Source organism: Cloacibacillus sp. An23, assembly GCF_002159945.1.
In the GTDB taxonomy this organism is placed as follows: Bacteria; Synergistota; Synergistia; order Synergistales; family Synergistaceae; genus Caccocola.
This window is the reverse complement of sequence record NZ_NFJQ01000012.1, coordinates 1-55,224: the sequence shown is the minus strand read 5'-3', so window position 1 is coordinate 55,224 and position 55,224 is coordinate 1. Positions and strand designations below refer to the sequence as shown.

The window sequence follows — 55,224 nt, the reverse complement described above, 5'->3', positions numbered from 1 at the left end:
CAGGAAAAGAAGGCTATACTCGACTCCGTGACGGCAAAGTCGGATGCGGCCGCTCAGGAGCAGAAGAGCGCTGAACAACGCAGCGAAACGGCGGAATAGCGTTGGTAGTACGCTGCGCTAAAGATTCTCTCAACATACACAAGCAGACCGAGGTGTCGGCACAGATAGCCGCCAAGTTCAACTGCTCGCCGTTCCAGGCTTCTCTGCTCGAGATGCGCGGCCTCACGGCGGACGTCATGCCTAAAGAGGTGGAGAACTGGCTCTCGCCCTACCTGCCGATGCTGCTTGAAAAGCTCGACCTCGGCGCGGACAATGCGAACGCCGCCGCGCTTGTGCGCAGTCTCGGCGCTTCCTCAAACGTTGTTGTCTACGGAGACTACGACGTCGACGGAATATCTGCCACCGCCATCGCTATGGAATTGGCACTGTCCCGCGGGGCGCACGTGCGGTATTTTATACCGCACCGCTTCAACCAGGGGTACGGACTGCACAAAGACGTGGCGCAGATCATCGCGAAGCGCAAGTGCGACCTTGTCATAGTCGTGGACTGCGGCACTCAGGACGTCGAATCCGTAGAAATATTAAAAAAGAACGGCATTCCGGTAGTCATATTCGACCACCATCTGGTCGAGGGAAAACGAGCCGAGAGCGACACTCTCGTCAACCCGCAGATATGCGGCGACGCCGATGCGAAGCGGCTGTGTGCGACCGCGGTGCTGTGGTGCTGGATATGGCAGAACGAGCTTATGCCGCGCCGCCAGCTTATGAAACTTCTCGACGTCGTGGCGCTCGCGACGATCGCCGACTGCGTTTCTCTGTCCTCTTCCCTCAACCGCGCGCTGGTGCGCGAGGGCATAAAATCGATCCGTTCCAAGGCTCGTCCCGGACTGGGCCTGCTGATGGAGCAGCTCGGCATCTCAGCTTCTTCCATCGACACGGAAGACCTCGCCATGCGTGTTATACCGTGCCTTAACGCGGCAGGAAGACTTTATCTGGCCGACCTCGCGGTAGAGGTTTTGTTCCCAGGCAATGATTTGGCCGGAAAGGTAGGCAAGCTCATAGCGCTGAACAGAAAACGCCGCGAACTCTCAACAAAGATACTCGAAGAAGTTGACGGTCTCGCCGGCGAAGGATTCAAGTACGTCCTGACAAACGACGGCTGGTCGGTAGGCGTGCTGAGCAGCGTGGCGAGCCGGATATGCGGCGACAGAAACGCTCCTGTGGCGCTCGCCGCATCCGTCGGAGACAGCATCATGCGCGGCACGCTGCGTATGCCCGCGGGCGGCGACGCCGTCGGCGTGCTGAAGCAGCTTGCACCGCTCCTCAACACATGGGGCGGACACCGCCTCGCCGCCGGCTTCAGCGTCAAGATGGAAAACTGGCGCGAGGTGCGCGAAAAAATGGAAGAGATACTCTCGCGCGTCAAGGTCGTCGGAGAGAAGGAAGAACTTCTCTATTGGAACCCCGCCAACCTCGACATGAAGACGTGGGCGGAAGCGTCGGCGCTGGGCCCTTTCGGCATGGACAACCCGTCGCCGACCCTCTACGCGCCATATAACGGAAAAATGACTCTCGCGCCGCTCGGCAAAGGCGGAAAGCACGTCAAGGTTTCGCTCGGCCCAGTGTCGCTGCTGGCCTTCGGCGCCGCAGATATGTTCAGCGGCGGCTGCGGCTGGCTCGACGGATGGGTGTATAAGCCGAGGCTCGACACGTGGCGCAACGTAACGTCGCTCCAGTTCGTTCTTGAAAAAATGGTAGCGCGGGACGCGAAGACTGATTGAAAGAGGGCGGTCGGCAGTGGGCGAAGAAAAGAAAACCGGCGCCGTCAACGTAAGGTCGGCTCATCTTTCTGAAATAGGCGGAACGCGCGGCTTCTCAATAGGCGAAAGGGAAAACCGCGCGCTGATGGAAGGCTACTGGGGACGCATCCCCGAAGATCAGCGCGTCGCCTCGCTGCGCCTAGCGTGGCAGGACCTGTGGAGCAAGGCGTCGCTCTACCTGCCTAAGGAGGACATGAAAACGATAGGCGAGACCTTCGTATTTTCCTCCGAGGCCCACGGCAGCCAACGCCGCTACACTGGCGAGCCCTACATAATACACACAGTCAGCGTCGCTTCGATACTCGCCGGCATGGAGATGGACTGCGAGACGATAGTCGCGGCGCTTCTCCACGACGTGCTTGAGGATACGAGCGTCACCGGAGAGCAGCTAAAGGAGCGTTTCGGCGAGGACGTCGTAACGCTCGTAGACGGCGTCACGAAGCTCGGCAAGCTCCAGTTCAAATCCGTCGAGGAATACCAGGCCGAAAACCTGCGCAAGATGTTCGTCGTAATGGCGAAGGACATCCGCGTCGTGCTCATCAAGCTCGCGGACCGCCTTCACAATATGCGTACGATATCTTCACACCGCCGCGAAAAGCAGCTTTCGATAGCGCGCGAGACGCTGGAAATATACGCGCCGCTCGCGCACCGCCTCGGCATATATCAGGTAAAGCGCGAGCTCGAGGATCTCTCTTTCAGAATACTCGACCCGGAAATGTATTACGACATCAAGCGCCGCGTGCGCAAAAAGCTGCCCGAGCGCGAGATGATAATAAAAGAGGCCATGGACATCCTCTCCAACAAGCTCAAGGAGGAAGGCATCGAGGCCTCGATAAAGGGCCGCCCGAAGCATTTCTACAGCATTTACGAGAAAATGCGGCGCAAGAACCTTTCGCTCGAACAGCTCTACGACCTTCTCGCGCTGCGAGTCATAGTCAAGACCGTCGGCGAATGCTATCAGGTGCTCGGCCTGGTTCATACGATATGGAAGCCGATTCCTGGCCTTTTCGACGACTATATAGCCAACCCTAAGAGCAATATGTACCAGTCGCTGCATACGACGGTAGTCGGCCCGAACGGAGATCCGCTCGAAGTGCAGATAAGGACGAAAGAGATGCACTTCCTCGCCGAGTACGGCATCGCCGCCCACTGGAACTACAAGGAGGGCGGGCAGAAGGTCGACAACCTGGACAAGGGGCTCACGTGGATACGCAAGGCGCTCGAGACCTCCGCCGAGGGACGCGACAGCGACGCGGAGACGCCGAGCGGCGCGCAGTTCATGGACAACCTCAAGACAGACGTGCTCTCGAGCGACGTATTCGTCTTTACGCCTAAAGGCAAGGTCGTCTCGGTGCCGAACGGCTCCACCTCGATAGACTTCGCCTACGCGATACACACGGAGATAGGGCATAAGTGCGTCGGCACTATGATAAACGGGCGCATAGCGCCTATGGATCAGGAGCTCCAGAACGGCGACATCGTCCGCATATTGACGTCGCCGCAGGGCAAACCTTCGCGCGACTGGCTGAAGATAGCGAAGTCGAGCCGCACGCGCGCGAAGATCAAATCGTGGTTCCGCCAGCAAGAGCGTCAGGAACGCGAGGAAAAATCCAAGCGCGGCCGCGAGCTTCTGGAAAAGGAGGCCGCGCGCCGGAGTCCCGGGGTCGAGAACCCTCTCGAGCCTATAACGCCGCAGCTCGCCCACATAGCGCGCGAACTTGGATACGCAAGCCTGGACGAGCTCGTGATAGCGGTCGGCAGCGGCAGCCACTCTCCGTCGAGCATACTTGGGCGCGTGACGCCCGAGACGCCGAAGGCCCAGCCTCTGGAACAGCCCGCCGCCGCGCAGCCGCAGCAGCGCAAGGAGGCGGACTCCGAAATCGTCGTGGACGGCGCGCAGGGTGTTCTAGTCACTCTCGCGCAGTGCTGCCGCCCTATTCCTGGCGACGCGATAACGGGCGTCGTAACGCAGAGCCACGGCATTTCCGTACACAGAAAAGACTGCGCGAACCTGGAAAAGAGCGACCCGGGGAAAAGGGTATCAGTCTCATGGGGTATGCCTAAGAACACGCGCTATACGGCGCGGCTCAAGATAGAGGGCGCGGACAAGCCGTCGCTGCTCGCGGACATCGTCCAGGCCGTCACCGTGATGGACGGCCTCATCACGAACGTCAAGGCCAGCCTCGTGAACAACACGCGCACGCGCGTCGTCGCGGACCTTCAGGTGAAGGACCTGGAGCATCTGTACCGCATCATCGCGAAGCTGAACAATATATCCGGAATACTAGAGGTTACCAGGGGGTAGAGGAATGAAGGCGCTGATTCAGCGCGTAACTTCGTCGTCGGTATCCGTCGGCGGCGAAACGATCGGAGAAATAGGCAAGGGAATAACAGTTCTGCTCGGCGTCGTCCCGGATGATACGCAGAAGGACATAGACTGGCTAGCGGAAAAAATCGTAAATCTCCGCGTCTTCGACGACGAGGCCGGGAAGATGAATCTTTCGCTTAAGGACGTCGGAGGCGAGGCGCTGATAGTTTCGCAGTTCACGCTTTGCGGCGACTGCCGGAAAGGACGGCGTCCTTCGTGGGCCAAGGCCGCGCCGCCGGAGTTTGCGAACGAAATGTATGAGAAATTTATATCGGCTGTAGAAAAAGAGGGAGTGCGGACCGCGCACGGAAAATTCCAGGCCTACATGGCTGTGGACATCCATAACGACGGCCCAGTGACCCTTATGATAGACACCAAGGAGTGAAGGCAATGAACATCAAAAGATTCCCGCTCGGGACGCTGTGGACGAACTGCTACCTTATATGGGACGACGACGGCAACGGATTCGCCGTCGATCCGGGCGGCCCTGCGCAGGAGGTCGTCGACTTCGTCAGCGCGCACGGTATAAAGCTCGACATGGTTCTGCTTACGCACGGGCACAACGACCATATAGCCGGAGTCGAATACCTCCGCGGCATGGCGGCGCGCGGCGTCGCGATACACGAGGACGACGCCGGCTGCCTCGAGGACCCGTCGAAGAACCTTTCCACTATGATGGGAGAGCTCATATCAGTGAATAAGCCGGACATGCTTCTGCACGACGGCGACAAGCTTACGGTCGGAAAGATGACTCTCGACGTGATACACACGCCCGGACACACGCCAGGCGGCATATCGGTCATCGTGAGCGACGGGGACGAGAAGATCATGCTCTCCGGCGACACGCTGTTCGCGCGCTCGATAGGCAGGAGCGACCTTCCCGGAGGCGATGAAGCCGCGCTTCTCGAGTCGCTGAAAAAATTCGAAGGGCTTCCCGACTGCATGAGGGTGTTCCCCGGACACGGGCCCGAGACCACGATAGGGGCGGAGAGGGCCCACAACCCCTTCTGGCCCAGATAGAACAGGAACCGTATGGACTTCGCCAGCCTGCACAGCGACGAGCGTCCGCGTGAGAAGCTGCTCCGGTTCGGGCCGGAGAGCCTCTCCGTCGCCGAGCTGCTCGCGGTGATACTGCGCACAGGCAGGCACGGCGAGGACGTGATGGCTCTATCGCACGGGCTGCTGTCGCGCATGGGCGGCCTTGAAGGGCTCGCGCGCGCCACGGTCGGCGAGCTGATGCGCGAAAAGGGGCTGAAAGACGCGAAAGCGGCGGCGCTCGCGGCGTCGCTCGAGCTCGGGAAAAGGCTCGCGGTCGCCGGCGCCGGCGAGAAAAAGGAATGGAAGAACCGCCTGCTGTCGATAGCCCTTGAGACGAAGTACTCCGAGCGCGAGACGATATACGCGCTCTTCCTCGACGCGCGCGACGGCCTTATAGACGAGGCGGAGCTTTCTTACGGCGGGATGGCCGGGGCTTATCTCGACCTTCCGGTGTTCTTTCGCCGCGCGGTTCGCGCCGGAGCATACGGCGTCGTGCTGGTACACAACCACCCCGACGGCTCCCGATTAGCGAGCCGCGACGACAAAAGGCTGACGGAACATGTCAGAAAGGCGCTGGGCGTGCTCGGCATAAAGCTTAAGCGCCACTATATAGCGGCGGGCGGAGAGCTTTTCCCGGTCGGCGCGGCGGACGGCTCTGAGCCGTACGGCGAATAACGAGATGGACGGAAAGCGGGGAGCTTTTTTTGTTTAAATTCAAACCGAACATTTTCAACCACGAGATAGGGATAGACATAGGGACAGTGAACACGGTCATCTACGTCAAATCAAAGGGCGTCACGATAGACGAGCCCTCGGTCATCGCGGTGCGGAACCTCAACCGCAAAGGGCAGAAGGAGATAATAGCATTCGGCGCCGCGGCGAAGAAGATGATAGGGCGCACGCCGGTCGGCATCAGCACGCTGCGTCCGCTTTCGCACGGGGTCATAGCCGATTTCGAGATGACGCGCCACATGATACGCCATTATATGTCGCGCGCCGGCGCGTCCGGCGGCGTATTTTCGCACCCGCGCGTCGCGGTCTGCGTGCCCGCGAGCGTGACAGAGGTCGAGAAGCGCGCCGTTGTAGAGGTGACGCTCGCGGCGGGAGCCAAGGAGGCCTTCGTCGTAGAGGAGCCGCTCGCCGCCGCCGTAGGCATAGGACTGCCCATCAACGAGGCGCAGGGCAATATGGTCGTCAATATGGGCGGCGGCACCTGCGAAGTCGCCGTCATGTCGCTCGGCGGCATCGTCATCAACCAGTCGCTGCGCGTCGCGGGCGAGGCTCTCGACGAGGCGATAGTCTCTCTTCTTCGTCAGAACTATACGCTCGCCATCGGCGAAAGCACGGCCGAGGAGATAAAGATAGCGATAGGCTCCGTAATCCCGCTCGAGCAGGAGCTGCGCATGGACGTAAAGGGGCGCGACCTCGTAGACGGGCTGCCGAAAGTCGTCACGATAACCTCCGAGGAGGTGCGCGATGCGATAGAGCCCGTCATCGTCCAGATAGAGGACACGATACGCACGACGCTCGAGCGCACGCCGCCTGAACTTGTGCGCGACATCGTGGACCAGGGCATCGTGCTCTCCGGCGGAACGGCGAACCTGCGCGGCCTCAACATACGCTTCGCCGATGCGCTGAACGTCCCTATACACATCGCGGAGCAGCCTCTCTATTCCGTCGCGCTCGGCCTCGGCAAGATACTCGAGACGCCGAGGAAGCCGAGCGAGGTCTCCATAACTCTCGACAACAAGCCTGGCGCGTAACGGGCCGGAATGCGCTTTATCGGTAGAGAGGCGCGTCCGTGGTTCGGCGGGGTCATATCCGTCGTCGCGGGAGCCGCCGTGCTGCTCGTCATGCTTTACGCGCCTGCGCTGAAATACGCCGCTGTCGAGTGTGTGAACACCGCTCTCGCATACCCCGAGAAGCCTGCGCTATACATCCGCAACATCGTGAAGCTCAGCAGCAACTGGGTGCTTGAGCGCGCTACGCTCAACGAGCGCGTCGAACGGCTCGAGCTCGAGCGCCAGGCGCTGGCCGAGGCGCTGCAGCGCGCGGGAGCCGCGCCTGTCAAGCCGCGCGAGTCTTACGTGCGCGCCGTAGTCACGCTGCGCTATCCGCAGGACTGGTGGCAGGAGTTCCGCATCGACAAAGGGACGCGAGACGGCGTCGCCGAAAACGCCGCCGTAACCTCCGACGGATATTTCGTCGGTCGAGTGGCTCGCGCCGGCGAAAATTATGCTTGGGTCGAGCTCGTGACGTCGCAGTCCTTCCTTCTCGCCGCCGTAGTCGATCAGACGCGCGACCTGGGTGTCGTGAACGGGGACGGCGCGGGGCGGCTCAGCCTGCTTTATATCCCTGAGGAGCGCAGGCTAGAGCGCGGCATGACCGTTTCGACCTCGCTTATGAACGATCTCATCCCGCCTGGGCTGCCGATAGGCACCATCATCGGGGCCGGCAGGGACAAAGAAGGCTATCTCGAGATACGGCTCAGCGCCGGCGCGCATCTGACGCAGCTCTACAACGTCGAGGTATTTTCCGTGAAAGGGGCCGCCGCCAAATGACGTTGCTTTTCGTGATATGGCTTCTTCAGGATTTCGCGCAGCTCCTGCTGATGGGCATCTGCATCGTGCCGGACGTATTTCTGTTGACGGCGCTGTTCATGGCGCTGCTTCCGGGCGTATCCGGCGAGCGGCAGACCGGGCTCGTCTGGGCCGCTTTCGCCGGCGGCCTGCTGTGGGATCTTCGATGGACGAACGTGCCGGGGCTGTCCGCCGCCATCGGAGGCGGAGTTATCGGCCTTGCATGCTTCCTCTGGTACAAGACCCCCGCGCAGGGGCGCACGGCCGGTACATTTACTGCCTTCGCAGCCCTCACGCACCTTCTTTATTCCGTGATACATTTCTTCTTCTGGACCATGCCGAGCGGCCCGGCGGTCAGACAGCTCGCTGTGCAGCAGCTCATGGCGGTGCCGGTCATAGCCGCCTTCTCGTGGCTCTTCTGGAAGGTCTCATCGGGCAATGGTTAGCCGCCAATACTCCAACTTCGACATAATGCGGCGCACGCGCGTATTCCAGTACGCCGTCGTCTGTTCTATGCTCCTGCTGACGGCGGGGCTCTTCTTCTTCCAGATTGCGCAGGGCGACGAATATGTAAAGCTCGCTTCGCGCAACAGGCTCAGGATACTGAGAATAGCGCCTCCGCGCGGCGACATCCTTGACGTGAACGGAGCGCCGCTTGCAGTGAACGTCCGCACATTCAACCTGAGCGGCTACCCGGTCGACCTTCAGAAGGACGAGAACGTCAGGGCGACGGCGGCGCTGCTTACGCGCAGCGGCATACCGATGGACGAGGCGCGGCTGCGCGAGCTCGTGGACAAGCAGTACTCCGCGCCGTACCGCGCCATAACCGTCGCTACGAACCTGACCTTCGCCCAGGTGGCCGAGATGATAATGGACAAGGACTTCCAAAAGGCCCTCTTCATAACTCCAGTGTGGAAGCGCACATACCCTGCGGCGCAATATGCAGCGCACGTCGTCGGATACGTCGCCGAGATAACGAAGGATGAGCTCGAGGAACGAGACGGCGAGCTTTACCGCGGCGGCGACATGATAGGCAAGAACGGCATCGAACGCCAGTACGAGGACGTGCTGCGCGGCGCGGCGGGCGAGGAGGTCATAGAAGTAGACTCGCGCGGGCGCAGGCTCCGCAACATAAGTTACACGCGCACGCAGAAGGGCGGGGGCATGAAGCTCACGATAGACCTTGCGGCGCAGCGCTACGCCGCGGAGCTCATGGGCGGCTTCCGCGGAGCCATCGTCGCGATGGACGTGAACGACGGCTCGATAAGATGCCTGTACTCCTCCCCGTCCTATGATCCGAACCCTCTGACGTGGGGGATATCAAACAAAGAATGGGCCGCGCTCACGGACCACGTAGAGCGCCCCATGATGAACCGGGCCATCTCGGGAGCGTACCCGCCGGCGTCGACCTTCAAGGTCATAACGGGTTCCGCCCTGCTTGAGCATAAGACGGCGAACAGGAACACGCAGGTCAACTGCCCCGGCTGGTACGAGCTCGGCAACAGGCGCTTCCGCTGCTGGAAGCGCAGCGGACACGGGAGAGAGAACATCACCGGCGCGCTGCGCGACTCCTGCGACGTATATTTCTACGAGCTGGCCTACAAGATGGGCATAAGAGACCTGATGGAAACCGAAGAGAAGTTCGGCGTAGGGAAAAAGACCGGCATCGACCTTTCGGGCGAAGCCGCCGGCACGCTTCCGGGGCCGGAGTGGAAGAAGCGCCGCATCAAGGAAAACTGGTACGGCGGCGACACGGTCAACAACTCCATCGGTCAGGGATACGTCCTCATGACTCCGCTGCAGGTCGCGCGGGTCTACGCAGCGCTCGCGAATGGTGGTAAACTGTTAAAGCCGCGGCTGAACAGCGCCGCCGCTCCCGAATCAGAGCCGCTCGGAATCGACCAGTCGGTGCTGCGCGTCATCAGACAGGGAGTGGAAGAGGTCACGCGGAGCGGTACGGGACGCAGGGCGGGGACTTTCGGCGTCAGCGTCGCCGGAAAAACCGGGACGGCGCAGAACTCGCAGGGCGACGACCACGCGTGGTTCGCCGGCTACGCCCCAATCGAGAATCCGCGTTACGCGGTGGTCGCGATAGCCGAGGCCGGAAAGGCCGGCTCGTCGCTGACCGGGCCGATTGTAGGGAAGATGCTCAACTTCCTCATAAACGGCGAAAAATACGCCGAGCCGCAGAAAACGGAGCAGAAGGCCGCTCCGCAGCAGCAGAACGTGAACAGAGGTGCCGGAAGATGATACAGCTGAAAGGCAGACAGGCCGGGGCGCTCAAATGCGTCATACCGGCCGACATGAGCGAACGCCAGATGATAGACGGCTTCTCCAAGCTCCTGTCTATGGGCAGCAGGCTTTTCGAGGGGAGCGAGATAGTCATAGACCTTCAGACGCGCGTTTTCTCCCCGTCGTTGCTTTCCAAGATATGGAAGTGCTTTATCGAGCCGAGCGGCTGCTGCGTTAAGGAATGGATAGTTTCGGACGAACACTCGAGGACTTGGCTCGACCGCATGGGCTTCCGCACCGCCGAGACCGACAGGCTCTACGCGCGGCGCGAGGCTCCGCACTCCGCCGGGGCCTCGGCTGAGACTCTCGTCCACGCCGGCACGGTGCGCGGCGGCCAGAAGCTGGCGCACGGCGGCGACGTGATAGTGATGGGCAACGTCAACCGGGGCGCGGAAATAAGCGCGGCTGGCAACGTGACCGTCATCGGCAGGCTAGACGGCCTCGTACACGCGGGATGCGGCGGCGACGACGGCAAGGCGATAATAGCTCGTTCGCTCGAAACCGGACAGATACGGATAGGCACGAAGGTCGGGATCATAGACTCGAGCTCCGTCTTCTGGGGCAAGTCTGTTTTTATAAAAATTTCAGAAAACGAGGTGCAGGTCGCGCCGTGGCCTGCGCTTTAGCAAAAAGGGGGACACTGTTTTGGACTGCAGGACGATAGTAATCACTTCAGGAAAGGGCGGAGTCGGAAAGACTACCACCACAGCCAACCTCGCAGCCGCGCTCGCGTCAGACGGATATAAAGTCGTAGCCGTCGACGGAGACGTCGGTCTCCGCAACCTCGACGTGATCATGGGCCTTGAAAACAGAATAGTCTACACGCTTATCGACGTAATAGAGGGCGCCTGCCGTCTCAACCAGGCCCTCATACGGGACAAGCGTCTCGACAACCTATATATGATACCGACGGCGCAGTCGAAGACGAAGGACGCCGTTTCGGCGGAGCAGATGGAGGAGCTCTGCGCGGGTCTCCGCCCGGACTTCGACTTCATACTGATAGACAGCCCAGCCGGAATCGAAGCGGGCTTCCGCAACGCGGCGGCCGGCGCGGACGAGGCCCTCGTCGTGACGACGCCGGAAGTCTCCGCCGTGCGCGACGCGGACAGGATAATCGGCCTTCTTGAATCTATGGGCAAGGCTCCGATACAGCTCATCATCAACCGTATCAGACCGGAGCTCGTCAAGCGCGGCGAGATGCTCGGAGTGCAGGACGTACTCGATATACTTGCGGTCGACCTCATAGGAGTCATTCCGGATGACGAATCCATCGTCGTCTCGTCGAACCGCGGCGAGCCTCTGACGCTCGGCAGCGGCTCGAAGGCCGGTCAGGCGTACAAAAATATAGCGAAAAGGATATGCGGAGCGGAGGTCCCCTACGTGGATCTCTTTAAGGAAGAGGGCGGCTTTTTAGCCTCGCTGCGCCGCATCTTCTCGAAAGGATAGGCCGTCATGGGAATTTTCGACGGCATCTCCAAGCTGTTCGCCGGGCAGAAAAGCGGCGCCGTGGCGAAGGAGCGCCTCCAGCTCGTGCTGATACACGACAGGAACGACATTTCGCCCGAGGTGCTGACCGCTCTGCGCGCGGACCTGATAAACACGATAAAGAAATATCTCGACATAGACGAGGGCGGCATCGAGCTCGACCTGAACCGCGAGGATCATTCCGTGGCGCTGCTCGCGAGCATTCCGCTGAAAAATATGCGGCGTCCCGTCAGGGGGAGGAAAGCGGCGCAGGAAGAGGGCGGCGGGCGGTAAGCCGGCGCGCTTCCGCGTGATCTTGTAGATGGGAGAAAGGTTCCATACGAGCTGGAGCGACGTGCGCTCTTATACCGACTGGGCGATGGTGCTCGTCACCCTAGTGCTGTTCTGCTGCGGCCTCGCCGCGATATACAGCGCGAGTTCGTCTTTCGCTTCGGGCGACGCGGTCTCAGGCTTCGTCGTCCGCCAGTGCGTCTGGGGCGCGCTCGGCTGCGCGGCCTACGCCGCGGTGGTGAAGTTCGATTACCGCAACGCGATGAAGCTCGCGTGGCCGATGTTCGCGGCGATGCTTGCGCTTCTCGCTCTGCTGCTGGCCGTCGGACACACGGCGAAAGGGGCGCAGAGCTGGTTCAACCTCGGCTTCTTCCGCTTTCAGCCGTCGGAGCTCGGGAAGGCGGTCTTCGCGCTCGTCATGGCGAAGCTATGCGCGTCGGTTCCGCCCTATACGTTCAAGGGGCTCTGCGCGGCGCTCGGGACCGCGGGGCTGATAATGGCCCTCGTGCTGCTTCAGCCGGATCTCGGCAGCACGTTGGTCTACGCCGTGATGCTGGCCGCCGTGCTGATAGCGGCCGGGACGCCGGTAAAGGCGCTCGCTGCGATGGCGGCGGCCGGCGCGGCGATGCTGCCGCTCGGCTGGATGGTGCTGAAGCCGTATCAGCGCATGAGGCTGCTGGTCTTCATCGACCCGTCGATAGACCCGCAGGGCGCGGGGTACAACGTCATACAGTCGCGAATAGCGGTCGGCTCCGGCGGCCTTTTCGGGAAGGGGTTCATGCACGGCACGCAGGGAAAGCTTCACTTCCTGCCGGAGCCGCACACGGATTTTATATTCAGCGTCTTCTCGGAAGAGTTCGGCTTCGCCGGCTGCGTCGTCGTGCTGCTGCTTTTCGCGGTACTGCTCCTGAGGATACTTTCGGTCTCGCAGTACACGAAGGACCTGCGCGCGAAGCTTATGTGCGTCGCGATAGCGGCGTGGCTCTGGTTCCAGATTTTCGAGAGCGTCGCTATGAGCATGGGGCTCGCTCCCGTGACGGGGCTGCCTCTGCCGCTCTTCAGCTACGGCGGAAGCTCGCTGCTCGTGATATGTATAGCGCTCGGCCTTGTTCAGAGCGCGAATATCGTGGCGCGGCGCGAGCGGTTCTAGCGCGCTGAGGACGCCCGAGTCTTTGGTGAGATTTATTTAGGGGGAAATTTTTAGATGCACGGAGCAATAGACGAGGCGCGTCTGCGGGAACTTCTCTCCTCGGTCAAGCGCCCGTCGCGGTATATAGGCGGAGAATGGGGAAGCGGCCCTGTGAAAGACGGGGCCGAGGTGCGTATCTGTTACGCCTTCCCCGACGTTTACGAAGTCGGCATGAGCTACCTCGGCTTTCAGATTTTATACGCTCTGACCAAATCCATAGCCTGGGCCGACGCGGAGCGCGTCTATGCGCCGTGGCCGGACATGGAGCGCGCGATGCGCGAGTCGGGCACGCCGATATGGGCGCTTGAGAGCAAGCGCCCGCTGTCCGAGTTTGACGCGGTCGGCTTCACTCTGCAGTACGAGCTTTCTTATACGAACATCCTTACGATACTGGATCTCGCAGGAATCCCCTTCCGCTCGGACGAACGCGGCGAGGAGTGCCCGCTGATACTAGCAGGCGGGCCGGGCGCTCTGACGCCCGAACCGCTCGCGCCGTTCGTAGACGCTTTTCTTATCGGCGACGGCGAGGCGCTTATACCAGAGGTGCTGGAAGCGCTGCGCGGCACGAAGGGAATGAAGCGCGCGGACAAGATCGCAGCGCTTTCGAAGATCGAAGGCGTCTACGCGCCGCTCTTCTTTTCAGGCGGGACGGTGCGCCGCAGGATAATAGAGAACCTCGACGAAAACTTTTACCATACCTCGATGATAGTGCCGAACACAGGCATAGTCCACGACCGCGTCGCCGTGCAGGTGTTCAAGGGCTGCACGCGCGGCTGCCGCTTCTGCCAGGCCGGTATTATAGACCGCCCCGTGCGCGAGCGCTCGGCAGCCTCCGTCTGCGAACAGGTCAAGACCCTGCTCGACAATACCGGATGGGAAGAGGTCGGGCTGCTCTCGCTAGCTACCTGCGACTGGAGCGGTATAACCGAATCATTCGAGCGCTTCGCTCCGATGCTCGCCGGCAATCAGATAAAGCTCTCACTCCCGAGCCTTCGCGTCGACGCCTTCTCCGTCGGCCTCGCTGCGGGGCTCGAGACGATGCGCAAGGGCGGCCTGACCTTCGCGCCCGAGGCCGGGACGCAGAGGCTGCGCGACGTGATAAACAAGGGCGTCACCGACGAGGCTATCGACGCGGCGCTCGATGCGACATTCGAGCACGGCTGGGACCGCGTGAAGCTCTACTTCATGATGGGGCTGCCGACCGAGACGCAGGAAGATCTCGCGGGAATACACGAAATATGCGGCCGCGCCGTCGCGGCGGCGAAACGCCATAAGAAACGAGGGGACATCAGCGCCTCTGTCGCGGGCTTCGTGCCTAAGGGGCACACGCCGTTTCAGTGGGAAGCGCAGCTTTCCCGTGAGGAGCTGCGCGAGCGCGGACGCTGGCTTAAGAGCAATCTGCGCAACCGGAAGGTCACGCTCGCATACCACGAGCCTGAGCAGACATTCCTCGAGGGCGTCTTCGCGCGCGGCGACGCGCGTCTTGCGGACGCGATAGAGGAGGCGTGGAAGCGCGGAGCGCGCTTCGACGGGTGGAGCGAGTTCTTCGACTTCGGACGCTGGGAAAAAGTATTCGAAGATTTGGAAATCGACGCGGCGGCGTACACCGGCGCGAGGAAGACGGAGGCGAAGCTGCCGTGGGATCACATAGACTGCGGCGTGACTAAGGAGTTTCTGCTGCGCGAGCGTGCCAAAGCGCTCGCCGCGGAGACGACGCGGGACTGCCGCCTCGGCTGCAACGGCTGCGGCTGGCAGGGACGCTCAAACGTCGGGAGGTGCGCGCGTGAGCAGGATTAGGATTTTGTTTGAAAAGCGCGGATTTTTCGTCTTTGTCAACCACATGGACCTTCCCGTGGTATTTTCGCGCGCCGCCCGCCGCGCAGGACTCGTGCAGGAATTTACGCAGGGATTCTCGCCGCATCCGCGTATCAGCCTCGCGCCGCCGCTCGCCATAGGCGTCGAAGGGCTTGCTGAGCCTGCGGACTTCTGGTTCGACGAATGGGATGAAAATTCTTCCGAAAGGTGGAGCTCGGCTCTGCCCGACGGGTTGAAAATATTGAAATGGGCGGAGGCCGACGGGGTCAGCCTCGCGAAGCTCGCGCAGACTGCTCTTTACCGCGTGCGCGGCGCTTCGTCGCAGTTCGGCGAAAGAGAGGCCGCCGTCCTCGCGGACGAGGCCGGGCGTATAGATGCGCTGCTCGACTGCCGCGTCGAGGACGGAGCCGTCATGCTCGCGGTGCGCGACCTCGAGCACTGCGGCGCCGGCCTCTTCGTCAAGGCGCTCGCTTCGGCGGGAATCGTCTCCGGCTGGGGCGGCCTGCGTATGGAGCGCCTCGCCGTAGGCCTGTGGAACGAGGATAAACGTTCCGTCGTTCCGCTTATTTAGGAGGTTTTCAGCGAAATGGCCGGATGGTCTAAAAAAATAATCGCGAACCTTATCGACCCAGAGGAGACGAGGATAGCGATAACCGATGAAAAAGGAAAGCTCTGCGACTTTTTCATAGAGAGGATGCTTGAGCACCAGCGCACGGGCGAGATATACAAGGCGCGCGTGGACAGCGTGCTGCCGGGTATGAACTCGGCGTTCCTCAATCTCGGGGACGGGCGCAACGGTTTCCTCTATCTCGACGACGTAAAGGGCAGGGAAGTGCGCCCGGGCATGGATATGCTCGTGCAGGTCGTCAAAAACGCCCGCAAGGGCAAAGGCGCGCGCGTCTCGCCGCGCATATCGCTCGCGGGGCGCTACATGGTGCTCATCCCGGGCGGACACGAGACCGGCGTCTCGAAGCGCATCGCCGACGACGAAGAGCGCGCGCGCCTGCGCGCCGTAGCGAAGGAGATACGCCCCAAGGGCTTCGGCATAATAATACGCACAGTCGCGGGACATTGCGACACTGATAGCCTGCGGGACGACGTGGAGAATCTAGTGGAACAGTGGCGCACGATAGAGCGCAAGATGAAGCAGAACAGCGCGCCGTGCCTCATACACAAGGACATAGGGCTGCTCGAGCGGGTGCTGCGCGACGAGCTGACGGACGAGATAGACGAGATAGTGATAGACAGCGAGGATGAGCGGGCGAGCATCGAGGCGGTAGTGAGCAAGTTCTTCCACGAGAACGTCCCCGAGGTCAACGTCTGTTCCGCGCGGACGCCGCTGTTCGAGCTATACGGGCTGGAGAACCAGATAGAAGAGCTGCAGGACCGCAAGGTGTGGCTCGACTCCGGCGCGTACCTCGTGATAGACCAGACGGAGGCCCTGACCGTCATCGACGTGAACACGGGGAAGTTCATCGGGTCTAAGAATCTCAACGATACCGTGCTCAAGACGAATCTCGAGGCCGCGGTCGAGATAGCGCGGCAGCTCCGCCTGCGCGCGCTCGGCGGCATCGTCGTCGTCGATTTCATAGACATGGAGAACGAAAGCGACAACAAAGCGCTCGTGCAGCAGCTTCAGGAGCTTTTCAAGAACGACCGCTGCAAGGCGCGCGTCTACGGCGTGACGGGACTGGGCCTCGTCGAGATAACGCGCAAACGCGCCCGCACAGACGCGCGCGCGGCGCTCATGCGCGGATGCCCGTTCTGCGGCGGCCTCGGGGCCGTCGAGAAGGAGGAGGGCGTCGCCATGCACATAAAGCGCTTCATCCGAAAGATAGCCGCCTCGTCGAAGTCGGAAGCGCTCTTGGTCGAGTGCTTCCCGACGGTCGCGGAGTATATCCGCGACACTTTCCTCGCCGCGTGGGAGGAAGAGTTTGAAAAGAAAATATTCATCCGCGCCTGTCAGGAGATGGGGTGGAGCAGATACCGCCTCGACTGTCAGGGGCCGCTCTCGCAGGTCGAGCACAGGATAGGCGTCCTCCAGAAGCGAGAGGGACGGAACGTTGTATATAGATCGCCTTCAGCTTAAAGGCTTCAAGAGCTTCGGCGGCACGCACGAGCTGCTGCTGTCGCCCGGCTTCACGGCGATAGTCGGGCCGAACGGCAGCGGCAAGAGCAATCTGCTCGACGCCCTGCGCTGGTCGCTCGGCGACAGCACGGCCTCGCGCCTGCGCGTGAACAGGCAGAGCGGGCTGCTCTTCCTCGGCTCTCAGAGCCGCGAGGCCGCCAAGGAGGCCGAGGTGACGCTGCGGCTGCGCGAGGACGACAGGATATGCACGATAAAGCGGCGCGTCACCGCGCCCGACGGGGCGACGAGCCTCTTCGTAGACAACGAGCGCAAGACTCTAGCCGAGCTTGACGAAGTGAAGCGCCGCTGGAAGCTCGAGGGCGACCGGTTCGCCTTCATCGGGCAGGGCGAGGTTCAGGAGGTGCTGAAGCAGAGCCCCTCCGAGCGGCGCATGAGGCTTGAGACGCTCTTCGGTATAGACGTTTACAGAAAAAAGCGCATGGACGCTCAGAACAGGCTCGAAACGGTGCGCGGCGACTACGACCAGCTTCGCAACCTCATGGGCGAACTTTCCGCGCGCCGCTCCGAGATAGCGCCCGAGGTCGAACGCGCCTCGCAGATGCGCGCGATACTCGACAGCATAGACGACGACCGCCGCAAACTCTACTGGCTGCGGCGCGCCGGCTGCGAGGAGACTATAGCGCGAATAGCCGCAGAGCTGGAGGCGGCGCTCGCCTCGCGCGAGGGTTCGGTATTTTGGTCACGCTTCTGGAAAAGCGCCGGAGTGCGCGCCGAGGACAAGCTTACGCAGGCCTCGCGCGAGCACAGCCAGCAGAAGTACGAGCTCGAGCAGAGCCGGGCGCGCTTCGACGCGCTGATAAAATCGGGCTACGCATCCGCCGCGAATCTGCGCGGCGCGAAGGCCCGCCTCGCCGAAGCTCGTTCGGAATACGAAGAATCCAAAGGAAATTACTCGAAGCTTCTGGAGGAACAAAAAAAGTCCATAGACGACAACAAAAAGGCGCGCGAGGAGGTCGAGAAGGCGCGCCGAGCCGTCGAGGCGGTAGGCAAGAAATGGGACGCCTACAACGAGCGCATGGAGCGCACGCGCCGCGAGCGCGAAGAGTGGAACAAGGAAAAAGCGCGCCTCGACGCGGAGCTGCAGAAGAGCCGCGCGAAGCTCGGATTCCTCGGGCGCGACCTTCTCGAGCTGCGTAATAAAAAGGAACAGGCTCCGGACGGGCGTAAAGAGCTCGATTTCCAGGCGAAACTGCTCGAAGAAGAGCGCGACAAGCTGAACGGCGAACAGTCCGCTCTTGTAAAGGAACATTCCGAGCTCTACGCGCTCTGCCAGACCCTCGCCGCCGAACTCCAGCGCGCGAAGCGCGAGGCCGGGCAGCTCCGCTCGAAGCTCAACGACACAGCCGATGCGCTTCAGGCCGGGCTGTACCCCGCGGCGGTCAAGCACCTGCTATCCGCCGCGAAACTGAAAAGGCTCGACGCCGACCCGCGCGCCGTTATTGACGCCTTCACGGCCCCTGCATCGCTCGCCTCGGCGCTCGAGGCCTATCTCGGCGGAAGGCAGTTCCTTCTGCTCGTCGAAGACATGGAAGAGGCCGGGCGCTGCATCAACAGGCTGAAGCAAAACGCCGCCGGCGTCGCCTCCTTCCTGCCGCTCGAGCGCGCGCGTCCGCGTTACCCTAACAAGGCGTTCAGGCTGCCTTCGCGCGGGATCGTCGGCTGGGCCGTAGAGCTTATAAAAATCGACGAGCACTGGCGTCCCGCCATCGAGCACATCATGGGAGACCTTCTCATAGTCGAATCCTACGATGCGGGAAAATCGCTTGTGCGCGACGGCTTCCGCGGCCCGATAGTCACCGTCGAGGGCGACGTATTCCAGCCCGGCGGCACGGTCAGCGGAGGCCGCAGCCAGAAGAGCGGGCGCGTGCTCGAGATGAAGGCGCAGCTTGCGAAGCTTGAGGAAGAATACGCGAAGGCCGCCGCCGCAGCCGAGAGCCTTTCGAAAAAATTCAAAGAGGCCGAGGACAGGGAAATGTCCGTATCGGAGCAGAAAGAGCTGTACACGCGCAAGATACGCGAACTAAACGGCAGGATAGCCGTCATAGAAGATCAGAAAGAGACGCTGGCAAAAGAGCAGCGCCGCGCGGCCGGCGAACGCGGACGCATCCTCGAGTCGATAAAGGCCGAAGGGCGAAACTGGGCTTCGCTGCTCAAGGCGCAGGACGAGCTCGAAGAAAAGCGCGACGCCGCCTCCGACGTCGAGGACGACCACAAACTCATAGAAGAGCGCGAGAGCTGCCGCGCTCGGCTCTCCGTAGCTGAGGGCGCGCTCTCGTCCGGCTTCGCGCTGATGGAGCGCGTGCGCGGCGAGGTCAAAAGCGCCGAAGGCAAGATGCGCCGCCTCGAAGAGGAGATAGCGTCGCTCGACGCGAGCTGCGTGCGCGAGCGCGCGAACCTCGCGCGCGTCGGCGGAAGCTGCCTCGAGATACACAACCGCCGCAAAGAACTTCTCTCAGGAATGGAAGAACGCGGCGAGCTATACGCTAAGCTCGAAAGACTCAGGAGCTTCGTAGCGGCGCGCCGCTCTTCCGCCGAAGAGCGGATGCGCGGGGAATCGGAGAAATTCACGCTCGCGCAGTCGAAGAAAAACGAATCGGAGCGCGAACTCGCGGAGCTCGTATCGACATGGGAGGAGCAGTACCCGTACCCCGGCGCCGGGCATCTGCCCGATGGCGAAAACGCCGACGAACTGCGCCGCCGGATACGCGACGGCGACCGCAAAATAAAAGCCTTCGGAAACGTCGATATGGGCGTTTTGTCGGAAGACCAGAGCCTGAAAGACAGGCTCGCCTTCCTCGGCGAGCAGCTCGACGACGTGCGCTCGAGCATGACCGAGATAGAACGCCTCATAACCGAAGCCGACGCGATGGCGCACAAACAGTTCACCGAGGCTCTGGTGCGCGTGGACGGACGCTTCTGCGACATATTCAGCAAACTGCTCGGCGGCGGCGAGGCGCACCTCACGATGACCGACGGCGAGACGATATGGAACTGCGGCGTCGAGATAGAGGCGCGCTTCCCCGGCAAGCATACTCAGATACTGAGCCAGTACTCGGGCGGCGAATGCACGCTGATTTCGATTTCGCTTCTCTTCGCGACGATGGAGGTCGCCGGCTCGCCGCTCGCCGTGCTCGACGAGGTGGACGCCGCGCTTGACGAAGCGAACCTGCGCCGCTTCAGCGAGCTGACGAAAGAATACGCGCGCAACAACAAGCAGATACTCGTCATGACGCACCGCCGCGCAACGATGGAGCGCGCCGACGTGCTCTACGGCGTGACGCTTCAGGAAAAAGGGCTCTCGCAGGTCGTAGGCGTGCGGCTCGAGGACTGGTCGTAATGGAAGCCGACAGCCTGATGAACGGCGCGCTGCGCCTGGAACAGCCGGACGAAAAAAGCGGCCTGCGCGTAAACGTCGATACGATACTCCTGGCCCACTTCACGCGGCCGAAGCCCGGAGAAAAAGTTCTGGAAATAGGCTGCGCGCACGGCGCGGTGGCGCTGATACTCGCGAAACGAAGCGCTCTGCTCCGGCCGCGCGGCTTCGGCGTGACAGGCGTGGACATACGCCCCGATCTCGTGGAGCTTGCGCGCGCCAACGCGGAGCGCAACGGCCTCAAAGCCGAATTCATCGCGGCCGACGTGCGAGAATACAAAAAAATCGCGCCGCCGCAGAGCTTCGACAGGATAGCCGTCAATCCGCCCTACGACGAAGCGGAAAGCAGCCGCCGCAGCCCGAGCGACGGGCGCGCCGCGGCGCTCCACGGCTCGTGCTGCACTCTCGAAGACGTAATCAGAGCGGCCCACTATCTTCTGAAAAACAGGGGCCGCCTCGACCTCGTGATGCGCGCGGACAGGGCGGGCGCGCTATTCGCGCTGCTCGACCGGTACAAGACGCCGCCGAAGACGATGCGCTGCGTCCACCCGAAGCCAGGCGAGCGCGCGTCCGTCGTACTCGTCGAGGCGATGCGCGCAGGCAGTAGCGGACTCACGGTGGAGCCGCCGCTCTTCATCCGCGGCGAAGACGGCGAAGAAACGCCTGAGCTCAAGGCCGCCTACGAGATTTTATGAAAAGACCGACAAAGGGGGAAACTCCGTGCCTCTGATAGTGATACCGACGCCGGTCGGCAACCTCGGCGACATGACGTTGCGCGGCCTCGAAGAGCTGCGCGCCGCCGACGTGATAGCCTGCGAGGACACGCGCCACACTCTGCGGCTGCTCAACCACTTCGGCATAAAAAAGCCGCTGCTTTCATGCCACGAGCATAACGAGCGCGAGCGCGCCGCCGAAATAATGCGCCGCGTCGAGGCCGGCGAGCGCGTCGCTCTCGTCTCGGACGCCGGAACGCCGGGACTCTCCGACCCCGGAGCCGCCGTCGTGCGGGCCGCGATAGAGCGCGGACTGCCCTTCGACGTGCTGCCCGGCGCGAACGCGCTGCTTCCCGCGCTGCTCATCGCGGGGATAGGCATGGAGTCATTCGTTTTCGTAGGCTTTCTCAAAGGCAAAAAAGACGAAAAGTTCAAACGCCTCGCGGAGCTGAAAAATCTGCGAGAGACGCTCGTATTCTACGCCGCGCCGCATCACCTGAAGGACGACCTCGCGCTCATGGCGCAGTCCCTCGGAGACCGCCGCGCCGTGCTCGTGCGCGAGATAAGCAAAATCCACCAGGAGCGCATAGAAGGGACGCTCGCCTCCTTTTGTGATACAATGCCGGAGGATAAGATACGCGGCGAGTTCGTCTGCGTCGTCGAGGGCGCTTCGGAGGAAACCCCGGAAGCGGACGGCGCGGACTGGCGCGAAGAGGCCGCGGCGCTCGTCTCATCAGGCGTCTCGACGAAAGCCGCCGCAGAAGAGATAGCGTCCCGCTTCGGCGTACAGAAAAACAGCGTAAAAAAATTTATCATAGAAAATTGCATCAGGGAGGCATAAAGTATGTCAGGTAAACCATTTTATATCACGACGCCGATATACTACGTCAACGACGTGCCGCACATAGGCCACGCCTACACGACTATAGCGGCGGACGTACTGAGCCGCTGGCATAAATCCGGCGGAGACGACAGCTATTTCCTCACGGGGACCGACGAGCACGGCCAGAAGATACAGACCGTTGCGGAGAAAAAGGGCATAACCCCGATCGAACTTTGCAACGAAGTCGTGCAGAACTTCGAACGCCTCTGGAAAGCGCTCAACATTCAGAACGACGACTTCATACGCACCACGCAGCCGCGCCATGAAAAGGTCGTTCAGGAGATATTCCGCCGCCTTATGGCTTCCGGCGACATCTACAAAGGCGAATACGAGGGCTGGTACTGCGTGCCCTGCGAGACCTACGTGCCCGAGGCGCAGATGGCCGAAGGGCAGACCTGCCCCGACTGCCACAGGCCGCTCACGAAAATGACGGAAGAGACCTACTTCTTCCGCCTCTCCAAATACGCCGGGCCGCTGATCAAATTCTACGAAGAACATCCCGACGCGATAATGCCGAAGGAGCGCTACAACGAAGTCGTCAGCTTCATCAAAAGCGGCCTGCGCGACCAGTCAATCTCGCGCACGACGCTCAAGTGGGGAATACCTCTCCCCGGCGACGAGAAGCACGTCATCTACGTATGGTTCGACGCGCTCATCAACTACCTGTCGGCGCTCGGCTATCCGGAACCAGGCGAAAAATGGGAAAAATACTGGCCCGCCGCCCGCCACCTCGTCGGCAAGGACATCATCCGCTTCCACTGCGTGATATGGCCCGCGATGCTCCTCGCCCTCGGCCTCAACCCGCCCGTGCGCGTATTCGCACACGGCTGGTGGACCGTCGAAGGCGAAAAAATGTCGAAATCGCTCGGCAACGTCGTAGACCCGTTCGAGATGGAGACCCTCTACGGAGTGGACCCGTTCCGCTACTTCCTGCTGCGTGAAGTGCCCTTCGGACACGACGGCGACTTCTCAGAGCTCGCGCTCGTACAGCGTATCAACTCCGACCTGGCGAACGACCTAGGCAACCTGCTCTCGCGCTCGCTTCAGATGATCGACAAATACCGCGAAGGGATGCTCCCCGCATTCGGAGCGCAGACCGAGCTCGACAAAGAAATCGAAACGCTCGGCGAAAAGACAGTCGCCGACATGGACGCGCTGCTCGACCGCTTCGCTTTCGACGACGCGCTCAAAGCCCTCTGGGCCTTCGTGAGCCGCGCGAACAAATACATCGACGAGACGGAGCCCTGGAAACTCGGACGCGAAGGCGACGTCGAACGCCTCGACGCCGTGCTCCGCACGCTCTGGGAAGCGCTGCGCCTCTCCGCGGTGCTCGTCGCTCCGTTCATGCCCGACACCGCCGCGCGCATATGGAGCCAGCTCGGCCTCGAAGGAGAGCCCGGCGCAGGCGCGCGCGCCGCATGGAAATGGGGAGAAGGCGGCGAAGGAATCAAAGTCAACCGCAGCGGGATACTCTTCCCTCGCATCGACATAGAAAAGTGGAAAAAGGAAAAAGAGCAGCGCGACCTCGAAAAGCGCGCTAAGCTCGACCCGACCGCCTTTTTCAAATATCAGGAACCGAAGCCGCAGATAGAATACGACGACTTTGCGAAACTCGACCTCCGTGTCGCTCTCGTAGAAAAAGTCGAAGTCGTGCCGAAGGCCGACAAGCTCTACGTGCTGAACCTCGACCTCGGCAACGAGAAGCGCGTGATAGTCTCGAGCATCCGCGAGAACTACAAGCCAGAAGAGCTAGAAGGCAAAAAAATAATAGTCCTCTGCAACCTCAAGCCCGCGAAATTCCGCGGCGTCCAGAGCAACGGAATGCTCCTAGCCGCCGAAAGCCCAGAAAGCCGCTACGAAGTCCTTACCCTCCTAACGGTAATGGACGACTCGATACCGGCGGGCAGCAGGATAAGCTAGATTGTACCGATGAAAAAATAACAAGCGCACAAAGCCCGGCACCGCAAAAGCGAAGCCGGGCTTCGCTTTTTATCACATATCATATTGAAAAACACCGCCTTCAATACCAAAGGCAACATTCAGATTTGATTTCTTATGCTAGTGTCAAGCTAAACATCTAGGGAAAGAATGCTTAGATAGGAATTCGGCATACTGTACTGCTGGGGAATAGCTTTTCAGGGCTATTGTAAGGATGTAAGAAAGGTAAAAAAATAGCAAGGCCGAAGCCTTGCTATTACTGAATTTTCTGGTGGAGCTGAGGCGATTTGAACGCCCGACCCCTTCCGTGCGAGAACTATAATGTATTACTACTTGTAACATTTGGTATAAAATCTAATATTATAAACCTATGATATAACTTGTTTTATCACGTTTTTAACGTTACAATCTGTGATATAGCCTTTCGTTGCCTTAAAAGCGGCGGAGTAAATACAGAGTAACGGGGCGTGATTACTATATGGCAAAGGCGAAACTTACTCAGACGTTTATCAACAATTTGACGGTACCGGAGAAGGGATACTGGATAAACGATGAAGCGATGCCGGGGCTTCGTCTTTATGTCGGCGCGTCTGGTTCCAAGACCTATTATATCAGCTATAAAAATGCGAAGGGAAAGAAAGACTCTTATAAGATCGGCGATGAGAAGTTATTTACGCCGATCCAAGCGCGCGAAACCGCGAAAAAATTCCTTGCCGAAATGGCTGTTGACGGCACTGACATCAAGCGGCTACGCAACAAAAGCCAGCAGCCTACAATTAGAGAACTTGCAGATAAATATCTTGCCGCAGGCGGCTCACAGGTCACGTATTCCATTGTTATGCGCTTGACTGATTTTCTGGATGAAATAGCCACAAACCTGACGCCGCTTGCTGTTTCTACTTGGCGTGTAAAAGAAAAGGAGCGCACCGGGAACAAAGACAGTTCGCTTAATAAAAAAATAACGAGCTTGCGCGCCATCTTGAATTTCGGAGTAACGAACGGCTTGATTGAAGCCAATCCGATAGCGAATGTGAGAAAACTCAAAGAAGTTGATTCAAAAGCGAAAACTCGCTACCTTACCGAGGACGAACGCGCACGGCTTCTTGCTGCTCTTGACAAATACGACGATGAACAGCGAGAAGGCCGCGCGCGTTCCAGACTGCACAGCAACCGGCGTTATCTCCCATCAATGGAAGGCTGGGCCTTCGCAAATTATTTCAAGCCCGTCATATTGCTCTCGCTCAACACTGGGATCCGCCGTCATGCTCTTCTCTCGCTTCGATGGGACGATATAGACCTTGACGCCGGCACAGTTACACTGCGCGCCGATACAGCAAAAAGTAAAAAAGCCGCCGTCCTTCCGCTCAACAGCACAGCGCTTAATGTCCTGCGTCGGTGGCACGCACAGCGTGTAGACGGCAACCCGCTGGTGTTCCCGTCGCCTCAGACCGGCGGCATAATGGATAACTGTGACAACTCGTTCCGTTGGCTGCTGCGCGAAGCCGGCATTTCAAATTTTAGATGGCATGACATGAGACATAGCTTTGCGAGCCAGCTCGTCATGGCGGGCGTCGATCTCAACACCGTGCGCGAGCTCATGACGCATTCGGACATCAAGATGACGCTGCGATATGCTCACTTAGCGCCAGAGAAGATGCGCGAGGCGGTGGAGCTGCTCAATTAAATACAAACAAATTTTGACTCGCGCGTTAGTGTGAAAACGGCATTCGTCATCCTGAGGTGGCCTGCGTTGCTGCTGTGGGCATGTTTTTGCATCGTTTGAGAATTGTATATTATACGCAAAACAATTTGTGAACCGTTTGGGGTGTTTCACGGTTCACAAATTTATTCGTTGTCATCCAATCAACTCGTAATTTAGGTGTGTCTCACTTATGAGTCTACGCCGCATTCTCGTATTTAAGCAGAAACGTGTCTAGGCGCTCGGCCGCGTTCTGCGGGGTTTGAAAGACTTTGTCCGCAGCGTCTTCAAGGCGAAGCAGCGGCTTGCCGGATATTTTGCCCTGTAAAACGGCGCAACTTGGGACATACGGTTGCTTTTTCTCAAAAAAATAGATAGCCGCCGCCGTCCAGTTGGCCTTATCTGTAGAAGTGGCGCTGAAGATATACGCCGGACGCCCCGTTCTCAACCTCACGCAGCAGTCAATTGGATACATGCCGCCCGGGTCGTATTCCACACTTTGGTATGAAAACATTACGCAGCGGCCCTTGACGCCCTCCGTAATGCAGGACTTGAAGTTCTCTGTATACTTGCTTTTCGCGCGCTCTATCTTCCACATGGATATATCGCCGATTTTCAACAGCCCCTGTGAAAACGTGAAAATAGAATCGACAATATCCTGCGGCGTCCTAATGCCGTCGAGCACCAGACGCCCGTCCTCGTCCTTCATGAAGTGGGATTTTAGGATCCTATCCATTACCTCGGCGCGAGTGTTGTTTTCGAGGCCTATATCCTGATAGCTGAGATACATCAAGGTGTGCCCCTCGTCAGTGAGCCTCCACGTGTCGCCAGTGCGCTTGAGGATAATTTTCAGCTCGTCCCCGTCGCCCAAAACAAACGGTGTGAACACCTGAAAAGCGTCGATGCCGCGGTTCTCTATTTCGATCTGCGTGTTGAGGTTACGCGATATTTCTTCTTGAAGTCCTATAACGTCCGTCATCTCCATACCTCCCTTCGTCAGTCAAATAAAGACGGCGTGCCGCTTTCTGCTAACGCCTGCGGCGTTACCTTGGCAAACTGTAGCATATACTGTATAGCTTCCTCAAGCGAATTATACTCGTCAATTTTTTCAGCATAACCCTCGGCGTCTGCTTTTTGCTCCATATACCGCTGCGTGGCAATGTGCCTGTGCATGCCGCGTACTCGCGTGCGCTCTATTTTGTTTCGGTGTACATGAGAGCTTCCGTTGCAGCGGACGAGGTTGAATTGCTTCCCGTCCGGCAGCTCGACCGACAAGATTACAGAGAAGTCCATAGGATCGTCCGCCGCCTGCCTTGTGCGCATGATAAACCTGCAATCCGAATCTGCCGAAAGCCTCGCGTCGGAACGGTAGTATCCGTACTCTTCGACAGGCGACGTCAGCTTATTCATCTCGTGTTTTGATATTGTTTTAGGCAGCTTAATGAGAGCTTGAAGTTCTTCGTCAGTCATTTTTATTCTTCCTCCTGTTTAATTCCAAAGCCGCCATTCTATTTCACTTTATTTGACCTTCGACAATTACTCGCCTTTCTTCACCGTCACGAAGTTCTTCTCGCCGTCATGCTGGACGAGCAGAATAAGCGACGCACCGGAGCCCCATTTATTGGCAATGTAGGTTTTTACGGCTTCGCGGTCCATGCCGTTTAGGCTCATGCCGTTGATTTCAAGGATTGCGTCGCCGATGGCTATTTTTCCGTGCGCGACGCTGCCAGGCTTAACGTCGGTGACCTCGCCGTTTTCTCCGAGGACAAGGCCGAGCTCTTTCTCGCGCTCATTGCCGGAGCCTGGAAGCTGGTTTACGGCTTCGTTGTGCACTTCTTCGATCGGCGTGCCGTCCAGCACGTGCTTGACCTCTGAAAGCAGCGGAACGAGGTGGTCTATCGAGCGCTTGCGTAACGTCTGACCACCGATAAGCTCCATTTGAGACACCATGAGTTTCACGTTGCCGTCGCGCTCTATGAGGTTACATTTGACAGTGTTGAGCTTCGTTGCAAGCCATACACCGTCATTAAATGACTTCTGGAATGTGATGGTATACGGCGTCACTTCGTCGATTGTGAAATTCTTGCCTGTAAAAATCTCAATGAGGGCGTCCTGTACCTGAGCGGCCGACACGTCCATTATCGTCGTCGTGTAAAGCGACGCGGCGGAAGCTGTTGATGTAAGAGCGAAGATGAGGATAAGAGTTGTTAGAAGTTTTTTCATTGCGTTTTTTATCATTCCTAAAAATCCGATTGAGCTGCTTTTGCACGTTCGTCTAAATATTTCATGGCAATATTGAACTGTTCTCTGGAACTCATATATACATTTACGAGCTTATTAAATTTGTCTTCTTTGATAATTATTAAAGCATTGCCGTCTTTCCATTGGTATTCTTTAATGTATTTATTTGGTTGTTCTGGATCACCGTATCGTTCCCTAAAAATACGCATTATCATATCGGCATCAGATGATTTACAATCAAAAGCAAGCGCGACAAATTTATTGTTACAAAAATAGTACGCAATAAAGTCCAATGAAACATCGCCAATGGATAACTTGTCATTTGTCCTAGTATATATATCAAACCCCCCAGATTCCCCCTCGTATTTAATGTTATTTTGTGTACCTAGGGCTGAAGTAGGATCACCCCATTTTATGCCACGGAATCCGTCTGGACTATTCTTCATTGCAAAGGCAGGTAAAGCCCAAAGGAGCAAGATACAGATAATTAGAACAGCTTTTTTCATAAATATTCCTCTCTTTTTAAATTTAAGTATTTTTTAGTGATGTCCGGCTAAACAATTACTTTATCGTAGCTTTTATATGTTTATTGGCAACAAATAACTTATTTCCCAATACCCACGATTCTGTTTGTCCAGTAACTCAGGGTGGCTTATATATGTGAAATTTACGGCCGTAGTCGCAGCTTTCTTAGAGACGTCGAAAATACGTGATACGTTCTGTATGTCCAATTTACCGATGGCCCAGCAATGTAAGAGAAAACGCTCTGGCATAAGAAGTTCTGCTGCGAATATGTCAGCCTGGCGTTCTTCCTCTGGGGTTTGCATATAGCCATCGCCGCCAGAAAAAGCTACGGATGGGTGCTCCAGTATATAATGACCTATTTCATGCGCGATAGAGAAGCGTTGACGCTGCCTGATTTTATTAGGATTAACCATAATCAGCACTTTGTCTGTGAGTTGTGAGTTCATCAGTGCTGCATCGCGAGAACCGAGCGCATGGTTGGCAAGCGTGATATTAAGATGTTCGCAAATATCGGACAAATAAACCGGAGGTGCTTGAATCTTACAGTGAGCTAGCAGCTTCCTAGCCTCAAACTTAACATATTCGTAATCAGCGGACATAGCTTATATCCTCTTGTCTTTACCTATCAGTTTGAGGCGTGATGAAACGGAACGCCCTAAGACAAAATTTAACCCATCAATAAGAGCCACTTTTTCCTCATCGCTAAAACGGCTCCAATTTTCACCAGTAGAACGAAACCGAGCAACTAAATCTGGGTCGATTTGAGATAGCTCAGACAGCATTTTATCTATAGAATTTTCGCCTTTGGGTGTTAAACTATCATTTTCGCCCATAAGATATGCTACCGATACATTCAAAATTTGAGCTAATTTTAATTTTGTATCATCATCAGGCGTAATTCTGTCATTTTCCCAACGCCATACCGTGTTTTGCGTTGTGCCTAATATCTCACCGAGTTGTGTTTGCGACAGTCCCATATTTTCACGAGCTGCTTTCAAATTTGCACCTATCACACATAGCACCTCCTTACTGAAAATAATATATAGATTCTACGCAATAGGTAGATTTTTAACAATATGCACATCGCGCAATATATGGGACTCTGGTACTATTGCTTATTTGGTAGATTAAGTGCTAATATGACGCGGTAAGCAATATTAATTTAGAGTAGGTGGTGAGCACATGGAGAAACTAAAAGCGCGAAGAAAGGCATTAAAACTAACACAAGCCAAACTCGCTGCTAGAGTTGGTACTACGCAAAATACAATATGGCGTATTGAGAAGGGAAAGCTTAGGCCGAGCTTGGCGCTTTTAAAGAAAATATCAATAGAGTTGAATTGTACGATTGATTCACTGCTCTAAACGCAATATCATGCGATAGCACGATGAGCGCTCCACAAAGCACCATGACAACAACATACAGGCGGTAGGAATTGAGCCAAAAGGGAGGAGAAAATGATGGCCAGATTATCTTTGACCGAAACAGAATTGCAGGAAGTTAAGAACTGCCTGCTGGATTTTGTGAAGCGCGTGACCTCGATAAAAAGTGGGAATCCTGAGCACGTACTTGGGGAAGAAATTGCGATTCTCCCAGAAATAATCAAGCTGCTTATTTGTCCGGCACAATGTACGGCATGCCAATGTCATGCGGATTCCGCACCAACACCGCCGTTTGAAGAGCTCCTTCGGCGTGAATCACCGGCAATACTTCGTCTGTTTGGTAAGGGAAAACAACAGCAGCGTAAAGAGAGCAAAGATTCTGACGAGCCTTTTAGCCCGTTGTAGGAGGGCGCTTCAATGGCAGACATGAAATTGACTTTCCGTTTTTCGGACGATTCGCTAGAACAGGCCTCCATGTGGGCGGATGAAGTCGCCAGAACAGCAATTAAGCTCAAAAATCTTATGGACAACAGGAAATCGCGAGCTTAGTGACCGACTGCGTGAACGGCGCGGCGGACGACGAACGGACTTGCCGGTTCATCTCAGGCGTTAAAGAGAGCACCTTATCCGGCATCCGCTTTCTGCTCTCCATGTGCGAAGCCTCGCCGGAAACGATGGCGGCGCTTTCGACCGCGGCATCAATACTTGACAGTCTAAGCAGTATGCCGGGGCTGATGGGGTAAGAAGCACCGGCGCACCATGAAAACAGCATATGGGCAACGGGAAACTGGTATTTAGGTAAGGATGAGAGCGTAACTATGCCCAGTGTGTAGGCTTTGAATAAGACTGCCCGTTTACTATGAATGGATCGCAGAATTGAGCAGCTGCCAATGTCTGCTCTTTGATTTTCATATATCTCAGCTTATTAGATTGACAGAAGTCCATGATGTTTTTAGCGCGGGCATTGATAGGTAGTACAATGCGCAATCTTAGAGACGGCGATATTTCGCGGGCTGTTTCCAAGGCCGGTATAAGATCATTATCGCCGGAAAGGAGGTAAATTGAATCGTATGACCGTAAGGCAGCCGCTTTTACGATATTGACGGCAATGTTGACATCGGTCATTTTTTCTTCGTGAGCCACAAATTTCTTTCCACAAAATCTTTTCGCGCCTCCGCAGCATGGAGTGTTGCATTCGACCATGCTGATGCGGTCTTTTTGGAGGAATTTGCCGAGAACGACTTTACAGCCGACGCTTTCGTTTATCAGAACATAATCCTGATGCCGCTTTTTGCGTCCCGGATTCCAGTCTGTGAAGGCCGTGAAATAAAAGACATCGGTGAGAGTTTCTTGTGGAAGGAGTAATGATTGAGAAAGCTGCCACAGATTAAGCCATTTGTATTTATGGAGGTTCTTCCGATTGGCAATCGAATGGTAGAGATTGAAACCATCAATGAAAAAGGCTGCTTTTCTCATACATGAACACTCCTAAAAAGAAACCCCGCGTCCGCACTTCAACGATGGAAGCCGAGACCGACCGGGGGGCTGAGAGTAAAACTCTTCAGGGCTTATTGTAAGGAAAATATAACATACGATGTAAAAAAATTCAATAAAAAACTTGAAAAAATTACACTGAGTGCTACACAGTAATAGAATGGTTTACTTTTTCTGCATAAATAATTTTTATGTAATGGAATTAGGAGGTAAAGACAAATGACTGAACTGGCACTTGAACAGACGCGCGAGGAGCTGCGCGCGCTGCTTTTTGAAACCATAAGGAGACTTGATGAATCCGCGGCGGAGAGGCCGCCGAGGCTGCTTACGGATGTGCAGACTGCTAAGTACTTGGGCGTCTCGCGCGGGACTTTGGAAATCTGGCGCGCGCGGAACTATGGGCCGCGATGTCTTGAGCTTGAAGGCAGAGGCGACGGAGAGCGAAAAATGATTCGCTACGACATTTATGATCTGGACAAGTGGGCGTCTGAGCATCCGCGGAAGAAGGAGCGCGAAGCATGAGCACGCAGGACACGGCGCAGGACGTTCTCGCCCGAATAATCGCCCGCGAGCAACAGCGCTATGAAGTCATCGAGAAGAACATCGGGGTTTTATCCGCTGAGCAGGACACATTACTGAAGCAGGGCCTCATAGAGGATAGCTTTAGGCTCAATGTGAAAATAAGAAAACTCTTATACAAGTCGCTGGAGATACACCGCTTCATCTGCAAGCTCAGCGCGATCGCCCATGGTGTGAGCGTAGCGCAGACCTACGACGCTTTCGCGGACGAAGACGACATCCTCATACAAGAATCAAAGAAGGAGGCCGTATAGATGCCGAAAGAAGTAAAGTACGCGCTTTATAAGATAGACCGCCCGGAGGATACTTTTCCGGCCCTCACGATGCACGCATACCGCATGACGAACCGCCTTAACGGACATCCCGTCTGGGTGCCGAAGAGCATAGTCATCCTCGACCCGCCGGACGACCTCGGCAAGCGAAATTTTCACATCCCGCTGTGGTTCTTCAAGAACAAGCGCGTCGCCCCGGAAGCGATCTGCGAGGGAGAGTACCGCGGCATAGTCGGGCTCATCATCTAGGAGGCGCCGTCATGATCCACGAATACATCGCGCTCTGCATACTGGCCTGCGTTATATGCCTGGTTTTCTTCCTGCTGTCGATGCTGTCGAGCTGGCGCAGAAACAGACGCATCGAGCGCCTTATCGCCCGGTACCGCGCCGAAGAACTTCCGAGGAAGGAGTACGCGGACGATGCTTCACGCCCTCGCTGAAAGCTCCTTCATGCTCATGCTCTACGGCAACGAGGACACGATGATGGCCTGGGGCATCCTCGGGCTGGCCTTCGCGGTCTACCGCTCAATCTGCAACTATTTGGACGAAGCTGAACTCGAAAGGAGGGAAGAAGAATGCAGGCAAGAAAATACCTGTACCGCGGCAAGACGCTCGCAGTTGAAGGGCATCCGACGGTAAACGGCACGGGCTACGCCACGTATTTCACCGACAGGAAGGGCACTCGCCACATACTGCTCTACAACGACGAGCTCAAGCTGCGGACGGCGTTCGAGGACGCTCAGGCCGACCTCGACGGCTTCGCGCAGCGGCGCGGCCTCAAAGAAGTCCAATGACGCGGGCAAAAGAAAAGGACCTTCCTGCGCCAACAGGAGAGGCCCAACATGAAAAAAGAAACACTGACCAGATTATAACACACGAAAGGAGCACTCCCAAATGATGCAGTCAGACATGGTGGATTTGAGCCTCAGAGAAATGGCGGACCTTGATACGCAGTTCCGAAAGCTTATCCCTGCGGTGGTGAACTCGCTGAAGGATGAAAAGCAGACGGCGAGCATAACTATCACAGTCTCGTTCAAGCTCTGCGAGGACAGCGACACACTTATCGACATGAGCACAAAAATCAAGCCGACGCTTGCGAGCGAAAAGAAAGCGACGATATGCCGCCGCGACCTCGTAGGCAACCTCAAAGCCGACGCATGGGACCTCGGACAGGCCCGCGTCCGCAGAGACGGTTCGCTCTTCCCGAGCGACGCGCCGACGGAAGAAAACTCCATATAAGAGGACAAAAATATGAACGTCAACATCGAGAAAATAGCCGGCTTGCCAACAGACGGCAGAGTAATGGTATACGGCGGCGATGCTCCGGAGATATTCCAGTATCATGGATTCCGGTATGAAGCGTCGTCCGTGAAAGGCTTCGTCGAGCTCGTAAAAGCTAAAGGCGTTCAGGACCGCGCCGTCGTATTCGGTCACGAGAAAGGATTCTACGCGATCCTCGACGACTCCGTTCAGGACAGAGAGCTCGACACCGTTACGATGCCCTTCAAGTATTCCGTTATCTGCGACGAGTGGATACAGATACTCCAAAGAGGGGCCATATTTAACATCAAAGAGTTCGTCGATTTTCTCAAACGCCGCAGCGACGGCGAAATAGAGAACCTTGATGAACTGCTCTACAACATCAAGAACTTCAAATATGTCACTAGCGTCAGCGGAGATTTCACTTATGACAGCCGCAACAACTATACCTTCGCTGTCAAAGTGCAGGAAGCGGAAGGCACGGTCCGCATTCCTCAATCTTTTATCATGAAATGTGAAATATTCAAGAACAGCGGTTGGGAACAGATGATGGAAATCGAGCTTGAAATTCAGAAGCCGAAATCTCCTGGCGAGCCGCTGTTGTTCCAGCTCTCATGTCCGAAATTCCCGCGCTACCTCCAGGACGCGAAAGAAGAACTGTACGACAGCATGAAGAAAGAGCTCGACGGCTGGCTCGTAGTCGAAGGCAGCGCAAACTTGTAAAAAAGAGGGCCGGACGGAACTGCACTCCCGGCCGGCCCATGTCAAAAGTTACTAAACGGATTATAACACAGCGGAGGATTGACCATGAAGAACTATACGCTTACCGAAAAGCAGCTCGGAACGCTCAAAAAGACGCTTGATTCAATGCTTGAAGCGCCCGGCAAAATCGAAACGGAAATAAACGACGAATACCATGCCGAAGGCGGCGAAGGCGACATCGAGCTGCGCGGCACGCTCGAAGTCATGTTCGGGGACCTCGGCCGCGAGCTGAAATACCTCATCGAAGACGTGGAAAACCAGCCCGCGCCCATCCAGTGGGTGGAGGACGTGAAAGAATTCCGCCGTCTCTACAGGCTGAACACGCCGGCGAAGACAAAGAAAGAGGTCTGGACACAATTCAAGTGCGTCAGGGAAGAGTTATCAGAGCTATTTGACGAAATCTGTGAAAGCGATTTCAGGCCGTCCGTCAAAGTCCTTGACGGCATCTGCGACCTACTGTTCACGACGGTCGGCCTTGCACTCGTTCTTGACTGCGACATACAGGGCGCATTCGCCGAGGTGGTGCGCAGCAACTTAACAAAGCTCGGCGCGGACGGGAAACCGATATACAGGGAAGACGGCAAGGTGCTCAAAGGGCCGAACTTTGAGGAGCCGAAGCTGAAGCCGTTCTTGCCCAAAGAGGCGTCGTGGAATGCCTAATAGGAAGGAGGCTGCGTACATGGGACTGATAGTCGACAGCTTTGCCGGAGGCGGCGGAGCCAGCACAGGCATACGTATGACGCTGGGACGGGACCCCGACATAGCCATCAATCACAACGCTGAGGCGATGGCGATGCACAAGGCGAACCACCCCGGAACAAGGCACTACATCGAAGATATGTGGGGAGTTGATCCGCTTGCCGTCACGGCGGGCGAGCCGGTCGACCTCATGTGGCTGTCGCCGGACTGCACTCATTTCAGCAAAGCAAGAGGCAGCGCGCCGAAATCCGACCGCATCCGCGGGCTCGCATGGACCGCCGTCAAGTGGGCGCGCAGAGTCCGCCCGCGGCTGATAATCCTCGAAAACGTAGAAGAGTTTCAAGATTGGTGCCCGCTGGATAAGCGAGGATTCCCGAAAATGCACCTTCGCGGGACCATATTCAATAAATTTGTGAGGCATCTGCGCCGCGAAGGTTATTCCGTGGACTACCGCGAGCTCGTGGCTTGCGACTACGGCGCGCCGACGTCGCGCAGGCGCTTTTTCCTCATAGCGACCTCCGACCGCACTCCCGCGCGATGGCCCGAGCCCTCTCACGGCCCGGGGCGCAAGCCTTACAGGACGGCGGCGGAGTGTATAGACTGGTCTATCCCTGTCCGCTCGATATTCGAGAGGGAAAAGCCGCTCGTCGAAAACACCATGCGGCGTATCGCAAAAGGCGTTGTCAAATATATTCTCAATAACCCTCATCCGTATATAGTTGACAGAAGCCGCGCAGGTATTGTTTCCCCACACATCACTAAGTTCAGAAGTGGGGCGGTAGGGCAGGAGCTTACGGAGCCCATGCCTACTATAACGGCCGGCGGCAAATCTGAACGCCCAGCCGGAAGTCCTCACGCTCTCGGCATCGTCGTTCCGGCGCTCGTAAAGCAGACATGGGGGGAAAAACCGTGTCAGGACGTGGAAGATCCATTGCACACGGTAACGACGCAGCACAACAAGTTTGCGCTCTGCGCCGCGTTTCTCGCGCAGTACCACACAGAGCAGATGAGGCGCGAGGTCAGAGGGCAAACACTTGACGTTCCTCTCAACGTCATAGACGCCTCGCCGCGCTACGCTCTATGCTGTGCGAATCTACTCAAACATTACAGCGGCGTCGTCGGTCAGAAGATGAACGAGCCGATAGGCACCGTCACGGCGATAGATCATCACAGCCTTGCGGCCTGCACGCTCATGCGCCAGTTCGGCACGTCCAGCGGAGCGGACATCGAGCAGCCTCTTGGGACCGTCATGCCGGACGGATGCGGCGGCAAGACCGGCCTCGTCGCAGCGTTCCTCGACAAATACTATGGCAACGAGAGAAGCGGCGCGCCGGTGACGGAACCGATGCACACCGTGACAGGCAAGGACAGGATGAGCCTCGTTACAGTGCGGATTGACGGCGAAGAATACGTCATAACCGACATTGGCATGAGAATGCTTCAGCCGCGCGAGCTTTTCAACGCTCAGGGATTCCCGCCCGACTACATCATCGACCCGCTGTACAACGGCAAACCGCTGAGTAAATCCGCGCAGGTCCGTATGTGCGGCAACAGCGTATGCCCGCAGGTCGCAGCGGCGCTGGTCAAAGCCAACTGGAAAATTGGAAATGATGAGAAAAGGGAGGCGGCCTAAATGGCGACGATACAGAAAAAGCCCAATGAAGGTGAGCGTAATGTCTGACGCTCCGCTCAAGCCGTGTCTCTGCGGAAACACGAACATCACGATAACGCTGCAAGGCGGCGGGGACTACCGTATCAGCTGCGACGAGTGCGGGTACAGTACTTCCGTACAGCCGGACTTCCTCTTGGCAGCCGCAGAATGGAACCTTCGCAACAAAGACGCCGTCGCGAAAACGTTCCGTCGCGGGCGTCCGCCCAAAAAGGCGCGCAAAGATGGGTAATCCATACACCTGCTACAGCGAGAGCGGTGCGGAATACTTCGTGCGGCGAAGCGAAACTGCATACAGCAGATACGTATATTACAGCGTCGTCGTATGTCACAAGAAAAATGCAGGCGCGTCGTGCGTCAACGAAGTCAGATACGAGAGCGCCGAGGCGGCGCAGTCGGCATTAGACGAGATGGCCCGTGAAAACGGATGGAGGAAAAGAATATGACGGATAGAAATAAAGAAATAGATAGAAAACATAGTAGGCTAACATCAATCTGGGAGTGGGAAGCAGAACGCGTTCGTGCTTCTATGACGTTGCAAGAGGCCGAAGAAGAGGCGTATTTTCAAAATTCGCTTTTGCCATGTCCTTTCTGCGGTGGTTACGTGGAGGCTATGGTAAATAAAAATATGGGGTGGCGCTATGACGGGCACATTACCGCCATTATTTGTCCCAAATGCGGGAACGCCCTACAGTTCAGAGGTATTCTCTCGCCTAATGAAGCGCGTGATATGTGGAATAGGCGTACTGCTGCGTTTGGTGGTTCAAAGGCCGCATCGCATTATCAGCTCTTGGATCAGCAGCCTATCGAGATCATGCAGACGCTTTTCTCAGCGGAAGAGTTCCGCGGCTTTCTATGGGGAAACGTCATCAAATACTCGCTGCGCTACGGTCACAAGGACGAACGCCTCAAAGAGGCCGAGAAGATAGCCCAATACGCGCAGTGGCTTGCGATGGCCGAGCGCGGCGAGACGGTAAAGCCGTGAGGAGGCGCCGGTGATGGAGCTGGTCTATCGTTTTGCCTGCGAGCATCCGGTGTGGACGTTCTTGTATCTGTTCGTAATCGTCTGCGGGATAGAGGCGGTGTTAAAAGCGATTGTCGCCTTGTTCTGCTACGTTACCCAACCGCGCAATAACAACAAGGAGTGACGTGTATGCCTATAGCCAGGGTTTTCCCGCGGCGGACAAAGGCGACGCCGCGCGACGAATACGCTTTTATCGGCGACGTTCCGCTCTTCATCCCGCCAGACATCTCGGAAGTCCATGTCAGCGTGACGTTCACATGGGACCTTAAAGAGGCCGAGCGTTTGACGCGTGCATGGAGTCGCGTCGCCCCGGTCAAACTCGGCGGGCCCGCGACTGGTGAGCGCGGAGGGGATTTTACGCCCGGGATGTATCTTGCGCCGGGCTATGTCATAACCTCACGCGGCTGTCCTAACCGCTGTTGGTTCTGCGAAGTGCCCAAGCGTGAAGGCCCTTTAAGGGAACTGCCGCTTACGGCAGGGAATAACGTCTTGGACGACAATCTTCTCGCCTGTTCTGAGGCTCATATTCGCCGCGTTTTTGAAATGCTGTCCGAGCAATCGAACGTCATGCTGTCAGGCGGCCTCGAAGCGAAACGCTTAGCGCCATGGCACGTGGAGCTTTTCGAGCAGGCGAAAGTCAAAGAAGCGTTTTTCGCCTTTGATACGCCGGACGACTGGGAACCCTTGGTAAAGGCTGCGGAAATACTCAAGGCTAGCGAGTGGTACAGGCCCTATAAGGCGAGATGTTACGTGCTCTGCGGTTATCCGGGAGACACGATTCAAGCGGCGGAACAGCGCTGCATAGATACCCTTCGCCTTGGCCTGTATCCATTCGCTATGTACTATCGCGACAAAGAAGGCCGGCAAACCAAAGATAAAGACTGGACGCGCTTTCAAACGTCGTGGACGCGTCCCGCGGCGATCAATGCGACGGCTAGGAGCTTAGGGCTCCGAGAAAGGAGGACGGCGCAATGAATCCGAACGAAAACATGAATTTTCGGGACAACCGTGATTTCTGGTTTTCACACCTCGATATACAGGTCATGCAGAGCAGTAGCCTGTCGTTTTACGCGAAAGGCATATACGCGCTGCTCACGACCTACATGGACATCAGGACTCGGAGCTGGAGCGTCAAGGTCAAAACGCTTGCCGAGACGGCGGGGCTGAGCGAGCGTCAGGTGCGCTACGCCCTGAAAGAGCTCAAGGACATGGGGATAATCACCTCGGAAGCGGTCTACAAGGACGGTCATCAAAAAGCGTCGGTCTACACGCTCATAGGCCATCGCGCCGAGTGTTTCCGCAAAAGCAGCGTGCAGGAGGTGCAGGCTGAAAACGGAGCAGACTGCACACCATGCAGGCCTACCCCTGCACCATATGCAGACCGTTTACGAGAATCAGTATTACGAGAAACAAATACCCCTATAGCCCCCCAAGGGGGCGAGTATGAGAAACCAGTACCGGGAACACGGGACACGGAAGAGGTGGAAGCCGCGGACGAGTCCGAGAGCTTCGACCTCGCCTCTCCGTCTTCCAAGGCCGGGAAGAAAAAATCAAAACCGCGGCGCGCGCACGCGGACAACCCGAACCCGCTCGACGAATGGTTCGAGCGGCAGTTCTGGCCGAACTATCCGCGCCACGTGGACAAGAAACGGGCGCGGAACACGTTCATGCGCGTGCTCTCAAAGGCCCGCAACCCGGACGAGCAGAAGCAATGGGTCATCAACATGGGCGTGCGCCTCGCGAAGTACATCGAGGACGTGCGGGACAGGGACGAGCAGTATATCAAGCATCCCTCGACGTGGCTCAACGCGCACGACTTCTCGGAGCCGCCGGAAGAGAGCGAGATACTGCGGCGGGAGGTCTTTGTGAGAGATGGCCGAGAAGCTGGCTAAATTCATCGAACTCGCCCGCAGGGACAGCCCGGACGACTGGGAGGACGGCGTGATCCAGCTCCTCGCCGTAGAGGCGGAGGACGTCATCACCAGAGGCATGAACCCCATGTCGGTCGGGAAGCATCTCGCGAAGCTGTGCAGCGACGGCGGCGGGAACGTCCTCGTCTCCGGCGCCGTCATCAGGCGCGCGGTCGCCGAGGGCTTCCGTTCGCTGAAAGCCTCGCGCTTTCCGTCGCACGGCGACGACGTCATGCTCTCCTCCGAGTCAGACGGCATCAGCCTCGTCCCGAGCACCTCCGGCCAGCACCTTGCGAAGCTGACGAGCGAGGTCGCCGAATGGAAGAACCTCGAAGGCTACGGCTTCGGCGTCGTGGAGCTCGACCGCGCATACGGCGGCCTGTACCCAGGCGAGATGATGGCGCTCGTCGGAGCGCCCGGAAGCATGAAGACGTCGCTCGCCCTCAACGCAGTAGACGATTTCATGTACCAGATGCCGCTCGATTCGAGGCTGCTGTTCTTCTCGCTCGACATGCCGCCTCAGACCGTTATAGCGCGCCGTCTCATGCGGGAGATGAACTGCTTTCAGAGCGAACTCTACCGCATGGTACACGACAAACATCCGGCGGTGAAAGAGGCATACGGCAGGATACTTGAGCGCGACGCAGGGCGCTTCCGCCTCATAGGCAGGCCGCGCGGCGGAGAGCCCTATTCGTGGGATCAGGCGGCGAACATCATAATCCAGGTCGCGCCCGACCTCGTGATCATCGACTATCTGACGCTCATCGGCAAATACCGCTCCGAGCTCGAAGCCGTCTACGACCTCGTCCCGAAGATAGTCTCGCTCAAAGAAGACCTCGGCATCGCGGTCATCCTGCTCTCGCAGATGGGACGCAGCAGCAAGGCGGCGCAGAAGAGCGGAAGCGGCGGGCACGCCGCAGGAGGGCATTACGTCGAGGATGCCGCCGACGTCGAGATAGAGCTGCTCAAGGACGAAAGCGAAGGCGGCGAAACGGCCATCGTCGCCACAGTGACGAAAACGCGGAAAAACGCGAGCGGCAAGAGCTTCCGGCTCGACCTCAACGCGCGCTCACTTTCCTTCGGAGGGACGGCGGAGCGCGTGAAGAGGCTGAAACAGGCCGCGAGCGTCTTCAACATCTGAAAAAATAAAAACGGAGGCAGAGAAAATGGGCAAGGCAATCTGCACGGTAGAGGGATTCGTAGCCGGCACGCGGGCCGGAACGGGCAAGAGCGGGGAATATTATTTCAGCATCTCACTCGCCTGCGGTAAAAGCACGAAGGACGAAGCCACAGGACAGTACGAAAACAAGTACCAGCAGTGGTGGAGCCTCACGGCCTGGGGAGACTACGCGCGCGAGCTCGAGCGCATGAACATCGCCAAAGGCACGGCGGTAATGGCCCGGGTCGAGAACCCGCGCGCCCGCGTCTACCACAACGAGAAAAGCCAGCGCTACGAGGCCGTCATCGAAGCGCGTCTATGGAATTTCTCGCTCGGCTCCATGTGCTGGATAAACAAAAAATCCATCGCGCAACAGTCAAGCGGAGGCGTATACGGTGGCGACATGCCGGAAATGGACGAGAGCTATCTGAGCAGCTTAGAGGGCATGGGCGGCGCGTCCGCCGCAGACATACCGTTCTAGCGCGCGGCGCAAAGGAGACGACAATGCACGACACGCCTACTCTTTCAGAGGTCATGAATTTCATAAAGTTTATAGCCTGCTTCGACAATGGACTCGCCATCCTGCTGGGCCGCGCGGAGCCGCCGAGCGCCGTAACGCTGCACGACCTGAAAAAAGGCTCTCAGGAAGAGTACGGCGTACATATCGACGGCGGTGAAGGCGTTCCGCTGGCGCAGAACATCCTTGAGAACAAATTCGACGAGATAGTCTGCTTCCTCGGAGGTTGGAAGAACATAGCGCGCGCCTTCAACGACTACCGGCAGCAATGGCCCGAGACATGGGAGCTGTTCGCGATGTATTCGACCTTCGTGCGCCCCGGCGGCGAGATACGCGACGGCAAGGGCGGCGCAATGGCGATGATAGGGCGGCGTTATGACGGTATCGTGCCTAAGACGGTCCGCCGCCGCAGGAACAAGATCGTCAGGACGATAGCGCTGTACCTCATAACGCACCCGCGCGAGGGCGAGATCGTGCTCTACGACGATCCGGAGCTGGACAAAAAGCTGAATTGAAAAATTGGGTGTCCTCACTATGGCCCTAGCTATGTTTTTGTCAATAGATATAATGTTAGCATCGGCAAGCGAGCCGGGCGGACGGTTCGGATAGTCAATATAGAGTTAAGAGCTTCGGAAGAGGCTTTTACTGGAGGCGAGGCGGAAGGAATGAAACTCCTATCCGCCTCTTCATCTATGTGATGAAGGCACATAGACTACTGATAGTATATCAAAAAGAGGTCTATATGTCTGTATATTTGCGCACAGAGAACGGAGTCCTCTATCACGGGGACTGCATGGAACATTTTAGAAAGATACTGAAAGGCAGCGTCGATATGATCCTCTGCGACCTGCCTTACGGCACCACAAACTGTGATTGGGATAAAAAAATCGAATTAGCTCCGCTTTGGCGGGCATGGAACGTCTGCCTCAAGGATAACGGCGTCGTCTGTCTTACGGCTCAGCAGCTTTTTGTCACTGAGCTTATAAATTCTTGTCTTAGACCAATGAAATTCAGGTATGAGCTTATATGGGAGAAGACGAAAGCCTGCGGCTTCTTGAACGCGAACAGGATGCCGCTCCGGGCTCATGAGAACATTCTAATATTCTATAAGAAACTGCCGTATTACGAACCTCAGATGACGAGCGGCAGGCCGTACAAAACAAAACGCGGTAAGAGCAAGACGAGCGCAGTCTATCGCTTCAACGGCAAAAGCATAGATAAGGAGAATACAGGAACGAGATACCCGCGCAGCGTGCTTCATTTCCCGCAGGAAGCACGGACGAAACATCCGACGGAAAAGCCGCAGGCGCTCTTTGAGTGGCTCATCCGCACATATACCCGTCCCGGCGAAACGGTGTTGGACAACTGCATTGGCAGCGGGACGACGGCAGCGGCATGCGAAGCTCTCGGACGGAGATGGATAGGAATGGAGAAAGAAGCGGCTTGGTGCGAGGCGGCGAAAGAACGTCTCGCGCGGCAAGGCGTTGAAATACAAGTTGGCCCTGCCTCCTAGGGAGTCATACCACCACACACAGCCCGGCACATTCGTCTGTGCCGGGCAATATTTTTATGAGAGGACAAAAGTATGAAACTCGTCCAACCGATACGTAAGGTCGCGCAGATCAAACGCATGAAAGAAATCGCATCTGAGCGGCCTCGTGATTTTTGCCTGATAGCAATGGGTTTTCATACCGGCCTGCGCGTTCAAGACATCCTCTCTTTGAAAATATCAGATGTGGCAAAGAAGGCAGGGAATAAGTGGCATATTGCGCACTGCTACGTAATAAACGAACAGAAAACGAGAAAAGGGAAACAGGTGGAGCTGGTCAAAGCGGCGCGCGACGCGATCGCCTGCCAGATTGCTGCGCTTGACGCCTGCGGCATGGCGGCGTCAGAGGGATGGCTTTTCCCGTCGCCGTATCACAGCGGGATAAAGCCGCTGTCACGCCGGCAGGCGGGAAGAATTATCAAAAACGTGGCGCGCCGGGCGGGCGTCACGGAGCCCGTCGCATGTCATTCGCTGCGCAAAAGCTTCGGTTATCATGCGTTCCGTGCCGGAGTTGACATAATGTATATAAAAGAGATATTCAACCATTCAGATATAGGCATCACCAAACGTTACATAGGCATCACTCAAGACGAACTGAATTCAGTCTATCAGCGCATTGGCGGCATTATGGCCTGAGTTGTGTTCCATTGGTTAAACCGTCTGAAAACGCATGGATAAAAACAGTGCGGCTTAATGCCCTACAAAGCCGCATCCAGTCAAGCATGCGGCAATCTTGCCTTGTATTAAAACAAATGTCCCACAATATAAGATATGGGACATTGATGTGGAAACTTCCGGTATAAAGCATATAGGTAACTGAAAGTATATAAGATAGGAGTGACCGGCAATGCCTAAAGCGTCGAAGAAACCATGCGCGTATCCAGGCTGCGGTGCTCTGGTTGAGTACAACGAACGATATTGCGCCGCACATAAAGACTATGCGCGAGACAAAACCGCAGACGGCAATAAACGCTATGATGCCGAGCGTCCTGAGATTCACAAGTTTTATCACAGCGCCAAATGGCAACGCATACGCGCGCGTTACTTGGCTCTCCATCCTCTATGTGAGCATTGCTTCAAGGAAAATCGAATCGTCAGTGCAGTCATAGTCGACCATAAGCTGGAGATAAGGGACGGCGGCTCGATGACCGACTTCGACAACCTTCAGGCGTTATGTACTGCATGTCACAACAAAAAGACGGCGGAAGAACGGAAAAAACGTACTGCGAGGGTATAAGGGGGAGGCAAAATCTCTGGAGGTTTACGCCTCCAGACCGGGTTGGGCGACGCGTGAAAACGCGCCCGAATTTCAGCAAAAATGGAGGTGGAGCTATGGCCACACGTGGAAGGAAACCAAAGCCGGAGGGAATCAAGAAGCTCGGCGGCAGAAGCCATAAGAAAAAGCAGCCTCCGCTTGTCGAGCTTCCGTTAGACGCAGACTGCACAGAAAGCTTCATGGATATTCCGGGCGAGAAGGAGTTATGGGACAGCCTTGTCACGATGAATGTCGCAAAAAGAAGCGACAGGCGCGCATTCGGGCGATACATAGACCTGCTCGGGATATATAAAGAAGCGCTTGCCGACGTCATGGAGCGCGGAGTCGTACTTAATAAAGGAATGTCCGGGGAAAGATATAACCCTTCGTGGCGCGTAATGCGCGACGCACAGTCAGAGCTGTTGAAACTTGAGGCTGAATTCGGCCTCACTCCGTCTGCAAAGCAGCGCGTAATGAAGTCCGCCGACGACAAGGGCGGCGGAGGTGACGGCGGATATGCGGCTCTTAGGGGCGGGGCGTCCTAGAGAAAATTCAATCCGTTGGGCCAGGAGATATATCGACTGCGTCGTAAACGAAAAAATACCGGTGTGCAGGTGGGTAAGGCTCGCTGTAGAGCGCCATATCAACGATTTAAAAAGCGCAGGCCGGCGCGGATACTATTTCGACGAGAAGCAGGCGGAAAGAGTGCTCAAGTTTTTCTCTTTTCTGCACCATTCCAAGGGAGAGTTCGCCGGCAGACCGTTCGTTCTTTCTACGTGGGAACAGTTTATAGTCTATACGCTGTATGGATGGCGGCGCAAGAAAGACGGCCTGCGGCGCTTCCGAACGGCATACCTGGAGGTCGCTAGGAAAAACGGAAAGAGTACGTTCGCCGCCGGCAACGGCCTTTTCCTTCTTGACGGAGACGGAGAGCCCGGAGCCGAAATATATGTCGTCGCTACGAAACGCGAGCAGGCGAAGATTGTGTTCTCGGAAGCTCAGCGCATGGTTCGCAGCTCGCCGGAACTCAAGAAATTTATCACAGTCAACTCAAGCAGTATGTTCGTTCTGGACAGCGCTTCAAAGTTTGAGCCCCTCGGCTCCGACAAAGACACGCTTGACGGGCTCAATGTTCACGGAGGAATAATCGACGAGCTGCACGCGCATAAAACCAGAGACGTGTACGATCTTATCGACACGGCTACGGGAGCGCGCCGGCAGCCGCTTCTGTTTTCCATCACAACGGCCGGCGTCAACCAGAACGGGATATGCCGGGAAAAGCATAACCATACCGAGAAAATTCTACAGGGCGTCATACCGGACGACGAATTTTTCGGGATGATATTCACGCTTGACGATGGAGACGACTGGCAGGACGAGCTTAACTGGATGAAGCCGAATCCGAACCTCGGCGTTTCGGTCGAAATCAGCGATCTTCGCAGGAAGGCCAGATATGCGCTCTCGTCTCCAGCCGCGCTCAATCCGTTCCTTCGCCTTCACATGAACGTCTGGACAAGCGCGGAAAGCGTCTGGATCACGCCGGATAAATGGAATGAGACGGCAGGCGAGGTCAACGCCTCGGATTTGACCGGATGCGAGTGCTACGGCGGGCTGGACCTATCGACGACGACTGACATCTCGGCCTTGACGCTCACATTTCCTCAGCCGGACGGCACATACAAGAATATCTATGAGTTCTGGGTGCCCAAAGACCGTATCGAGGACAGAGTGCGCCGCGACAGAGTTCCGTATGACGTGTGGGTGCGCGACGGCGTGGTACACGCGACGGAAGGTTCGGTAATTGATTATGATTTCATAGAGCACAGGATACTTGAGCTCGCGCGCCGCTACAGGATACGCGAGCTCGCCTACGACCCCTACAACGCGACGGAGATAACGAACCACCTTATCGACCATGGCATTGAAATGGTCAAATTCCAACAGGGATTTCTAAGCATCAGTCCTGCGGCAAAACAGCTCGAAATTCTTATCATGTCGAAAAAATATCATCACGGAGGCAACCCCGTCATGAACTGGATGATGAGCAACGTCGTCATTCGCCAGGACCCGGCGGGCAATATTAAGCTCGATAAAGAAAAAAGCAGAGAAAAAATTGACGGCCCAGTCTCCGCCGTCATGGCGATAGGGCGTGCGACGACGCAGGGTGGCAATGCCCCGAGCATATATGAGATGCGCGGCGTCGTCGCTATATGAGGAGGTGTCTGTATGTGGTGAGAAAAGAAAAAGGCGGGTTCCTGGCCAAGGTGAAGACTCTTTACAACAGGCTTGTCGCCGAGACTGACGACCCAATTACTCAGTGGCTTATGTGTATGCCGATGCTCGGAGCGCTGTCAAAGGTCGGACAGACAATAACCGAAGCCGACGCAGTGCGGGTCATGGCTGTATATGCCTGTATCCGCGTTATTGCGTCGGAAATCGGGGCGTCTCCGCTTCACTTTATGCGGACGATGCCGAACGGCGGCAAAGAAAGAGTACACGGGGGCCTGGCTGACCTGCTCCGCTTTGAGCCCAACCCGGAAATGACCGCCTCCGACTTCAAGAAAACAATGACATTCAATCTGGAGCTGTGGGGCAACGGCTACGCCGAGGTGCAGCGCAACAGACTGGGAGAGGTAGTCGGTCTTTGGCCTATCCCGTCGTGGCGCGTAATAAAAGAGCGCGACCTTGATACACGGAAACTCTATTACCGCGTCGCAGTGCAAAACGGCGAAGTCATCCTGGATGAAAAACGTATGCTGCACCTGCGCGGGCTGGGCGACGGCGTAGTCGGCATGAGATTCGTATCACTCGCACGCGACGCGCTGGGATTGGCGATTGCAGGAGAGGAATACGGCTCGCGTTTCTTTGAAAACGGCGCTCTTGCGTCAGGCATCGCTACGTATCCGCGGGCGCTGAGCCAGGAGGCGCTGGATAATTTCAAAAAGTCGTTCAAGGAGTCATACGAAGGGCTGAGCAACGCGCAGCGCGTCATGTTTCTTGAGGAGGACATGAAATTCCAGCAGCTTACGATCCCGAACGACGCGGCGCAGTTCCTTGAAACAAGGAGCTATCAGATGCACGAGGTCTGCCGCTTCTTCGGCGTGCCGCCGCATAAGATAGCGATTCTGGACCGCGCTACTTTCAGCAACATCGAGCACCAGAGTATGGAATTCGACCAGCAATGCATCTATCCGCGCATCGTGCAGTGGGAAGAGGAACTGCGCCGGGTGCTTCTGACTCAAGAAGAGAAAGAACTGGGATACTTTTTCAAATTTAATCTGAATTCCAAGTCGCGTGTCGCGATGGCGACGAAAACAAATTATTACAACTTTATGCGTCAAAACGGAGTAATGAACGCGAACGACATCCGCGAGATGGAAGACATGAACCCGATCCCGGCGGAAGAGGGCGGAGATGCCTACCTCGTGAACGGCAACATGATACCGCTCAGCACCGCTATGACACGGCAGCCTGATGTAAAGGAGAGTGCAGATGAAGAATAAATATCATTTTCTGCGCGGTTCCCCGCTGCTTTTAGCTCCGGGACGCGATATCCGCGGCTACGTAGAAGATTACTGGTCGGACACCCCGCGCGACGTGAGAATATCCGTAAAGGAAGATATTGACGGAGCCGTTGTTGAAAACGGCAAAATGCTTCTGCGTGTCAACTGTCTCGTAGATGAATACCTCGTCCAGTATTTCCACGCCGTAGAAAATCATTATACAGAGATAGCCGGAAAATGCAGCGAACTGGTTATCTCGCTCAACACTTACGGTGGGATTGTTACGGATGGTTTTGAGATTGTTGACATGATGGCGGAGTGGAATCGAAAGCGCGACGTCAAGGTGTCGGTCCTAGGCGCTGGCGCGGTCTACAGCATGGGCATTATGATACTGCAGGCCGCTTTCCGGCGTTACTCGTACCCAAACGCGGAATATCTAATCCATCCAATTTCCGGCCTGGCGCTGGGCACACGGGAGCAGATAGAGGATCACCTGAACAGCATGAAGGCGCACGAAGCCAGATGTGTCTCGCTTATTTGCCGCCGCTCTGGCTTAAGCGAGCATGACGTGCGCGAGCTTATGCGTCACGACTCATTCCTTTCCGCCGAGCGTGCTCACGAGCTTGGGCTTATCGATGAGATTGCAGCGGAGTCCGGGAACGGAGAAGACGAGCAAAGAAACGAAGGCGGTGCGGGGCAGCCGCAGGAAAAGAACAAACGTGCGCGCGAGCTCCTCGCAATGGAAATGTTAATTTTTTAAGGAGGAAATGTCATGGACAAAAAAGCAAAGCTTAAAGCCGTATTCGAGCAGATGAAGGCGCTGAACGATTCTGACAGCTTCAGCCAGGAGAAATGGGACGAGCTTAAGGCCGAGGCCGCGAAGCTCAAAGCGGAAATAGAGGCCGAAGAGAAGCGCGCTGAGGAGATGCGTTCTCTCGGTGGGTTCATAAACGCGGCTCCGATGCCGGCGTCTATGAGCATAAGCCCGTCTCCTGCAGTGCCGAAGGATAAAAACGAACGCCCGTTCAACAGCTTCGGTGAGCAGCTTCAGGCGGTTGCGCGGCTTGCCGGCAGCCCGGACGTCGATTATCCCGTGGACGTGGCCGAAAATAAGCAGACCGCGGTCAACTCCGCCGCCGGCATCCGCACCAGCATAGCGAGCGAAGTCGGCTTTCTCGTCCAGACCGATTTTGCCACTCAGCTTCGGGAGTCGGCGACGGAATCCGGCGTCCTCGCGTCGCGCGTCTCGCGCATCCCGATAGGCGCGAACTCGGACGGGTTTGAATATATGGAGGTTGACGATAAGGACAGGAGCAAGGGCCCCTGGGGCGGCGCGTTCAAGGTCTACCGCAAGGGCGAGGCGGAGGAAATGAAGGCAGGCGAGACCGCTAAGATGAAGACGCGGGACATCCGGCTCGAAGACCTTTACGGCCTCCTCTACGTGACGAATCGCGCTCTGCGGGACGCAACGGCGCTAGGCTCTCTAATCCGCCGCGGATACGCCGATAATTTCGGCTTCAAGCTCGACCAGGAAATATTCGAAGGCAGCGGCGCGGGGCAATGCCTCGGCATATTGAACAGCAAGGCGCTCGTCACCGTCGCAAAGGAAACCAACCAGGCGGCGAAGACGATAAACGTCCAGAACATACTCAAGATGTTCTATTCCATGCCGGCACGTTTCCTCCCGAACGCGGTATGGCTCGTTTCACAGGTAGGCGTGCAGGAGGTGCTGCCGCAGCTTGCGATAAACGATAACCTCGTATATATGCCGCCGACCGGGCTCTCAGGCGGGCTTTATGGAACGCTGCTCGGAAGGCCGGTCATACCGTGTGAGCACTGCCCGGAGATCGGCACGAAGGGAGACATCCTGCTCGCCGACCTGAATCAGTATCTCATGATAGAAAAAGGCAACACCGAGATTGAAACGTCGATACACGTCAAGTTCGTAACCGACGAGACCGCATTCCGTTTCATACAGCGCAACAACGGACAGCCGTGGGATGGCTCGCCTTGGAAAACGCTGAAGGGCAACAAGCTGATGGGGCCGTTCGTTGCCCTTGCCGACAGGGCGTAAGGAGGTAATCTGACAATGAAATTCTCGCTCGCCGAACAGACGAAAATCATAGAAGCCATTACACCGAGCACCGGAGCAGCCGCTGCAGCCGGAGACTACATAAGTCTCGCCGGTGCGCCGCGCATCGCGGTGGTCTGCCACATAAACCAGGCTAACGCCGCTGCGGTCGCGCTGACCATCGAACAGGCTAAGGATGCGTCCGGTACTGAGTCGAAGGCAATAACGGAGAAGGTGCCCATCTGGGCGAACGAGGACGCCGCCGCTTCCGAATACCTGGAACGGAAAGAGGATGCGGTCAGCTACACTACGGACTCGCAGCTCAAAAAGAAAATCGTGGTATTTCAAGTCGATACTGATGTTCTTGACAAGGAAAACGGTTTTTCGTACATCTGCGTTAAAGCGGCCCTCTCGAACGAGGCGAATATCGTTTCCGCTCTCTACATAATCGGCGATCTGCGCTACGGTGCGGCTGAGGGGCCGGAGCTGACTGTATAACTCAGGGGGCTCGTGCTCACCCTTTTATTTCTGATGGAGGTGGCGGCTGTGCCGGAACCGATAACGCTGTCTGAAGCTAAAGCACACCTGCGTATTACTTACAGCGACGAGGACAGCTATATAGAGACGCTCATCACTGCTGCGCGTCAGTATGCCGAAAATTACCAGAACAGGGTGTATGTGGAAAGAGCAAACTCAGACGGCAGCGTCGTTGAAGCCGAAGATATGCCCGCAATGGAAAAAGCGGCCTGTCTGCTGCTCATAGGCCATTTGTTTGAAAACCGCATCGCAGTCGGTGTAAAAGACGCCGCTTTGGAGGTTCCTCTCGGAGTGACGGCGATTCTGAACCTTCGGCGAAATCTGCCGGTATGAGAGAACGACCATGAACCCGGGCGAGCTTCGCGAGCGGATAACCATCTCGCGGCCGAAGACCGGCGGCGACGGCATAGGCGGAGAGACGCGGACGCTTGAAAAGCTCTGCGGCTGCTGGGCGAAGGTCACGGCAACGCGCTCGCGCAGCGGTATCATATCGGGCCGCGACCTTGAAATCCGCACGCACGAGGTGACGATACGCCTCGGGCGCGTCGAACCGCAAAACGGAGATGTCATCACGTGGCGCGGCAAGACGCTCACCGTCCGCGCCGTGCGGCCGGACTACGCGCGCGCGGTATGCGAGATGGATTGCAGGATGGAGGCGTGAAGATGATCCAGTTCAAATTCGGCACGAAGGACATGGACAAGCTCCAGAAAAAATTCGAGCGCCTCCAGCGCAAAGAGCTGCGCGAAAAAACATACGAGCGTCTCCGAAAACTTACGGACATAGTGATGGAAGACGCGAAGCGCCGGGCTCCTGTCAAGACAGGCGCGCTTCGAGATTCCGTCACGGCTCGCACGTGGAAACGGAGCCGCTCATACAACAAGATGCGCGGCGTCGTGTACGCCGACTACCCGAAGACGGGACGGGTCACAAAAAGCAAGACCAAAAAGCAGGCCGCCGGCGCTCCCGTCTATTACGCCTTCGCCGTCGAATACGGCACGCGCCATGTAAAGGCCCGTCCGTTCCTGCGCCCCGCGCTCGCGTCCAAAGCGCAGCTCATAGAGCGCGAGATGAACGAGATGCTAAAAGAGGCGGTCACGAATGACTGACCTCATGAAATACGAGGCGCTCTACAAGGCGCTCGCCGGCAACTCCGCGCTCATGGCGAAAATCAGCGGCATATACGACGAGCCGCCGGACGACGCCGTGTCTCCATACATCGCCGTCGCGTCGGTGCAGAACGTCAGCGACGAGCTCCTAGACAACAGCGGCTCGGAAGTGACGGTAGACCTCGACGTATGGGCGCGCGCGAACGCCTCCGCCGGAGGGCGCAGGCAGATACTTGAAATCAACGACCTGATAACCGCCGCCGTGCCCTCTTGGGCGCTCTACGACGGCATAGAGATAATGCGCGACGCCGCCGAGCCCGACTGGTGGCACGGCGTCGCGACGATACGATATTACGATAGGAGGATTGAGTGATGGCCAGACAGCTTGCAAAAAACGCTCAGCTCATGGTCTCGGAAGACGGAGTCGGCGAGCCCGACCTCCTCGAAGCCCTCGCGAGCTGGAGCTACGACAAAAGCAAAACCGAAGTGGACGTGACCGGAGTCTTCGACAAAAACAAACAGTACGTCCCGGGACAGGGAGACGCGCGCGGCGAGTTTACGATAATCGTAGACCCCGAGAGCGAGACGCTCCAGCTCATCGAGGGGGCCCAGAAGGACGACACGCTTATATACATCTTCTACCGCCCCGACGGCACCGGCGCGTCGAAGCCGCAGGATAAGATACCGGCCTACATAACCGGCCTCTCTTACTCGGCTTCGGTCGACGGCCGCGTTGAAGCGTCCGTCACATTCGTCGCCGGCGGCGACGTAGACAGCACCGCGCAGACGGGAGCATAGGAGGGACACTCATGCGCGAAATCACGATAAACGGCAAAAATTATAAAATCGAGTTCGGCCTCAACGCGGTCTGCCTGCTTGAGGACACTGTGCATCAGCCGCTCAGCGCCGTCATGCAGCAAATCTCAAACGGCGTGTTGGACCTGCGCATGACCCGCGCCATATTCTGGGCCGGGCTGCTCGCGAACCACCGCGGCATGACGCTCGAACGCGCCGGCGCGATACTGGATCAGGCCGACGGCGATTATCCGGCCGTGTATGCGGACGTTATCGGCGAGCTTACCAACTCGTTCGTTCTGCGTATCATGCCGCCCGCCGCCGAAGGCGAAGAAACAAAAAACGCGGAAGGGACTGCCTAGAAGAACGGCAGTCCATGTTTTTAATGGCGCTCGGCCCGCTCGGGCTGACGCACGAAGACCTCTGGCACGTCACCAGAGGCCAGCTGTCCGACCTCATCCATGCGTACAACTACAAAAACTACCTTGCGAGGCGCGAGCGCGCGGAGCTCGCCGTATTCGTAGCGCTCTATCAGGGCAGGAAACCGCCGTCGATAGAGAAGCTCTGCGGCGAATGGGAAGGCGGGCGCGTGATGACGCCGGAAGAGGCGAACAAATACAGGCTTGAGAATATAAAGGAGGCGGGGGGGCGATGCCAAGCAATAAAGCGTCGATAACCATAGACGCCGACGTGACAAGAGCGGCGAAGGCCATGAAGCAGCTTACGAGCTCCGTTCAGCAGATGAGCCGCAGCGTGAACAGGAACCTTGACGTGGCCTTCGGCAAAAACGCGCTGAAATTGTCCGACGCACTGCTTGCAAAAATGAAATACGCCGCCGCCGGCCTTGGCGTCGCCGGAGCCGCCGCGGTCAAGATGTCCTCGGATTTCCAGGTCGCGAGCAAATCGATGGAAGTCCTCACCGGCAGCGCCGCTGCGGCTCAGAAACATCTCAGCGACCTGGAAAAATTCGCGGCATCGACGCCGTTCGAGTTCAACGGGATCGTCGACGCTTCGCGCCGCTTGCAGGCGTTCGGATTCCGGGCCGAGGAAGTTATCGGCATACTTGAAACCGTTGGAGACGCATCGATGGCGCTCGGCAAGGGGCAGGAAGGCATCGACGCCATTACCCGCGCGCTGGGGCAGATACAGGCCAAAGGCAAGCTCTCCGCCGAAGAAATGACTTCGCAGCTCTCCGAGACGGGGCTTCCCGCGTGGCAGATCCTCGCCGAGGAAATGGGCAAGTCCGTGGCGGAAGTGCAGGACATGACAACGAAGGGGCTTATCTCTTCACAGGCTGCAATAGAAGCTCTCTTGTCCGGCATGAAAAAACGCTACGGCGGCATGATGAAAGAGATGGCGAACGAGATTCCGCAGCAGCTCAGCAACGCGAAGGATTCCGTCGCCGTAATCATGCGCGAGATCGGCGACAGCATAACGGAAGAGCTTGACCTGAAGGAACGCCTCGCGAGCGCCACGTCGTGGCTCGGAGATTTCGCGCAGGAGGTAAAGGAAAGCGGATTCCGCGAGGCGATAGGCGAGCTCGTCCCTGATTCAGCCAAGGCAGGCGTCATAGCCCTCGGCTCCGCGCTGACAGGAGTCCTTGTCCCGGCGCTCCTGAAAACAGCGACGACCGCGGCGGGAACATACGCGGCGTTCGCTCCGATAGCCGGAGGCGCCGCCGCGCTCGGCCTCGCGTTTTCCGAATTAAGCGGAACGACCAACCTCGTCGACGATGATATGAAGGCGCTTGTGACCACCGGCTTGACTATAGCGGGCGTTATCCCTATAGCAAGCAAAGCGGCAAGCGCATGGAAGAGCGTAAGCTCCGAGGTAAAAAACGGCTATCTCATGATTGGCGAAGCTACGACCGTAGTTTCCAAGATGTCTCGCGCGTTCGTCTTAGCCGAAGTGCAGGTCAGAGCCGCGGGCGGCGCGATGAATTTCGCGAAGGCGGCGGCTCTCGGCCTCGGCGCGTCAATGAAGGCGCTTATGGCTTCCATCGGCCCTGCCGGGTGGGCGGCGCTCATAGCTGGCGGCACCGCATGGCTCGTCTTAAAAGAGCGTATGGAAGACGCTGCGAAACAGGCGGAAATAACGCAGAAAGCCATCGCGAGCGTCAATCATGAATTTGCCAGCGCGAATGCCGCGCAGCTTGAAAGGGCGTTGAAAGACGCAGGTAAAGAGCTGGCCGCTCTTGAAGAAAGAGCGCTCAGCGCGAAGCTCAGCCTTATGGAGCTATGGAATGCGAAAGAGACTTACGACGGCGGCGGCCTGCTCATACCGGAGATAGGCGTAGCTCTGCCGCAGGATACGCTCGCGAAAGCCTCCGGGCAAAATTTCAACACGGAGGAATATGAAGCGAAGCGTACAGAGTTGCAGACCCGCATTGAAAAGTTAAAAGAGCTCCTCATGGAGCGCCAGAAACTGGAAGAGTCTGTCAATAAAGGCGTTTCTTCGCCAAAAGGAGGAACTCCGTCAACTCCGGCGTCCGGCGGAAAATCAGCCGCCGAGAAGCTCGTCGAGAACATACGCGACCAGATGAAGTACCTCGGCAAAGACGGCAACGAATTCCTCGCCGTCCTCGACAGGTGGCAGGCAAAACTGCCCACGTTATCAAAAGACTGGAAGGCCGTCACGGATCTCAAGTTCGACATACTCGGCGAAAACGCGGAGCGCAGCGCCGAAAACGCCGGCCGCGTCCTCGAGCGCATCGAGAAACAGAAAGAGGCCGCGAAGGAGCTCGCCGAAGTCTACGAGCGTGCCGACCGCGAATATCTCTCCGGCCTCGGCTGGGAGAACTCGCAGGGGCTCATGTCGAACACCGAATACCTCGACATCCTCTCTAAGAAAATCGAAGAGCTCGGGCTGAAGACGAAAGACGTATTCAACTGGACGGACAACGAGAAGGCGTGGTTCGCCGCGTATCAAAATATTGGAAGCGAAGAATTCTCGAACTCGCTCGACCTCATCAAGAAGCGTTACGAGTCCGGCAGCGTCAGCGCGGCACAGTACAAGGCGACGCTTGAGCAGCTCAAACAGCAGTATGCGGATATGCCGCTCGTCGTAAAAATGGCGAACGAAGAGCTCGCAGCGCTCAACGATACGATGAACAAATATCCTACCGCGGCTCAGCAGGCAAGCGCCGCATGGGACAGCGCCAAAGAATCACTATATAACGTGCCATCCGGCATCGGCAGCGCCTTCGAGAGCGCCATCCGCGGCACGGAGTCGCTCAGCGACGCAATGCTCGGCCTCTTGCAGGACATCGGCGCGGTAATTGTCAAAGCGCTCATTATGCGCGCGCT

The 55,224-nt window shown here is 57.1% G+C and carries 68 protein-coding genes (1 of these 68 only partly in view); 61 read left to right on the top strand and 7 right to left on the bottom strand.

Features of this window, described 5'->3' with window-relative positions; genetic code table 11:
- From B5F39_RS12200 to B5F39_RS12095, 22 genes are all read left to right on the top strand, one after another.
- On the top strand, positions 1-99 hold the end of the coding sequence (locus tag B5F39_RS12200; protein ID WP_087368087.1) for a LapA family protein. 252 nt of this gene lie to the left of the window's left edge; only the last 99 of its 351 coding nucleotides appear in the window; its start codon lies off the left edge, out of view; its stop codon occupies positions 97-99.
- Positions 100-101: 2 nt separating this feature from the next.
- A complete protein-coding gene (locus B5F39_RS12195) occupies positions 102-1,781 on the top strand; it encodes a DHH family phosphoesterase (protein ID WP_087368084.1) in 1,680 nt (559 codons plus the stop codon).
- A 124-nt stretch (positions 1,782-1,905) separates the two neighbouring features.
- Complete coding sequence (locus B5F39_RS12190) at positions 1,906-4,125, top strand: bifunctional (p)ppGpp synthetase/guanosine-3',5'-bis(diphosphate) 3'-pyrophosphohydrolase (protein WP_087368241.1); 2,220 nt, start codon at positions 1,906-1,908, stop codon at positions 4,123-4,125.
- A 4-nt stretch (positions 4,126-4,129) separates the two neighbouring features.
- Entirely contained in the window at positions 4,130-4,573 is a 444-nt protein-coding gene (gene dtd / locus B5F39_RS12185; protein ID WP_087368081.1) for a D-aminoacyl-tRNA deacylase, read from the top strand.
- Positions 4,574-4,578: 5 nt separating this feature from the next.
- Positions 4,579-5,208 (top strand): MBL fold metallo-hydrolase, encoded by a 630-nt coding sequence (locus B5F39_RS12180; RefSeq protein ID WP_087368079.1) that lies wholly within the window; start codon positions 4,579-4,581, stop codon positions 5,206-5,208.
- Positions 5,209-5,220: 12 nt separating this feature from the next.
- Positions 5,221-5,901 carry a UPF0758 domain-containing protein gene (locus B5F39_RS12175; protein WP_087368076.1) on the top strand — a complete coding sequence of 227 codons (681 nt, stop codon included), beginning with the start codon at positions 5,221-5,223 and terminating at the stop codon, positions 5,899-5,901.
- Positions 5,902-5,930: 29 nt separating this feature from the next.
- Positions 5,931-6,989: a rod shape-determining protein gene (locus tag B5F39_RS12170; RefSeq protein WP_087368074.1), complete on the top strand. Its 1,059-nt coding sequence runs from the start codon at positions 5,931-5,933 to the stop codon at positions 6,987-6,989.
- A gap of 9 nt (positions 6,990-6,998) precedes the next feature.
- Positions 6,999-7,787, top strand: a complete 789-nt coding sequence (gene mreC, locus B5F39_RS12165; RefSeq protein WP_087368071.1) for a rod shape-determining protein MreC — start codon at positions 6,999-7,001, stop codon at positions 7,785-7,787.
- On the top strand, positions 7,784-8,251 hold the full coding sequence (locus B5F39_RS12160; RefSeq protein ID WP_087368068.1) for a hypothetical protein: 468 nt from the start codon (positions 7,784-7,786) through the stop codon (positions 8,249-8,251). Before mreC ends, B5F39_RS12160 begins: the two co-directional genes overlap by 4 nt.
- Positions 8,244-10,055 (top strand): penicillin-binding protein 2, encoded by a 1,812-nt coding sequence (gene mrdA, locus B5F39_RS12155; RefSeq protein WP_087368065.1) that lies wholly within the window; start codon positions 8,244-8,246, stop codon positions 10,053-10,055. Before B5F39_RS12160 ends, mrdA begins: the two co-directional genes overlap by 8 nt.
- The gene (locus B5F39_RS12150) at positions 10,052-10,723 is read left to right on the top strand and encodes a septum site-determining protein MinC (protein ID WP_087368062.1); all 672 of its coding nucleotides are present in this window, start codon (positions 10,052-10,054) and stop codon (positions 10,721-10,723) included. Before mrdA ends, B5F39_RS12150 begins: the two co-directional genes overlap by 4 nt.
- 19 nt (positions 10,724-10,742) lie before the next feature.
- Positions 10,743-11,543: a septum site-determining protein MinD gene (gene minD, locus B5F39_RS12145; protein WP_087368059.1), complete on the top strand. Its 801-nt coding sequence runs from the start codon at positions 10,743-10,745 to the stop codon at positions 11,541-11,543.
- 6 nt (positions 11,544-11,549) lie between these two features.
- The gene (minE, locus tag B5F39_RS12140) at positions 11,550-11,855 is read left to right on the top strand and encodes a cell division topological specificity factor MinE (RefSeq protein WP_087368056.1); all 306 of its coding nucleotides are present in this window, start codon (positions 11,550-11,552) and stop codon (positions 11,853-11,855) included.
- A gap of 28 nt (positions 11,856-11,883) precedes the next feature.
- Positions 11,884-13,002 (top strand): rod shape-determining protein RodA, encoded by a 1,119-nt coding sequence (gene rodA, locus B5F39_RS12135; protein WP_087368053.1) that lies wholly within the window; start codon positions 11,884-11,886, stop codon positions 13,000-13,002.
- 54 nt (positions 13,003-13,056) lie between these two features.
- Positions 13,057-14,838, top strand: coding sequence for a radical SAM protein (locus B5F39_RS12130; RefSeq protein WP_087368050.1), 1,782 nt, complete (start codon positions 13,057-13,059; stop codon positions 14,836-14,838).
- Positions 14,825-15,427 (top strand): TIGR03936 family radical SAM-associated protein, encoded by a 603-nt coding sequence (locus B5F39_RS12125; RefSeq protein WP_087368047.1) that lies wholly within the window; start codon positions 14,825-14,827, stop codon positions 15,425-15,427. The genes B5F39_RS12130 and B5F39_RS12125 overlap by 14 nt, the downstream gene beginning before the upstream one ends.
- Before the next feature lie 15 nt (positions 15,428-15,442).
- Positions 15,443-16,945: an Rne/Rng family ribonuclease gene (locus tag B5F39_RS12120; protein WP_087368044.1), complete on the top strand. Its 1,503-nt coding sequence runs from the start codon at positions 15,443-15,445 to the stop codon at positions 16,943-16,945.
- Complete coding sequence (gene smc, locus B5F39_RS12115; protein ID WP_087368041.1) at positions 16,920-20,342, top strand: chromosome segregation protein SMC; 3,423 nt, start codon at positions 16,920-16,922, stop codon at positions 20,340-20,342. Before B5F39_RS12120 ends, smc begins: the two co-directional genes overlap by 26 nt.
- A complete protein-coding gene (locus tag B5F39_RS12110; protein ID WP_087368037.1) occupies positions 20,342-21,073 on the top strand; it encodes a methyltransferase domain-containing protein in 732 nt (243 codons plus the stop codon). Before smc ends, B5F39_RS12110 begins: the two co-directional genes overlap by 1 nt.
- 25 nt (positions 21,074-21,098) lie before the next feature.
- A complete protein-coding gene (rsmI, locus tag B5F39_RS12105) occupies positions 21,099-21,932 on the top strand; it encodes a 16S rRNA (cytidine(1402)-2'-O)-methyltransferase (protein ID WP_087368034.1) in 834 nt (277 codons plus the stop codon).
- Positions 21,933-21,935: 3 nt separating this feature from the next.
- Positions 21,936-23,894, top strand: coding sequence for a methionine--tRNA ligase (metG, locus tag B5F39_RS12100; RefSeq protein ID WP_087368031.1), 1,959 nt, complete (start codon positions 21,936-21,938; stop codon positions 23,892-23,894).
- A 496-nt stretch (positions 23,895-24,390) separates the two neighbouring features.
- The gene (locus tag B5F39_RS12095; RefSeq protein WP_087368028.1) at positions 24,391-25,596 is read left to right on the top strand and encodes a site-specific integrase; all 1,206 of its coding nucleotides are present in this window, start codon (positions 24,391-24,393) and stop codon (positions 25,594-25,596) included.
- Between the two features lie 214 nt (positions 25,597-25,810).
- Here the strand turns inward: B5F39_RS12095 and B5F39_RS12090 are convergent, their stop codons facing one another.
- The 6 genes from B5F39_RS12090 to B5F39_RS12065 all read right to left on the bottom strand — a co-directional run bounded on the left by B5F39_RS12090 (position 25,811) and on the right by B5F39_RS12065 (position 29,390).
- On the bottom strand, positions 25,811-26,590 hold the full coding sequence (locus B5F39_RS12090; RefSeq protein ID WP_158096049.1) for a DUF1828 domain-containing protein: 780 nt from the start codon (positions 26,588-26,590) through the stop codon (positions 25,811-25,813).
- A 17-nt stretch (positions 26,591-26,607) separates the two neighbouring features.
- Complete coding sequence (locus B5F39_RS12085; RefSeq protein WP_087368022.1) at positions 26,608-27,081, bottom strand: hypothetical protein; 474 nt, start codon at positions 27,079-27,081, stop codon at positions 26,608-26,610.
- Between the two features lie 66 nt (positions 27,082-27,147).
- Positions 27,148-27,834, bottom strand: a complete 687-nt coding sequence (locus tag B5F39_RS12080) for a PDZ domain-containing protein (protein WP_087368239.1) — start codon at positions 27,832-27,834, stop codon at positions 27,148-27,150.
- Between the two features lie 17 nt (positions 27,835-27,851).
- Complete coding sequence (locus B5F39_RS12075) at positions 27,852-28,358, bottom strand: hypothetical protein (protein ID WP_087368019.1); 507 nt, start codon at positions 28,356-28,358, stop codon at positions 27,852-27,854.
- Between the two features lie 72 nt (positions 28,359-28,430).
- On the bottom strand, positions 28,431-28,976 hold the full coding sequence (locus tag B5F39_RS12070; protein WP_087368015.1) for an ImmA/IrrE family metallo-endopeptidase: 546 nt from the start codon (positions 28,974-28,976) through the stop codon (positions 28,431-28,433).
- 3 nt (positions 28,977-28,979) lie between these two features.
- Positions 28,980-29,390 carry a helix-turn-helix transcriptional regulator gene (locus B5F39_RS12065; RefSeq protein WP_204245118.1) on the bottom strand — a complete coding sequence of 137 codons (411 nt, stop codon included), beginning with the start codon at positions 29,388-29,390 and terminating at the stop codon, positions 28,980-28,982.
- 169 nt (positions 29,391-29,559) lie between these two features.
- Between B5F39_RS12065 and B5F39_RS12060 the strand changes: the two genes are divergently transcribed.
- The 4 genes from B5F39_RS12060 to B5F39_RS12050 all read left to right on the top strand — a co-directional run bounded on the left by B5F39_RS12060 (position 29,560) and on the right by B5F39_RS12050 (position 30,500).
- On the top strand, positions 29,560-29,739 hold the full coding sequence (locus B5F39_RS12060) for a helix-turn-helix transcriptional regulator (protein WP_087368012.1): 180 nt from the start codon (positions 29,560-29,562) through the stop codon (positions 29,737-29,739).
- Between the two features lie 111 nt (positions 29,740-29,850).
- Entirely contained in the window at positions 29,851-30,162 is a 312-nt protein-coding gene (locus B5F39_RS12055; protein ID WP_143330746.1) for a hypothetical protein, read from the top strand.
- 12 nt (positions 30,163-30,174) lie between these two features.
- Entirely contained in the window at positions 30,175-30,306 is a 132-nt protein-coding gene (locus B5F39_RS14670) for a hypothetical protein (protein WP_255376029.1), read from the top strand.
- Positions 30,306-30,500 carry a hypothetical protein gene (locus tag B5F39_RS12050; protein ID WP_087368006.1) on the top strand — a complete coding sequence of 65 codons (195 nt, stop codon included), beginning with the start codon at positions 30,306-30,308 and terminating at the stop codon, positions 30,498-30,500. Before B5F39_RS14670 ends, B5F39_RS12050 begins: the two co-directional genes overlap by 1 nt.
- A gap of 73 nt (positions 30,501-30,573) precedes the next feature.
- Here the strand turns inward: B5F39_RS12050 and B5F39_RS12045 are convergent, their stop codons facing one another.
- A complete protein-coding gene (locus B5F39_RS12045) occupies positions 30,574-31,233 on the bottom strand; it encodes an NYN domain-containing protein (RefSeq protein WP_087368003.1) in 660 nt (219 codons plus the stop codon).
- Positions 31,234-31,470: 237 nt separating this feature from the next.
- Here B5F39_RS12045 and B5F39_RS12040 point away from each other — a divergent pair, with 237 nt between their 5' ends.
- From B5F39_RS12040 to B5F39_RS11875, 35 genes are all read left to right on the top strand, one after another.
- Positions 31,471-31,773 (top strand): hypothetical protein, encoded by a 303-nt coding sequence (locus tag B5F39_RS12040; protein WP_087368000.1) that lies wholly within the window; start codon positions 31,471-31,473, stop codon positions 31,771-31,773.
- A complete protein-coding gene (locus tag B5F39_RS12035; RefSeq protein ID WP_087367997.1) occupies positions 31,770-32,084 on the top strand; it encodes a hypothetical protein in 315 nt (104 codons plus the stop codon). The genes B5F39_RS12040 and B5F39_RS12035 overlap by 4 nt, the downstream gene beginning before the upstream one ends.
- Positions 32,085-32,351, top strand: coding sequence for a hypothetical protein (locus tag B5F39_RS12030; RefSeq protein ID WP_087367995.1), 267 nt, complete (start codon positions 32,085-32,087; stop codon positions 32,349-32,351).
- 11 nt (positions 32,352-32,362) lie between these two features.
- Positions 32,363-32,542, top strand: a complete 180-nt coding sequence (locus tag B5F39_RS12025; protein ID WP_087367992.1) for a hypothetical protein — start codon at positions 32,363-32,365, stop codon at positions 32,540-32,542.
- Between the two features lie 135 nt (positions 32,543-32,677).
- A complete protein-coding gene (locus B5F39_RS12020; RefSeq protein ID WP_087367990.1) occupies positions 32,678-32,896 on the top strand; it encodes a hypothetical protein in 219 nt (72 codons plus the stop codon).
- A 100-nt stretch (positions 32,897-32,996) separates the two neighbouring features.
- Positions 32,997-33,341 carry a hypothetical protein gene (locus B5F39_RS12015; RefSeq protein ID WP_087367987.1) on the top strand — a complete coding sequence of 115 codons (345 nt, stop codon included), beginning with the start codon at positions 32,997-32,999 and terminating at the stop codon, positions 33,339-33,341.
- Between the two features lie 12 nt (positions 33,342-33,353).
- A complete protein-coding gene (locus B5F39_RS12010) occupies positions 33,354-34,085 on the top strand; it encodes a hypothetical protein (RefSeq protein ID WP_087367984.1) in 732 nt (243 codons plus the stop codon).
- Between the two features lie 84 nt (positions 34,086-34,169).
- The gene (locus B5F39_RS12005; RefSeq protein WP_087367981.1) at positions 34,170-34,784 is read left to right on the top strand and encodes a nucleoside triphosphate pyrophosphohydrolase family protein; all 615 of its coding nucleotides are present in this window, start codon (positions 34,170-34,172) and stop codon (positions 34,782-34,784) included.
- A complete protein-coding gene (locus B5F39_RS12000) occupies positions 34,777-36,456 on the top strand; it encodes a DNA cytosine methyltransferase (RefSeq protein WP_087367978.1) in 1,680 nt (559 codons plus the stop codon). The genes B5F39_RS12005 and B5F39_RS12000 overlap by 8 nt, the downstream gene beginning before the upstream one ends.
- 40 nt (positions 36,457-36,496) lie before the next feature.
- The gene (locus B5F39_RS11995) at positions 36,497-36,724 is read left to right on the top strand and encodes a hypothetical protein (protein WP_143330745.1); all 228 of its coding nucleotides are present in this window, start codon (positions 36,497-36,499) and stop codon (positions 36,722-36,724) included.
- A complete protein-coding gene (locus B5F39_RS11990) occupies positions 36,717-36,938 on the top strand; it encodes a hypothetical protein (RefSeq protein ID WP_087367972.1) in 222 nt (73 codons plus the stop codon). Before B5F39_RS11995 ends, B5F39_RS11990 begins: the two co-directional genes overlap by 8 nt.
- Complete coding sequence (locus B5F39_RS11985) at positions 36,935-37,477, top strand: DUF3310 domain-containing protein (protein ID WP_158096048.1); 543 nt, start codon at positions 36,935-36,937, stop codon at positions 37,475-37,477. Before B5F39_RS11990 ends, B5F39_RS11985 begins: the two co-directional genes overlap by 4 nt.
- Before the next feature lie 13 nt (positions 37,478-37,490).
- Entirely contained in the window at positions 37,491-37,640 is a 150-nt protein-coding gene (locus B5F39_RS14300) for a hypothetical protein (protein WP_158096047.1), read from the top strand.
- Between the two features lie 5 nt (positions 37,641-37,645).
- Entirely contained in the window at positions 37,646-38,491 is an 846-nt protein-coding gene (locus B5F39_RS11980) for a hypothetical protein (protein ID WP_087367966.1), read from the top strand.
- Positions 38,488-39,408, top strand: a complete 921-nt coding sequence (locus B5F39_RS11975; RefSeq protein ID WP_087367963.1) for a helix-turn-helix domain-containing protein — start codon at positions 38,488-38,490, stop codon at positions 39,406-39,408. The genes B5F39_RS11980 and B5F39_RS11975 overlap by 4 nt, the downstream gene beginning before the upstream one ends.
- The gene (locus tag B5F39_RS11970) at positions 39,389-40,567 is read left to right on the top strand and encodes a DnaB-like helicase C-terminal domain-containing protein (RefSeq protein WP_087367960.1); all 1,179 of its coding nucleotides are present in this window, start codon (positions 39,389-39,391) and stop codon (positions 40,565-40,567) included. Before B5F39_RS11975 ends, B5F39_RS11970 begins: the two co-directional genes overlap by 20 nt.
- A 25-nt stretch (positions 40,568-40,592) precedes the next feature.
- Positions 40,593-41,066, top strand: a complete 474-nt coding sequence (locus tag B5F39_RS11965; RefSeq protein WP_087367957.1) for a single-stranded DNA-binding protein — start codon at positions 40,593-40,595, stop codon at positions 41,064-41,066.
- A 53-nt stretch (positions 41,067-41,119) separates the two neighbouring features.
- Positions 41,120-41,617 carry a hypothetical protein gene (locus B5F39_RS11960; protein ID WP_143330744.1) on the top strand — a complete coding sequence of 166 codons (498 nt, stop codon included), beginning with the start codon at positions 41,120-41,122 and terminating at the stop codon, positions 41,615-41,617.
- 227 nt (positions 41,618-41,844) lie between these two features.
- On the top strand, positions 41,845-42,615 hold the full coding sequence (locus tag B5F39_RS11955; RefSeq protein ID WP_087367951.1) for a site-specific DNA-methyltransferase: 771 nt from the start codon (positions 41,845-41,847) through the stop codon (positions 42,613-42,615).
- A 72-nt stretch (positions 42,616-42,687) separates the two neighbouring features.
- Positions 42,688-43,287: a tyrosine-type recombinase/integrase gene (locus tag B5F39_RS11950; protein WP_087367949.1), complete on the top strand. Its 600-nt coding sequence runs from the start codon at positions 42,688-42,690 to the stop codon at positions 43,285-43,287.
- Between the two features lie 211 nt (positions 43,288-43,498).
- Positions 43,499-43,888, top strand: coding sequence for an HNH endonuclease (locus tag B5F39_RS11945; RefSeq protein WP_087367946.1), 390 nt, complete (start codon positions 43,499-43,501; stop codon positions 43,886-43,888).
- A gap of 95 nt (positions 43,889-43,983) precedes the next feature.
- A complete protein-coding gene (locus tag B5F39_RS11940) occupies positions 43,984-44,451 on the top strand; it encodes a phage terminase small subunit P27 family (RefSeq protein ID WP_158096046.1) in 468 nt (155 codons plus the stop codon).
- A complete protein-coding gene (locus B5F39_RS11935; RefSeq protein ID WP_087367940.1) occupies positions 44,423-46,120 on the top strand; it encodes a terminase TerL endonuclease subunit in 1,698 nt (565 codons plus the stop codon). The genes B5F39_RS11940 and B5F39_RS11935 overlap by 29 nt, the downstream gene beginning before the upstream one ends.
- 14 nt (positions 46,121-46,134) lie before the next feature.
- Positions 46,135-47,409 (top strand): phage portal protein, encoded by a 1,275-nt coding sequence (locus B5F39_RS11930; protein ID WP_158096045.1) that lies wholly within the window; start codon positions 46,135-46,137, stop codon positions 47,407-47,409.
- Positions 47,399-48,169, top strand: a complete 771-nt coding sequence (locus B5F39_RS11925) for an ATP-dependent Clp protease proteolytic subunit (protein WP_087367934.1) — start codon at positions 47,399-47,401, stop codon at positions 48,167-48,169. The genes B5F39_RS11930 and B5F39_RS11925 overlap by 11 nt, the downstream gene beginning before the upstream one ends.
- A 12-nt stretch (positions 48,170-48,181) precedes the next feature.
- Positions 48,182-49,483: a phage major capsid protein gene (locus tag B5F39_RS11920; RefSeq protein WP_087367931.1), complete on the top strand. Its 1,302-nt coding sequence runs from the start codon at positions 48,182-48,184 to the stop codon at positions 49,481-49,483.
- 15 nt (positions 49,484-49,498) lie between these two features.
- Positions 49,499-49,978, top strand: coding sequence for a hypothetical protein (locus B5F39_RS11915; RefSeq protein WP_087367929.1), 480 nt, complete (start codon positions 49,499-49,501; stop codon positions 49,976-49,978).
- Positions 49,979-50,026: 48 nt separating this feature from the next.
- A complete protein-coding gene (locus B5F39_RS11910; RefSeq protein ID WP_158096044.1) occupies positions 50,027-50,350 on the top strand; it encodes a head-tail connector protein in 324 nt (107 codons plus the stop codon).
- Positions 50,351-50,360: 10 nt separating this feature from the next.
- The gene (locus B5F39_RS11905; RefSeq protein ID WP_087367922.1) at positions 50,361-50,678 is read left to right on the top strand and encodes a phage head closure protein; all 318 of its coding nucleotides are present in this window, start codon (positions 50,361-50,363) and stop codon (positions 50,676-50,678) included.
- Between the two features lie 2 nt (positions 50,679-50,680).
- Positions 50,681-51,124: an HK97-gp10 family putative phage morphogenesis protein gene (locus B5F39_RS11900; RefSeq protein ID WP_158096043.1), complete on the top strand. Its 444-nt coding sequence runs from the start codon at positions 50,681-50,683 to the stop codon at positions 51,122-51,124.
- Positions 51,117-51,497 carry a DUF3168 domain-containing protein gene (locus B5F39_RS11895; protein ID WP_087367916.1) on the top strand — a complete coding sequence of 127 codons (381 nt, stop codon included), beginning with the start codon at positions 51,117-51,119 and terminating at the stop codon, positions 51,495-51,497. Before B5F39_RS11900 ends, B5F39_RS11895 begins: the two co-directional genes overlap by 8 nt.
- A complete protein-coding gene (locus B5F39_RS11890) occupies positions 51,497-51,922 on the top strand; it encodes a hypothetical protein (RefSeq protein WP_087367913.1) in 426 nt (141 codons plus the stop codon). Before B5F39_RS11895 ends, B5F39_RS11890 begins: the two co-directional genes overlap by 1 nt.
- Before the next feature lie 11 nt (positions 51,923-51,933).
- Positions 51,934-52,281: a GTA-gp10 family protein gene (locus B5F39_RS11885; protein WP_087367910.1), complete on the top strand. Its 348-nt coding sequence runs from the start codon at positions 51,934-51,936 to the stop codon at positions 52,279-52,281.
- A gap of 14 nt (positions 52,282-52,295) precedes the next feature.
- A complete protein-coding gene (locus B5F39_RS11880) occupies positions 52,296-52,595 on the top strand; it encodes a hypothetical protein (protein ID WP_143330742.1) in 300 nt (99 codons plus the stop codon).
- Positions 52,571-55,224: tape measure protein (locus tag B5F39_RS11875; RefSeq protein WP_143330741.1), on the top strand; the 2,654-nt coding region annotated here is incomplete at its 3' end. The genes B5F39_RS11880 and B5F39_RS11875, both read left to right, overlap by 25 nt.

What these genes read in the sequence shown, in the direction of transcription:
- B5F39_RS12190 (WP_087368241.1), top strand. Translation starts at nt 1,906, where the DNA reads ATGGAAGGCTACTGGGGACGCATCCCCGAAGATCAGCGCGTCGCCTCG.
- dtd (WP_087368081.1), top strand. Translation starts at nt 4,130, where the DNA reads ATGAAGGCGCTGATTCAGCGCGTAACTTCGTCGTCGGTATCCGTCGGC.
- B5F39_RS12180 (WP_087368079.1), top strand. Translation starts at nt 4,579, where the DNA reads ATGAACATCAAAAGATTCCCGCTCGGGACGCTGTGGACGAACTGCTAC.
- B5F39_RS12175 (WP_087368076.1), top strand. Translation starts at nt 5,221, where the DNA reads ATGGACTTCGCCAGCCTGCACAGCGACGAGCGTCCGCGTGAGAAGCTG.
- mreC (WP_087368071.1), top strand. Translation starts at nt 6,999, where the DNA reads ATGCGCTTTATCGGTAGAGAGGCGCGTCCGTGGTTCGGCGGGGTCATA.
- B5F39_RS12160 (WP_087368068.1), top strand. Translation starts at nt 7,784, where the DNA reads ATGACGTTGCTTTTCGTGATATGGCTTCTTCAGGATTTCGCGCAGCTC.
- mrdA (WP_087368065.1), top strand. Translation starts at nt 8,244, where the DNA reads ATGGTTAGCCGCCAATACTCCAACTTCGACATAATGCGGCGCACGCGC.
- B5F39_RS12150 (WP_087368062.1), top strand. Translation starts at nt 10,052, where the DNA reads ATGATACAGCTGAAAGGCAGACAGGCCGGGGCGCTCAAATGCGTCATA.
- minE (WP_087368056.1), top strand. Translation starts at nt 11,550, where the DNA reads ATGGGAATTTTCGACGGCATCTCCAAGCTGTTCGCCGGGCAGAAAAGC.
- rodA (WP_087368053.1), top strand. Translation starts at nt 11,884, where the DNA reads ATGGGAGAAAGGTTCCATACGAGCTGGAGCGACGTGCGCTCTTATACC.
- B5F39_RS12130 (WP_087368050.1), top strand. Translation starts at nt 13,057, where the DNA reads ATGCACGGAGCAATAGACGAGGCGCGTCTGCGGGAACTTCTCTCCTCG.
- B5F39_RS12120 (WP_087368044.1), top strand. Translation starts at nt 15,443, where the DNA reads ATGGCCGGATGGTCTAAAAAAATAATCGCGAACCTTATCGACCCAGAG.
- B5F39_RS12110 (WP_087368037.1), top strand. Translation starts at nt 20,342, where the DNA reads ATGGAAGCCGACAGCCTGATGAACGGCGCGCTGCGCCTGGAACAGCCG.
- metG (WP_087368031.1), top strand. Translation starts at nt 21,936, where the DNA reads ATGTCAGGTAAACCATTTTATATCACGACGCCGATATACTACGTCAAC.
- B5F39_RS12095 (WP_087368028.1), top strand. Translation starts at nt 24,391, where the DNA reads ATGGCAAAGGCGAAACTTACTCAGACGTTTATCAACAATTTGACGGTA.
- B5F39_RS12090 (WP_158096049.1), bottom strand. Translation starts at nt 26,590, where the DNA reads ATGACGGACGTTATAGGACTTCAAGAAGAAATATCGCGTAACCTCAAC.
- B5F39_RS12085 (WP_087368022.1), bottom strand. Translation starts at nt 27,081, where the DNA reads ATGACTGACGAAGAACTTCAAGCTCTCATTAAGCTGCCTAAAACAATA.
- B5F39_RS12080 (WP_087368239.1), bottom strand. Translation starts at nt 27,834, where the DNA reads ATGAAAAAACTTCTAACAACTCTTATCCTCATCTTCGCTCTTACATCA.
- B5F39_RS12075 (WP_087368019.1), bottom strand. Translation starts at nt 28,358, where the DNA reads ATGAAAAAAGCTGTTCTAATTATCTGTATCTTGCTCCTTTGGGCTTTA.
- B5F39_RS12070 (WP_087368015.1), bottom strand. Translation starts at nt 28,976, where the DNA reads ATGTCCGCTGATTACGAATATGTTAAGTTTGAGGCTAGGAAGCTGCTA.
- B5F39_RS12060 (WP_087368012.1), top strand. Translation starts at nt 29,560, where the DNA reads ATGGAGAAACTAAAAGCGCGAAGAAAGGCATTAAAACTAACACAAGCC.
- B5F39_RS14670 (WP_255376029.1), top strand. Translation starts at nt 30,175, where the DNA reads ATGGCAGACATGAAATTGACTTTCCGTTTTTCGGACGATTCGCTAGAA.
- B5F39_RS12045 (WP_087368003.1), bottom strand. Translation starts at nt 31,233, where the DNA reads ATGAGAAAAGCAGCCTTTTTCATTGATGGTTTCAATCTCTACCATTCG.
- B5F39_RS12040 (WP_087368000.1), top strand. Translation starts at nt 31,471, where the DNA reads ATGACTGAACTGGCACTTGAACAGACGCGCGAGGAGCTGCGCGCGCTG.
- B5F39_RS12035 (WP_087367997.1), top strand. Translation starts at nt 31,770, where the DNA reads ATGAGCACGCAGGACACGGCGCAGGACGTTCTCGCCCGAATAATCGCC.
- B5F39_RS12030 (WP_087367995.1), top strand. Translation starts at nt 32,085, where the DNA reads ATGCCGAAAGAAGTAAAGTACGCGCTTTATAAGATAGACCGCCCGGAG.
- B5F39_RS12025 (WP_087367992.1), top strand. Translation starts at nt 32,363, where the DNA reads ATGATCCACGAATACATCGCGCTCTGCATACTGGCCTGCGTTATATGC.
- B5F39_RS12020 (WP_087367990.1), top strand. Translation starts at nt 32,678, where the DNA reads ATGCAGGCAAGAAAATACCTGTACCGCGGCAAGACGCTCGCAGTTGAA.
- B5F39_RS12015 (WP_087367987.1), top strand. Translation starts at nt 32,997, where the DNA reads ATGATGCAGTCAGACATGGTGGATTTGAGCCTCAGAGAAATGGCGGAC.
- B5F39_RS12010 (WP_087367984.1), top strand. Translation starts at nt 33,354, where the DNA reads ATGAACGTCAACATCGAGAAAATAGCCGGCTTGCCAACAGACGGCAGA.
- B5F39_RS12005 (WP_087367981.1), top strand. Translation starts at nt 34,170, where the DNA reads ATGAAGAACTATACGCTTACCGAAAAGCAGCTCGGAACGCTCAAAAAG.
- B5F39_RS12000 (WP_087367978.1), top strand. Translation starts at nt 34,777, where the DNA reads ATGCCTAATAGGAAGGAGGCTGCGTACATGGGACTGATAGTCGACAGC.
- B5F39_RS11995 (WP_143330745.1), top strand. Translation starts at nt 36,497, where the DNA reads ATGTCTGACGCTCCGCTCAAGCCGTGTCTCTGCGGAAACACGAACATC.
- B5F39_RS11990 (WP_087367972.1), top strand. Translation starts at nt 36,717, where the DNA reads ATGGGTAATCCATACACCTGCTACAGCGAGAGCGGTGCGGAATACTTC.
- B5F39_RS11985 (WP_158096048.1), top strand. Translation starts at nt 36,935, where the DNA reads ATGACGGATAGAAATAAAGAAATAGATAGAAAACATAGTAGGCTAACA.
- B5F39_RS14300 (WP_158096047.1), top strand. Translation starts at nt 37,491, where the DNA reads ATGGAGCTGGTCTATCGTTTTGCCTGCGAGCATCCGGTGTGGACGTTC.
- B5F39_RS11980 (WP_087367966.1), top strand. Translation starts at nt 37,646, where the DNA reads ATGCCTATAGCCAGGGTTTTCCCGCGGCGGACAAAGGCGACGCCGCGC.
- B5F39_RS11975 (WP_087367963.1), top strand. Translation starts at nt 38,488, where the DNA reads ATGAATCCGAACGAAAACATGAATTTTCGGGACAACCGTGATTTCTGG.
- B5F39_RS11970 (WP_087367960.1), top strand. Translation starts at nt 39,389, where the DNA reads ATGGCCGAGAAGCTGGCTAAATTCATCGAACTCGCCCGCAGGGACAGC.
- B5F39_RS11965 (WP_087367957.1), top strand. Translation starts at nt 40,593, where the DNA reads ATGGGCAAGGCAATCTGCACGGTAGAGGGATTCGTAGCCGGCACGCGG.
- B5F39_RS11960 (WP_143330744.1), top strand. Translation starts at nt 41,120, where the DNA reads ATGAATTTCATAAAGTTTATAGCCTGCTTCGACAATGGACTCGCCATC.
- B5F39_RS11955 (WP_087367951.1), top strand. Translation starts at nt 41,845, where the DNA reads ATGTCTGTATATTTGCGCACAGAGAACGGAGTCCTCTATCACGGGGAC.
- B5F39_RS11950 (WP_087367949.1), top strand. Translation starts at nt 42,688, where the DNA reads ATGAAACTCGTCCAACCGATACGTAAGGTCGCGCAGATCAAACGCATG.
- B5F39_RS11945 (WP_087367946.1), top strand. Translation starts at nt 43,499, where the DNA reads ATGCCTAAAGCGTCGAAGAAACCATGCGCGTATCCAGGCTGCGGTGCT.
- B5F39_RS11940 (WP_158096046.1), top strand. Translation starts at nt 43,984, where the DNA reads ATGGCCACACGTGGAAGGAAACCAAAGCCGGAGGGAATCAAGAAGCTC.
- B5F39_RS11935 (WP_087367940.1), top strand. Translation starts at nt 44,423, where the DNA reads ATGCGGCTCTTAGGGGCGGGGCGTCCTAGAGAAAATTCAATCCGTTGG.
- B5F39_RS11925 (WP_087367934.1), top strand. Translation starts at nt 47,399, where the DNA reads ATGAAGAATAAATATCATTTTCTGCGCGGTTCCCCGCTGCTTTTAGCT.
- B5F39_RS11920 (WP_087367931.1), top strand. Translation starts at nt 48,182, where the DNA reads ATGGACAAAAAAGCAAAGCTTAAAGCCGTATTCGAGCAGATGAAGGCG.
- B5F39_RS11915 (WP_087367929.1), top strand. Translation starts at nt 49,499, where the DNA reads ATGAAATTCTCGCTCGCCGAACAGACGAAAATCATAGAAGCCATTACA.
- B5F39_RS11905 (WP_087367922.1), top strand. Translation starts at nt 50,361, where the DNA reads ATGAACCCGGGCGAGCTTCGCGAGCGGATAACCATCTCGCGGCCGAAG.
- B5F39_RS11900 (WP_158096043.1), top strand. Translation starts at nt 50,681, where the DNA reads ATGATCCAGTTCAAATTCGGCACGAAGGACATGGACAAGCTCCAGAAA.
- B5F39_RS11895 (WP_087367916.1), top strand. Translation starts at nt 51,117, where the DNA reads ATGACTGACCTCATGAAATACGAGGCGCTCTACAAGGCGCTCGCCGGC.
- B5F39_RS11890 (WP_087367913.1), top strand. Translation starts at nt 51,497, where the DNA reads ATGGCCAGACAGCTTGCAAAAAACGCTCAGCTCATGGTCTCGGAAGAC.
- B5F39_RS11885 (WP_087367910.1), top strand. Translation starts at nt 51,934, where the DNA reads ATGCGCGAAATCACGATAAACGGCAAAAATTATAAAATCGAGTTCGGC.
- B5F39_RS11880 (WP_143330742.1), top strand. Translation starts at nt 52,296, where the DNA reads ATGTTTTTAATGGCGCTCGGCCCGCTCGGGCTGACGCACGAAGACCTC.